This is a genomic window from Bradyrhizobium sp. Ken51 (genome assembly GCF_055807435.1).
The window spans coordinates 292,501-348,814 of record NZ_JBVVPB010000003.1 but is presented as its reverse complement, the minus strand read 5'-3'; the positions used below and the strand labels follow the sequence as shown (position 1 = coordinate 348,814).

Genomic DNA, 56,314 nt, shown 5'->3' with positions numbered 1-56,314 from the left:
GCGGCGAAAAGCCGGGTGATCTCGTGATGACGACGCATTGGCGGATTCCCTCGACCCAGAAGATCCAGTCCTGCGGCTTCGACTTCGCGGTCGGCGACGCTTCGAGCGCATTTCACACTTACGGTGTATTGTGGGAAGAGGATCGCCTGGTCTATTTCATCGACCGCAGGCCGGTGTCCGACATCAAGGTGCCGATCGGCTTCGACGATCCCATGTACATGATCGTCAATCTCGCAATCGGATCGAAATTCTTTCTCGGCGTCGGACCGGTCGACGCGGAGTCGCCCCCGACCGTTGCATTCGAGATCGACCGCATATCCGTCTATCAGATCGATATGGAGCAGGCCCGGAGATAGCAATGGCAGCTGATTTCTCGCGGCGCGATTTTGCAAAGCTCGCGGGCCTTGCGGCGGTTGGCGCAACGGCAGGTGTCAAGGCTGACGAGAAGGCTGCGGACAAGGCTGCGGTAGATGAAACGCTGATCGTGCCCGACCGCCACGCGCCCGCGCCCTTCCCGAAGGATTTTCTCTGGGGCACGGCGACTTCGTCCTATCAGATCGAAGGCGCCGTCGACGAGGACGGTCGCGGCAAGTCGATCTGGGACACCTTCAGCCACACGCCCGGCAAGATCGAGGACGGCACGACCGGCGACCGCGCTAACGAACACTATCATCGCTACAAGGACGACGTGACGCTGATCAAGGCGCTCGACGTCAAGGCTTACCGTTTCTCGGTCGCCTGGCCGCGGGTGTTTCCGGAAGGATCGGGACAACCCAATCCCAAAGGGCTCGACTTCTACAACCGTCTCGTCGACGAGCTGCTCGCGAACGGCATCGAGCCCTACGCCACGCTCTATCACTGGGACCTGCCGCAGGCGCTCCAGGACCGCGTCGGCGGCTGGCAGTCCAGCGACACCTCGAAGGCTTTCGCCGACTACGCAGCCTACGTCGCCCAGCGCCTGACCGATCGCGTGAAGAATATTTTCACCGTCAACGAGGTCGGGCGCTTCGTGAATTTCGGATATGGCTGGGGCATCGACGCGCCCGGACTCAAGCTGCCGGCGGCGTTGCTCAACCAGGCCCGCCATCACGTCGCGCTGGCGCACGGGCTGGCGGTGCAGGCGATCCGCGCCTCAGGGCGCGCCGGCACCCGCGTCGGCGCGGCCGAGAACATTGCCGCCTGCGTGCCGGCGATCGCGACACCCGAAAACATCCGCGCGGCCGAGATCGCGACGCGCGAGCTCAACGCCGGCTTCCTCGGTGTGGTGCTGGAGGGCAAATACACCGACGGTTTCCTCGCCTATGCCGGCGCGGACGCTCCGAAATTCACGCCTGATGAATTGAAGATCATCGGCACGCCGAACGACTTCGTCGGCCTCAACATATACGCGCCACAATATTACATCACGGCCTCCGATCGTGCGCCCGGCTTCCACGTGCTGCCGTTCCCGACCTCGTTCCCGCACATGAACTCGGAATGGTTACGGATTGGCCCCGAGGTCATCTACTGGGCGCCGCGCATCGCCGCAAAGATCTGGAACATCGACGATATCTATATCAGCGAGAACGGTACCTCGTCGGAGGACAAGCTCGCCGCCGACGGCCAGGTCTACGACCTCGACCGCATCATGTTCCTGCGCAACTACCTGACCCAGATGCAGCGCGCGATTACCGAAGGCGTCCCAATTCGCGGCTATTTCCTGTGGAGCCTGATGGACAATTTCGAATGGATTTTTGGTTACGGAAAGCGGTTTGGCCTGTACCGCGTCGATTTCGAGACGCAGGCGAGGGTGCCGAAGCTGAGCGCGGCGTTCTATCGCGACGTGGTCGCGCGGAATGCGATCGGGATGTGAGACCAGACGCAGACCTTACGGATCCAGCTCCGTATCCCAGTAGAGATAATCCAGCCAGCTGTCGTGCAGATAGTTCGGTGGGAACAGGCGGCCGTTGCGGTGAAGCTGGTGCACGGTCGGCGCGAACGCATGTTGGCGCGGAAACATCTTGGCCTGCACCGGCGTCAGATTGCCTTTGCGCAGATTGCAGGGCGAGCACGCCGCGACCACGTTCTCCCAGGTGGTCTGGCCGCCTTTGCTGCGCGGGATGATGTGGTCGAAGGTGAGGTCTTCGGGCGAGCCGCAATACTGGCAGGCGAAACGATCGCGCAGGAAGACGTTGAATCGGGTGAAGGCAGGATGGGTGGTCGGCTTGACGAAGGATTTGAGCGAGACGACGCTCGGCAACTGCATTTGCAGTGTGGGACTATGGACCGCCTGATCGTAATGCGCGACGATGTTGACGCGGTCGAGGAATACCGCCTTGATCGCGTCCTGCCACGACCACAAAGACAGTGGGTAGTAACTCAGCGGCCGGAAGTCCGCATTCAGCACCAACACCGGCCAATGGCCTTGCGAGACATGTGCGTTCAAGTAACGCTCCTGGCCTCCAATGTACGCTGCGAAGCAGCACGTAACTGACATACTACATGCAGCGTGACGGGATTGTGAAGCCCGTCGAGCGACTTATTCCGGCACAAGCAATGCGGCACGGGGGTGGCAACCCGCGCAAAACGCCGTGATTTCCAGGTCCGGGGCCGTGGAGGCAGCGTTCTCCTGACAGCGCAACGTGGATGTGCCGAGGCAGCTACTCCCGTACCCGCTCCAGCTTCTGCAAACATCGCGTCGCGCGCACCGCGGCCGGCATCTCCTCATCCGGAAAGCTGGTCTTCCAGTCGGTGACGCCGACCTCGCCGACATAAATGTCGCCCCGGGAATCCAGCGCAATGCCATGCGGTGCCAGGAACTTGCCGCTCGCAACGCCCGGGCCTTCCTCGCCGCCGAGCCGCGCGATGCGGTTGCCCTTGGCGTCCACGATCGAGAGCCGCGGGCCGAGATTGGGCACCTTGCGGTTGACCGCGAGGCCGGGCCCGAGTTCTCCGATGACGAAGGTCGGGCTCTTGCTGCCGCCGCAGCAGTATAGCGCACACGGGCGGTGCAGATTGTTCCACTGCGTCTCGTACTTGCCATTGCCGTCGAACACCTGCACGCGATGATTCTCGCGGTCGGCGACATAGACAAAGCCGTCGGCATCGGTGGCGATGTTGTGCACGATGTTGAACTGGCCGGGATCGGTGCCGGGCTCGCCCCAGCTCGTCATCAGCTTGCCATCGGGCGTGAACTTGTGCACGCGCGCATTGCCATAGCCGTCGGAGACGTAGATTTCGCCCTTCGGCGACAGCGCGGTGTGGGTACAGCGATGGAAGGGATCGCCGCTCATGAATGGCGACGGTTTTTCGGGGATGCCGATCGTCAGCAGCACATTGCCCTCGGTGGTGCACTTGCGCACGGTGTGGTCGCCGTCATCTGTGCAATAGAGATTGTCGTCGGCATCGATGTGCAGGCCGTGTGCGCGCGAGAACAGGCCTTCGCCCCAACTGCGCAAGAAATTGCCCTCGCGGTCCAGCACGACCATCGGATGGGCCCCGCGGTTGAAGACGTAGACGCGGTCCTTGCCGTCGACCGCGACCGAAGCGACGTCGGTGAGCTGCCATCCGTCCGGCAGCTTTGCGAAGTTCTCAACGACGCGGTAGCGGTGCTCGCCGGTGCCGAGAATGGCTGGCATTGGTGTTCTCCTCTTATTCGTGTCGGCGATGCGCGATCGTCTCCACACTGTCATTGCGAGCGCAGCGAAGCAATCCAGACTGCGTCCGCGGAAAGACACTGGATGCTGCGCTCGCAATGACGAGGAGGCTCAAATTGCGCCCGCCTCACGCCCCAGAATCCCTTCCTCGATCGCCTTGATCTGCAGTGCGAGATATTTCGAGTTGATCCGGCATTGCGCGAGGCTGCCGGCGATGAACCAGAGGCCGGGTTGCCCAGTGCGCGCATACATGTTGCGCAGCTCGAGGCCGTCGCCAAAGCCCCAGATCGGGCCGACGCGGTCGGCGACGCCGTCGCCGAACAGTTTCCGCACCAGATACTCCTGTGTCTTGTAACCGGTCGAGAGCACGATCAGGTCGGCCGGAAGGGTCGTGCCGTCCTTCATCCGCGCCCCCTCGGCGACGAAGCTCTCGATGTCGGAAAACTGCCTGAGCTTGATCGCACCCTCGACGATGAGGTTGGAGCAGCCGACATTGAAATAATAGCCGCCGCCACGGGTGAGATATTTGAACTGCCAGCCGGTGCCGGCCTCGCCGAAATCGAGCTTGAAGCCGACCTTGCGCAGGCCGTCGAGCAGCTCGTTATCGAGCTCCTTCGACTGCTCCGTCAGCATCACATGGGTCTTCTTCGCCAGCGGCGTCGGCATCGAGGCCGCGATCAAATCGTTGTCCTCGAGCGTGCCCTCATTGTAGGTCGCGTAGGCAAGTTGGGCCGACGGCTCGATATTGGTGACCAGCGTGGGTGAACGCTGCACCAGCGTCACTTCCGCGCCACTCGAGTGAAGGTCCTGCGCGATGTCGTGACCGCTATTGCCGGTGCCGATGACGATGGCGCGTTTTCCTGTCCAGTTTTCGCCGTCCTCGTAGCGGCTCGAATGCAGCAGCGTGCCCTTGAAGTTATCGAGGGTTGGAATAACAGGCACATTGGCGATGCCGCTGACGCCGGTTGCCATCACAACATGGCGCGGGTGCATGGTCCGTTTGCCACCGTCGGCGCCTCGCAACGTGACGGTCCAGTTGCCCTTGGCATCGTCGTAGGCGCCGCATTCGAATTCGGTTCCGGTCCAGAAATTCAGCTCCATCGCGTCGACGTAAGCTTCGAACCAGTTGGCGAGCTTGTCCTTGGGGATATAGGTCGGCCAGTTCGGCGGAAACGGCATGTAGGGCAAATGATTGACTTGCACCTGGTTATGCAGGGTCAGCGCGTGGTAACGTTTGCGCCAATTGTCCCCGATCCGCGCCTCGCGATCGACGATCAGTGTGTCGATCTTCAACTGCTTCAGCCGAGCCGCAATCGCGAGCCCGGCCTGGCCGCCGCCGACCACCAGCACGGCTGGATCGCGATCGGTGTAGTCGCGCGAGGCGTTGCGCAGGTCGAGCCAGTTCGGTCCACGGAAGTCGCGCGAATAAGCCTGGCCGCGCGGCCGCGAGGTGCCGAGCTGCTCCTCGAAGCCCTTGAGCTCGTCGAGCGCGGTGAGGAGCGTCCACGCTTTCAGGCGGTCGCCGTCGGTAGCGTCGGGCACAAGCCTCGCGATGCCGCTGCCGCGCCCCAGTGCGGTTTCGAAATCGAAGATCGCTTCGATCGTGTTGGTCCCGGCACGCGTCACCCAGCGCGGTGGCGCTCGGTTCGGCGCGATCTTGAAGCTGCCCGGCGCGACCTTTGCCGCGAGCGTTGTCAGCTCCCGCTTGATCGAGTCGCCGCCGGCGATGGTTTGCAGGTTCCAGCTGAGTGCCAGCACATCGCGCCAATAGCTGTCGGCGACGAAAAGAGGGTCCAGCCCAGCGCCGCCGGGTACGCCAAACGTGCGCTCGAATTCATCGAGCCAGGCTTGCGCGGATGCGGCAATATCCTTCGTCCTGTCCAGCATGCGCGACCTCGTGCCGTCTTCGCGGCGTTTCCTCTAGGGTCGAAAGCTATACTGTTTCGCAGACGGCCAATAGCCGATTACCCGAGCAGTGAGAGCATGTGCCCCTGCTTCAGCGGAATGCGCCCGTCAGCCCGTGAGAGAGACCTGCGGCACTCTCGCGGTGTTTGAGAACGGACACGCGAAAAAGGCTCCACCTCGGTGGAGCCTCCCTCGCGCTCTTGGGATTCACAGCCGCTCGCGTGGCGGCGAGCGGAACATCCCTACCTCACCCGCGTGCCGGCGCCGTACAACTCACGCTCACGGCCGACATCGTCAGGCGACAGCGGCGGGCTTGCGGCGTCGAAGCCGTTCCAGCCGGACTTTTGCCAGGCGGCGCTCCGTTCCTGCAGGTTCACGGCCTTCTCGTGCAATAGGGCATCGAGACGTGAGCGGTCCTGGTCGGGCACCCGCGCCGATACCAGCGTTCCGCCGCGACGGACGCCCTCCGCGTACCGCGACGCATCATCCTTGGAAACGCCGGCTTCGGTCAGCGCGCCAACGATGCCGCCCGTCGCGGCGCCCGCTGCGGCACCAACTGCCGTAGAAGCCAGCCATCCGGCAGCAACCACCGGCCCGAGCCCCGGAATAGCCAGCAAGCCGAGTCCTGCAAGCAGGCCCGCCGCGCTTCCGATTCCAGCGCCGATGCCGGCGCCCGTACCGGCGCCTTCGGCGCGGTCATCGACGCCGTCGCGGTCACGGTCGACCTTGCCGGTGGAGGAGGAGCCGTACCAATTATCGGAGTTGTTCGCGACGATGCTGATGTCGGAGTGCGGCACGCCCGCGGCCTCCAGACGCCTGACCGCACGTTCCGCATCCGAATAGGTGTCATAAAGTCGAGAAATGGTGGTGGTCATGTTTTATCCTCCTTACTTGACGGGGTTCACGTTGCCCTGGAAATCGACGCTCACGTCCGCCTTGGTCCCAGCCTTGTCGGCCTTGCCGCGCCAGACGCCGTTGTCGTCCTTTTGCAGGCCGGAAACATTGGAATAGCCCGCGCCCTCGATCTTCGACTTCGCCTGTCCCTCGGTGAAGCTGTTGCGGCCTGCGACTGGTGCGTTGGAGTTGTTGTGATCAGAGCTGTTGACGGCGTTGTTGCCCGGGCCGCTTTGTGCCTTTTGGGACTGTGCGCTTACGGGCATTGATCCGAGCAGCAGGACAGCCGCAGCGAGCGAAATTATACGTGACATAGTTTATCCTCCGGCAGTGATTGTGCCGGTCGACAACAGACGAGATTCGAATTGGTTGCTCTTCCGTTTGCGACGGAAGCGCGCGTCTTCAATCTGTCCAATAGTGGAGAGCCGCAGGAACGATTGCCACTCGTTCCCGTTTATATGAGTCTCGCGCTCTCGGACGCGTCGCCTGTTCTCACGCCGCCCAATAGGGCTCCCGCAGCTTGCGCTTGAAGATCTTTCCCGTTGCCTCGCGCGGCAGCGCGTCGCGGAATTCGACGTCCTTTGGCACCTTGAAATTGGCAAGCCGCTCGCGCAGGAACGATCGGACGGCGTCGGCCGAGAGCTCGGTACCCGATTCAGGCTCGACAAAGGCGCACAGCCGCTCGCCAAATTCCGCGTCGGGGATGCCGAACACGGCGCAGTCGCGCACTCCGGGCATTCCGATCAGCGCGTTCTCAATCTCCGCGGGATAGATGTTGACGCCGCCGGAGATCACCATGTCGCGCTTGCGGTCGCACAGGAACAGATAGCCGTCCGCGTCGAGATAACCGACATCGCCGACGCTGACGAGGCCGTCACGGCCGGCCTCGGCCCTTGCCTGCGACCTGCCGTGATAGTCGAAATCGGGCACTGCCGTCTGGCGCATGTAGATTTCGCCGACTTCGTTGGCACCGCACGGGCTGCCATCGTCCCGGAAGATCCTGACGATGCCGCCTTCGATGGCGCGGCCGACCGTGCCGGGCTTCTTCAGTGCTTCCTCGGCCGAGTGCCAGACCGGGATCCCGGTCTCGGTGGAGCCGAAATACTCGTTGATGACCGGTCCCCACCAGTCGATCATGGCGCGCTTGACGTCTGGCGGGCAGGGGGCGGCGCCGTGCACGACGAAACGCAGCGACGACAGGTCGTACCGCTGTCTGACCGCTTCGGGCAACCGCAGCAGTCGGACGAACATGGTCGGCACCATGTGAATATGCGTGACGCGGTGGCGCTCGATCAGCGCCAGCAGTTCCTCCGCATCGAACCGCGCCTGGAGAATGATGGTGCAGCTGCTCCGAAATGCCAACATGCCGTAGGAATGCGGCGCCGAGTGATACATCGGCCCGTTGATCAGCACGATTTGGTCTTCCCGCGGCTTGATGCCATAGGCGATCCCGCCCACGCGTTCGGAGGCGGCCGCCTGTTCGGGCTGCATCGGCATGCGCCGCACGCCCTTCGGCATGCCCGTGGTCCCCGATGTGTAGATCATCGCTGCGGCTCGCCGCGGCGGCTCCTGCGCTTGCGGATGGCTATCGCGCCAGCGATCCCAATCGGTCAGTCCCACCGGGATTTCGGTCAGCTCCGGAGGGATCGAGAAGGTCGCTGCGAGTTCGGGCGGCGTCGCGACGACCAGGAGAAGGACATCCGCCGGTACACCGTCGCGGATCTGCGGCAGCAAATCGGCATGGCACACCAGGAGCTTCGCCCCGCTGTCGGCCAGGATGTAACGGACCTCCTCGGCTTTCAGATGCCAGTTGATCGGCACCACCGGACTGCCCAGCGCGGCGGAGGCCGCAACCACCTCGAACAGGGCGAAATCGTTGCGCAGCATCATCGCGACCGGCGCGGCCTCGGCAAGCCCCAGGGCGCGGAAGCCGCTCATCGCCCGCTTGATCCGGGCCCGGATGTCGTCATAGCTGATCTGGCGTTCGCCGCTGATGATCATGGCGTCTCCTCATTCCGCTCGTCTAGCGATCATCGAGCACGTCGCCGAAGCCGACCCAGCTCTTGCCGTTGAAGCGCCGGAGCTGAAGCTGCTGGAACGGCAGATAGTCGTCAGGGCCGGTCGTAACAGCCATTCCCGGCAGCAGCAGCGGCAGCTTCACGTCCTTCAGCGAGGCCGCCTGGCGCAGGATGTTGTCGCGGCTGACATCATCCTTGCACGCCTTCAGCACCGTCATCAGCAGCGTGGCATAGTGGTAGCCCGCGGCGTAGTTGGAGTTGGAGAGGTCTGCGGTCGGCATATAACGCTTCATGAAGGCGAAATATTCCTTCACACCGGGATCGTCGGCCCATTGCGGGTCCATCGTGTCCTTCTGGTTGCTCGACGAGATCAGACCAACGGCATTGTCGAGGCCCGCCGGCTCCAGAAACGAGATCGAGGACGCCGAGGTCGGCACGAAAAACAGCTCCGGCTTCCAGCCGATCTCGGCCACGCCCTTGACCATCTGCGAGGTGAACTTGCCGAGCACGACGCCGAACAGCACGTTGGCGCCTGACGCCTTCAGCGTCGAGAGCTGCGAACTGATCGTCGGCGCGCTGGTCTCGTAGCTTGCTTCCGCGACGATCATGCCGGCCGCCTTGGTCCCGAGCGCACGCTTGAACCCCGCGACATAGTCGCGGCCGAAATCGTCGTTCTGCGACAGGATCGCGATCTTGGCGTCGGGCTTGGTCTGCAAAATATATTTGGCATAGACCACGCCCTCGGATTCGTAGGCCGCCATGCCCGGCATCGTCCACGGGTTCTTCTGTGGATCGGCCCATTTGGTGGCGCCGGAGAGCACAAATAGCTGCGGCACCTTCTTGGCGTTGAGATAGCGTTGCACGGCGCTGTTGGTGGCGGTGCCGAGCGAGCCGAACATCATCAGCACCTCCTCTTGCTCCACCAGCTTGCGGGTCTGCTCGACGGTCTTCGGCGGCGAATAGGCGTCGTCCAGCGTGATGAACTTGACCTTGCGGCCGTTGATGCCGCCATCGGCATTGACCTTCTCGAAGAACGCCTCCTGCGTCCGTCCGATCGCGCCGAAGCCGGACGCCGGACCGCTGTAGGGCAGGGTCTGCCCGATGCGAATCTCGTCGCTGCCTTCGGCATGGGCGCAGCCGCCCGTGAGCGTCAGCAACGACATGCCGATCAGTGCGGCTGCCAGTTTCATGGTGTCCTCCCGTTTTATTGTCGGTCCGAGCCCTTAGGCGCTGGCGCGCATCAGGAAATCCTGCCGAGCCTGGTCGAATTCTCGTTTCATCCGGTCGACGAGTTCGGCGACCGGCGGTGCATCGGCGATCTGGCCGATGCCCTGGCCCGAGCCCCAGATGTCGCGCCACGCCTTGGACTTCATGTTGCCGCCGGAGCCGAAATTCATCTTGGTCTTGTCGGCGGCCGGCAGATTGTCCGGGTCGAGCCCGGCCGCGGCGATCGAAGGGCCAAGATAGTTGCCGTGCACGCCGGTGAAGAGGTTGGTGTAGACGATGTCGTGCGCGGCATGCTGCGTCAGCGCCGACTTGTAGGCTTCGTCAGCGTTGGCTTCCTTCGTCGCGATGAAGCGCGTGCCCATATAGGCGAGGTCGGCGCCCAGCGTCAGGGCGGAGGCGATTGCGAAGCCGTCGCTGATTGCGCCCGACAGCAGGATCGAGCCGTCGAACCATTGCTTGACCTCACGTACCAGCGCGAAAGGCGAGAGCGTTCCTGCATGTCCTCCAGCGCCGGCGCAGACCAGGATCAGGCCGTCGACGCCTTGCTCGGCGGCCTTGCGCGCGTGCTTGACGTTGATGACGTCGTGGAACACGAGGCCGCCGTAGGAATGTGCGGCCTCGACGAGCTCGGCGGGCGGTCGCAGCGAGGTAATGATGATGGGCGCCCTGTGCTTCACACAGGTCTCCATGTCCTTCATCAGCCGGTCGTTGGAGGCGTGGCAGATCTGGTTGACGGCGTAGGGCGCGACCTTCTTGCCGGGATTGCGCGACTTGTATTCGCCGAGTTCATTCTCGATGCGGCTCAGCCACTCGTCGAGCTTTTCCACCGGACGGGCATTGAGCGCCGGAAACGAGCCGACGATACCGGCCTTGCACTGGGCGATCACCAGCTCCGGGCCTGAGACGAGGAAGAGCGGCGAGCCGACCACGGGCAGCTCGAGCGAATCCTTCAAGAGAGCGGGCAGCGCCATGATGTCCTCCCGGAAACGCAGCCCGCCGGCAGGCGGATGACGAGGCGTTTCCCTGTTGATTGTCGCGGGCGAGTTGCCGCCCATGTTTCATTTCACGCCATTATAGGGGTTGGAGTGCGGCCTCCCATCGTTCAATATTGAACAGACAACTATTCAGATTTGAACAGAGTGCCGCTGATGGACTGGGACCTATGCAAGACCTTCGTCGCCGTCGCCGATACCGGCAGCTTCACCGGCGCGGCACGTCGGCTGCACAGCAGCCATCCCACCGTCAGCCGCAAGATCGCGGCGCTGGAAGCCCAACTCGGCACCAGGCTGGTGGCGCGCGCCGCCGACGGCCTGGCGCTAACCGCGGATGGACGGACACTGCGCGAGCACGCCGAGGCGATGGCGGCGGCGGCGCTGCGGGCGGAGACAGCAGTCTCGGCGGGAGGGCACAAGGCGCGCGGTACCGTCAAGCTGTCGATCGGCGCGACGCTGGCCTCGCATTGGCTGATGCCGCGCCTGCCTGCGTTCCTGCGCGCGCATGATCACGTCCAGCTCGAGATCATCACCCATCCGTTTCCGGCCAGCGTGCGCCGGCGCGAGGCGGACGTGGTGCTGCGGCCTTTCGACAGCGGCGAGGAAAATCTGGTCGGCCGCAAGATCGGCCGTCTCGGCACGGGATTCTACGCCTCACGCGACTACGCCGGCGGGCGGTCCTTGCCTGAACGGCGCGGCGAGTGGAAGGGGCATAGTGTCATCGGTTTCGCCGACCAGACCTCCAACGTCCAGCTTGCGCGCTGGAGCGACGTCGTCACACGTCAGGCCAGGGTGGTGATGCGCTGCTCGTCCCAGGGCGACATGCTGGCGGCGGTCCGCGCCGGACTCGGAATCTCCGCCCTGTCGTGCTTTGTCGCCGAAAGCTATCCCGATCTCGTGCGCGTCGCGCCGCAGAAGCTCGCCAGCGTGGCGGACCTGTGGCTGCTCGCCCATCCCGACCTCGTCGAACTGCCGGCGGTGCGGGCCGTCATCGACTTCGTCGCCGATTGCGCCCGGACCGATCGCGTTCGGCTGCGGGGCTAAGCTGATCCCGCGATGACGCCTTCGCGTTTTTTTACCGCGCGATAATAGCTCCACCACAGATGCGCCGCCGCACCGCGCAGGGGGCGCCAGGGTTCGGCGAGTGGCGCCATCTGCTTCTCCGTCGGCCGCGCCTGCAAGCCGAGCCCGATGCGGATGCCTTCTTGCACGGCGAGGTCGCCGGCCGGCCAGGCGTCGCCATGGCCGAGGCAGAACAGCAGATAGACGTCCGCCGTCCAGGGTCCGATGCCGGGCAGTGCGATCAGCGTGTGATGCGCGGCATCGGCGTCTTCTTCGGCGAGCACGTCGAGGTTCAGCCGCTGTGCGGTGATCTCGCGCGCGAGATGTTTCAGCGTCTTGATCTTGGCGGCGGACAGGCCGAGCCGCCCCAGCCGGTCGGTGCGGGCGCGGCGCACCGCCTCGTGATCGAACGGATCGAACGCGGCGGACAGCCGTCCCCAGATCGCTGCAGCGCTCGCTGTGGAGAGCTGCTGTCCGCAAACGATGTGGGCAAGCCCCGCAAAGCCCGGCTCGCGCCGGCGCAATGCCGGCATGCCGGCAGTCGCGAGCACGGGCTTCAGGCGCGGATCGCGCTTCACCAGCGCGTGGACGGCCTCTTCGAGATCGGATTGGGTTTCGAGGTGGATGGTCATCGCTTGCTCAACTTGTCATGCGCGGGCTTGACCGCGTACCGAATATCTTACTCCGTCATTCCGGGGCGAGCCCGGAATCTCGAGATTCCGGGTTCGGTCCTGCGGACCGTCCCGGAATGACAACTGTGACGGTGAAGCCCGGCCATGACGAGTTCTGAAGCATGTCGACACCCGTTTTCCGATTTGCCCCCAGTCCGAATGGCTACCTGCACCTCGGCCACGCCTATTCAGCGCTGTTGAATTCCGACCGCGCGCGCGAGACCGGTGGGCGGCTCTTGTTACGGATCGAGGACATCGACGCGAAGCGTTGCCGTCCGGAGTATGAGACAGCGATCTACGAAGACCTCGCCTGGCTCGGCATTGCCTGGGAGACGCCGGTGCGGCGGCAGTCGGAGCATCTCGACGCGTATCGGGCGGCGCTGGACAGGCTCTCGGCGCTCGGCGTGGTCTATCCCGCCTTCGAAAGCCGCGCCGAGATCGCAAGGCTGGTTACGGCGCGTGAAGCGGATGGCCCGTGGCCGCGCGATCCCGACGGCGCGCCGCTCTATCCCGGCGACGCCAGATCGCTGTCCGCCGACGAGCGCGATCGCCTCGTCGACGCCGGCGCGCCTTATGCGCTTCGGCTCGACATGGCGGCGGCCTGCCGCCGCGCCGTCGGCCTGAGCTGGAACGAACTGGGCGAGGGGCCCGATGGTGAGCGTGGCGTCGTCCCGGCGCGGCCAGAAGCCTGGGGCGACGTCATTGTGGCCCGCAAGGAGACGCCAACGAGCTACCATCTGTCCGTCGTTGTCGACGATGCGCTCCAGGACATCAGCGAGATCGTGCGGGGCCAGGACCTGTTCCACGCCACTTCGGTCCACCGTCTGCTTCAGGCTCTGCTCCGCCTGCCCGAACCCGTCTACCGCCACCATGGGCTAGTTCGCGACGAGGGCGGCCGGAAGCTGTCGAAATCAACCAGCTCGACCGGCCTTCGTGAACTGCGCGCGGTCGGCGCCACGCCGGCCGGTATCCGCCAGCTGGTGGGATTAGGTTAAGTTTCTCTGGGGGTTAGCCAAACGGCGCCGTGACTCCAGGTGTTCCGCCGTGCCATGCTCGCCTGACAGCCCGGGGTTCGAAGGCGATACTTCGAAGGGGAGTTATGGCGACGAAAACGCGCGCAGCGCGCACTACGGGGACGTCCAAGCGAGTGGCTGGGAAGCGCTCCGGGCCGACCGCCCGGTTGCGCAAGCGCAGCACCAAGCGTGTCGAGCCGGACGTCGTCCAGGCCGCGCTTGCCGCCTTTGCCCATGAGGTCCGCACCCCCCTGACCGGCATTCTCGCGATCAGCGACCTGCTCGCGACTTCGGATCTCGGTGAACGGGAAAGACGCTGGGCCGACACGATCAAGGCCGGTGCCGAGCATCTGGCGAACCTTGCCACCCTGTTCGTCGATGCGGCCAGAACCGGCAAGGGGACGGGCAAGGGCGTCGGAGGTGGAAGCACGCTGCGGCAGGATTTGTTCGACCTGCGGACCCTTGCCCGGAACGCCGGCGATTCGCTGGCCGGTCGCGCCGCGGCCAAGGGTCTCCAGGCCGAGGTCGATATCTCGGAGAAGCTGCCGGGGCTGGTAGTCGGTGATCCCGTCCGCCTGCGCGCCGCGCTCGAGAATCTGATCGACAATGCCGTGAAATTCACCGAGCACGGCGGCGTGGCGCTCACGGTCGCGCCTTGGCGTTCCGCCAAGAGCAAGGGAAAGACCAAGAGCAGAGGCAAAGCCAAGGGCAAAGGCAGCGTCGGTGTCGCCTTCGCGGTGTCCGACAGCGGCATCGGCCTCACCATGGCCGAGATCAAGCGGCTGTTCCGCCCGTTTACCCAGGCCAATGTCACCATTGCCTCGCGCTTCGGCGGCGCCGGCCTGGGCCTGTCGTCGGTGAAGCAACTGGCGCGCGCGATGGGCGGCGACATCACGGTCGCCCCTCGGCCCGGCGGCGGCGCCACCTTCACGTTGACGGTGTCGGTGGATGCCACGGGATCGGGCAAGTCCGGCAAGTCGAAGGGCGAAGCCGAGATGGATGCGGTCCCGGCGCTGCGCTTGCTCAGCGTGGAGGACAATCCGTTCGGGCGCGTCGTGCTCAACACCATCCTGACCGAGCTCGGCCATCATGCCGAGTTCATCGGGCGCGGCGAGGACGCGGTGAACCGGCTTGCGCAGGGCGCCTTCGACGCGGTGCTGATGGACATGGTGCTGCCGGGCATCAATGGCGTCGAGGCGATCAGGCGGATCCGCACCATGGCGACGCCGCTGGCTCAGATCCCCATCATCGGGGTGTCCGGTCGCGGCGAGGACGAAGTCGCCTCACGCGAGGCCGGCGCCGACGCCTTTCTGGTCAAGCCTGTGTCTCCGCGGGCGCTAGCGACTGCGCTGCTTGCAGCGACACGCCGTGAGGAAGTCGCGACTTAATGATCGCGGCGTTGAGTTCGCCGCCGTAGACGAAGATCGCGGCAATGAAATACAGGAACACCAGCGCGATGATCACCGAGGCGAGCCCGGCATACATCGTCACGTAATTGTTGGCGAAGCGCGCGAGGTACTGGCCGAATACGATGCCCGAGATCAGCGACGCCACGATGGTGAAGACGATGCCGGGCAGGATCTGAAGGAACCGGCGCCGTCCCGCCGGCAGCCAGGTATGCAGGATCATCAACGCCACCACCAACGCGCCGACGGTGATGCCGTAACGCAGCCAGGTGAGGATCCTCTCGTTGGATTCAACGAACAGCGGAATGTGCGCACGCGCGGCCTCGATGAGCAGCGGTCCGAGCACGATCAGAAATGCCATGGCGAGCGCGGTGAAGGCCGCAATCAGCGTGTAGGCGATCGATTCCAGCCGTAGCCAGTACCATGGCCGCATCTCCACGACCGCATAGGCGCGGTTCAGTGCGACCCGCAGCGCCTCGACGCCGTTGGAGGCGAAGTAGACCGACAGCACCGCGCCGATGGTGAATAGGCCGGTGCGGGTCGTGGTCAGCACGTCGTGGACTTCCCCCGAGATCGAATCCGCGACCTGCTTGGGCCAGACCTGGAGCATGAGGCTCGCAGCCTGGTCGGCGAGTTCCTTGGAGCCGAAGAAGCCGGCGAGCGATGTCAGCACGATCAGGAACGGGAATAGCGCCATCAGCGTCGACAGCGCGATATGGCTCGCGATCGCCCAGCCATCGTCGGCCAGGAACGTGTAGAACGCGTCCATCACGACGACGTAGATGGTGCGGATTGCCTTCACGCGCCACCTGCACTGCTGTTGCTGCTTCCTCTTTCCGCGCGCGGGAAACGCATTCCGACCTCTCCCCGCAGGCGGGGAGAGGCGAAGAGGATGGGCAATTCGCGCAAATCGGAAATCATCTAGCTAGCTTCTGATATTATTGGCTTAAAAGCCAGATCGGGAACGCCATGGCGGACCGGCGCGCAGGGTGTTATCTACCCTCGAATGGCATCTCTCCTGAGTACTTTCATCCTGCCGATCGCGGTCGGCGCCGTGGCGTTGGTGCTGCTGCTCGGTCTCATCAACATGATGCGCGGCGGCTCGCCCAGCACCTCGCAGAAGCTGATGCGCTGGCGCGTGCTGCTTCAGTTCGTGGCGATCGTCATCGCGATGGTCGCCGTATGGGCGATGGGGCGTTAACATGGTCGTGCTCAACCGCATCTATACGAAAACCGGTGACGACGGCACGACAGCGCTCGGCTCGGGCGAACGCCGGCCGAAATACGATCTGCGCATCGAGGCCTATGGCACGGTGGACGAGACCAATGCTGCGATCGGCGTGGTCCGGCTTCACACCAGGGATGCGCCCGAGCTCGACGCGATGCTTGGCCGCATCCAGAACGATCTGTTCGACCTCGGCGCGGATCTCGCGGTGCCCGAACGTGAGGGCAAGGCGGAGCGGCTGCGGGTGGTGGCGAGCCAGGTCGAGCGACTCGAGCGCGACATCGACGCGCTCAACGACGAGCTGGCACCCCTGACCTCCTTCGTGCTGCCGGGCGGCACGCCCGCCGCCGCCCACCTCCATGTCGCCCGCACGATTTGCCGCAGGGCGGAACGCGTGATGGTGGAACTGGCGGCCCGGCCGGAAGAGCCTGTTGGTGCCGCTGGCATCCAGTATATGAATCGCCTGTCAGACTTCCTGTTCGTCGCCAGCCGCGCCAGTAACGATGACGGCGCCGGCGACGTGCTCTGGGTTCCGGGCCAGAATCGCTGACCCATTAGGCCGCGCATTTCTGGGCGCCAAAATTAGACCCCTTCGCGCGTTGACCGGGCCGGATCAGGCCTTTAGGTTCCGCGCCAGTTGATAACCCCCCTCCCAGATTGAGTGAAAGAGGATCGATGAAGGTCTTGGTGCCGGTAAAGCGGGTGGTCGATTACAACGTCAAGGTCCGCGTCAAGAGCGATGGATCGGGCGTTGAACTCGCCAACGTCAAAATGTCGATGAACCCGTTCGACGAAATCGCGGTCGAAGAAGCGCTGCGCCTGAAGGAAGCCGGCAAGGCGACCGAAGTCGTGGTGGTCTCCATCGGACCGGCGCAGGCGTCGGAAACGATCCGCACCGGTCTCGCCATGGGCGCCGATCGCGGCATCCTGGTGAAGGCCGAGGGCGCGGTCGAGCCGCTCGCGGTCGCCAAGATACTGAAGAAGATTGCGGACGAAGAGCAGCCGGGCCTGATCATTCTCGGCAAGCAGGCGATCGACGACGACAGCAATCAGACCGGCCAGATGCTGGCCGCGCTGCTCGGCTGGTCGCAGGCGACCTTCGCCTCGAAGCTCGAGGTCGAAGGCAGCGACTTCAAGGTCACCCGCGAAGTCGACGGCGGCTTGCAGACCGTGAAGCTGAAGGGACCGGCGATCGTCACCACCGATCTCCGCCTCAACGAGCCGCGCTACGCCTCGCTGCCCAACATCATGAAGGCCAAAAAGAAGCCGATCGCGGACAAGACCGCCGCCGATTACGGGGTCGATCTCACTGCGCGCCTCGAGGTTCTCAACACGACCGAGCCGGCGGGCCGTAAGGCGGGCGTCAAGGTCAAGGACGTCGCCGAGCTGGTGTCGAAACTCAAGAACGAAGCCGGGGTGCTCTGATGACGACGCTTCTGATTGCCGAACACGACAATGCGTCGCTCAAGGATGCGACCAACAAGGCCCTGACCGCGGCGGCCGCGCTCGGCGCGGACGTCGAGGTTCTGGTGGCGGGCGAGAACGCCAAGGCCGCGGCGGACGCCGCCGCAAAGCTTGCCGGTGTGAAGAAGGTGCTGCTCGCCGACGGCGTGCTTTACGCGCACGATCTGGCCGAGCCACTGGCCGCGCTGATCGTCTCGCTGGCGCCGTCCTATGACGCCATCGTCGCGCCTGCGACCTCGCGTTTCAAGAACGTGATGCCGCGCGTCGCAGCCCTGCTCGACGTCATGCAGGTCTCGGAGATCACCAAGGTGGTCGCCCCCGACACCTATGAGCGTCCGATCTACGCCGGCAACGCCATCCAGACCGTGAAGTCGAAGGACGCCAAGAAGGTCATCACGGTGCGCACCTCCACCTTTGCCGCAGCAGGTGAAGGCGGCAGCGCGTCGGTCGAGAGCGTCGCGGCGGTGGCCGATCCAGGCCTGTCGTCCTTTGTCGGCGAGGAGGTCGCAAAGAGCGACCGTCCCGAGCTGACCTCGGCCAAGATCATCGTCTCCGGTGGCCGCGCCATGCAGAGCCGCGAGAACTTCGCAAAGTACATCGAGCCGCTCGCCGACAAGCTAGGCGCCGGCGTCGGCGCTTCGCGCGCGGCGGTGGATGCGGGCTACGCGCCGAACGACTGGCAGGTCGGCCAGACCGGCAAGGTCGTGGCCCCCGAGCTCTATGTCGCGGTCGGCATTTCCGGCGCGATCCAGCATCTGGCCGGCATGAAGGACTCCAAGGTGATCGTCGCGATCAACAAGGACGAGGATGCGCCGATCTTCCAGGTTGCCGATTACGGCCTGGTCGCCGACCTCTACCAGGCGGTTCCGGAGCTGACCGCCGAACTCGGCAAGCTCGGCAAGTAAAACGCGCTAAAACACCGGCCGGAGCTATAAACTCCGGCCGGTGTTGCGTTTTGAGGCGTTTTCTTTGGCGTGGGACACGCCTTCGAAGCGATCCAATCTAGGTTTCGAGGCCGGGTTCTGATTAAATCGGATCTCCCGGCTCGGGGGATAGGCAGGCGCGGTTGATAGCGCGCCGTTCCGGTGGATGACATTATGGCGGCAGTAATCAAGAAGGTCGGCGTGATCGGCGCGGGGCAGATGGGCAATGGCATCGCGCATGTCGCTGCGCTGGCCGGCTTCGACGTGGTGCTCAACGACATTTCGACCGACCGCCTCAAGTCAGGCATGGCCACGATCAACGGCAACCTGACGCGCCAGGTCTCCAAGAAGGCCGTTAGCGAGGACGACAAAGCCAAGGCGATGGCGCGTATCGTGGCTGGCGAGAAGCTGGACGACCTCGCGGACTGCGATCTCGTGATCGAGACCGCGGTCGAGAAGGAAGAGGTCAAGCGCAAGATTTTCCACGATCTTTGCGCCGTGTTGAAGCCGGAGGCGATCGTCGCCTCCGATACCTCCTCGATCTCGATCACGCGGCTCGCCGCCGCCACCGACCGGCCCGAACGCTTCATCGGCATTCACTTCATGAATCCGGTGCCGCTGATGGAGCTGGTGGAGCTGATTCGCGGCATCGCCACCGACGACCAGACCTTCGAGGCGTCAAAGGAATTTGTCGGCAAGCTCGGCAAGCAGGTCGCGGTCTCCGAAGATTTCCCGGCCTTCATCGTCAACCGCATCCTGCTGCCGATGATCAACGAGGCGATTTACACGCTGTATGAAGGCGTGGGCAACGTCGAGGCAATCGACGCGGCGATGAAGCTCGGGGCGCACCATCCGATGGGCCCGCTGGAGCTCGCCGATTTCATCGGCCTCGATACCTGCCTGTCGATCATGCAGGTGCTGCATGAGGGCCTCGCCGACTCCAAGTACCGCCCGTGCCCGCTGCTGGTGAAATACGTCGAGGCGGGCTGGCTCGGTCGCAAGACCCAGCGCGGTTTTTACGACTACCGGGGCGCCAAGCCGGTTCCGACGAGGTAGCGGTCTCGTGGTCCGGACGCAGTGTGTCACTTCGTGCCGCGCCGGGTCCGGGACACGGACAAAGCCTACCTTACGGCGCTTCGCGACAATTCATGTCCCGTTAACCGCTCGCCTCTAGGTTACGGCCGATACGAGGGTTTGCGTAATGGACATGATGGCGATGGTCAGCAGCATGCTGGCCTCTCAGCAAGGCGCGCTGCAGTCGAATATCTCGGCGACGCTGATGAAGCAGAACGCGGATGCGGAGAAATCCACCGTCCTGACGCTGCTCGGCGCCGGACAGCCCTCGCTTGCCAATGTCAGCGCCGGCGTCGGCGGCAACCTCAACGTCACCGCCTAAAACATCATCGCTTAGAATGACGCGGCGGCTTTGCCCGTCGCAGCCCGGATCAGCTTGAGCGCATCCTCGCTCGCCCATTCCGCCGGCCCCGCGATCGTTGCGATCTCGCAGCCTTGGGGATCGACCAGCACCGAGGTGGGCATGCCCAAAGCCCGGCCTATCGCCTTAAGATCCTGAAAAACCTTGGCTTTCTGATCATTGAAGTAGCCGAGCCTGATAAGATTGGCCTCTTTCAGAAACGTCTTGGGCTTTTCGGGGTCGCGGGTGTCGATATTGATCGCCACCACCTCGAAATTCGGGCCCGAAAGCTTGCCCTGGAGCTCGTCCAGCGCCGGCATTTCCTTCCGGCACGGCACGCACCAGGTGGCCCAGAGGTTCACCAGCAGCGTCTTGCCGCGGAAATCCGACAGCTTCTTCGGCTTGCCGTCGGCGTCCTCGAAGGCCAGGTCCGGCAGCTTTAGCGGTGCGCTCGCCATGGTCAGCGCCGCCACCTCGCCATGGGCGAGCGGGGCGATCTTCCGTGCGGTGTTCACCGCCGCCCGGCAGGCGGGATCGCCGGATGGGGCCCGGCCCAGGCCCAGCCCGTACAGCGCGGCAAAGCCGGCCAGGCCCCCGACCACCACGGTGAGGATGACGACGGGGATACGGCGCGTGGCCGACCGTGCTGTCCGTTGGTCGAGCCTATCGTTGGGGTCGAGCATATCGTTTGTCATCCGGTCGCAGATATGGCTATCAGAGGCCTCTTAATACGGCTGGCAGCCGTCAGCAAACGTGCGGCGGCGACAAGCAGGGCGTGAGCAGGGGATCATGAGCAACAAGATGTGGGGCGGCCGGTTCTCGGAACGTCCCGACGAGATCATGGAAGAGATCAACGTCTCCATCGACGTCGATCGTCACCTCTTTGCCCAGGACATTGCCGCGTCCAAGGCCCACGCCGCGATGCTGGCCACGCAGGGCATCATCACGGCCTCTGATGCGAAAAATATCGGCAAGGGTCTAGACACGATTTTGTCAGAAATCGGCAAGGGCGGCTTCGAATTCAAGCGCGCGCTCGAGGACATTCACATGAATGTGGAGAGCCGGCTGTCCGAACTGATCGGCCCCGCCGCCGGCCGCCTGCACACCGCGCGCTCGCGCAACGACCAGGTCGCGACCGATTTCCGTCTGTATGTCCGCGATGTCCTCGATGAGACCGACGCCGCGCTCGCCGCGTTCCAGCAGGCGCTGGTGGAGCGCGCGCTGGAGCATGCCGGAACGGTCATGCCCGGCTTCACGCACCTGCAGACCGCGCAGCCGGTGACCTTCGGCCACCATCTGCTCGCCTATGTCGAGATGGCCGCGCGCGATCGCGGCCGTTTCCAGGACGCGCGCAAGCGGCTGAACGAATCCCCGCTCGGAGCTGCCGCGCTCGCCGGTACCTCGTTCCCGATCGACCGTCACGCCACGGCGAAGGCGCTCGGTTTTGATCGTCCGATGGCCAACTCGCTCGATGCGGTCTCCGATCGCGACTTCGTGCTGGAGACGCTGTCGGCGGCCTCGATCTGCGCCGTGCACATGTCGCGCTTTGCCGAGGAGATCGTGATCTGGACCTCGCCGCTGGTCGGCATGATCCGCCTCAGCGACAAGTTCACCACGGGATCCTCGATCATGCCGCAGAAGCGGAATCCTGACGCCGCCGAGCTGGTGCGCGCCAAGACCGGCCGCGTGATCGGCGCGCTCAACGGGCTGCTGATCGTGATGAAGGGCCTGCCGCTCGCCTATCAAAAGGACATGCAGGAGGACAAGCAGGGCGCCATGGAAGGCTTCGCCGCGCTGTCGCTCGCGATCCGCGCCATGACCGGCATGGTCCGGGATCTCGTGCCTGATGAAGCGAAGATGAAGACGGCCGCAGGCGAGGGCTACGCCACCGCGACCGATCTTGCCGACTGGCTGGTGCGGACGCTAAAGATGCCCTTCCGCGACGCCCATCACGTCACCGGCCGCATCGTCGCGAAAGCCGCCGAGGGCGGCGTGGCGCTGCACGACCTCCCGCTCAAGGAGATGCAGGCGATCGAGCCGAAGGTCACGAAAGACGTGTTCGGCGTGCTCTCGGTCGAATCGTCGGTGAAGAGCCGGACCAGCTTCGGCGGCACCGCGCCGAAGAACGTGGCGTCGCAGGCCAAGGCCTGGTTGAAGCGGCTGGAAAAAGAGCGAAAATTGGGCTGAGGGGCAAAATTTCGCTTATGTTTCATGATCATCCGGGTCTCGCCAGAGCGCGCCAATCTCTGTATGGTGCGCCGCGCGTAGTGGGGATTTCGTCGTGACGTCAAAGTTTCGCCCGGCCGGCTCGGGGTGGGCCATCATTCTCTTGAGCCTGACGGCGCTCGCGCTTGCCGGCTGTGGCCGCAAAGGCCCGCTGGATCTGCCGCCGACCGCCTCCAGCGCGTCCACGGCCAATGTCGCGCCGCCGACCGACACCGAGACCGAAGCCCAGAGGACGCCGAGCGTGTTCAATCCCACCTATGGCGCGGACGCCGCACCGGCGGCGACCAAGGGCAGGAAGAAACCGTTTATCCTCGACCCGCTCCTGGACGAAAGACCCAGCCGATAGGCTGGGGCAACTGAGCCAACGCCATGAACCATTTTGACTATCGCAACGGCGTGCTGCACGCCGAGGCGGTGAACCTGTCCGAGCTGGCCGCAGCCGTCGGCACGCCGTTCTATTGCTATTCGACCGCAACGCTCGAGCGGCACTATCGCGTTTTCACCGACGCTTTCGCCGGCGAGAAGGTGCTGGTCTGCTACGCCATGAAGGCGAACTCCAATCAGTCGGTACTGCGCACGCTGGCCAAGCTTGGGGCCGGCGCGGACGTGGTCTCCGGCGGCGAACTGAAGCGCGCGCTGGCCGCCGGCATCCCGGCAAGCAAGATCCTGTTCTCCGGCGTCGGCAAGACGGAAGCCGAGCTGCGCGCCGCGCTGGCCGCCGACATCCTCTGCCTCAACGTCGAATCCGAGCCCGAGCTCGAGCTGCTGTCGCGCCTTGCGACAGAGACGGGCAAGACCGCGCGGATCTCGATCCGTGTCAATCCAGACGTCGATGCCGGCACGCACGCAAAGATCTCGACTGGCAAATCCGAGAACAAGTTCGGCATCCCCATCGCGCATGCCCGTGAGGTCTATGCCCGCGCCGCAAAGCTGCCGGGCATCGAGGTCACAGGTACCGACGTACATATCGGCAGCCAGATCACCGACCTCTCCAAGATGGAGATCGCGTTCCGCATCCTCTCCGAATTCGTGCAGACGCTGCGCGCCGACGGCCACAACATCTCGCATGTCGATTTCGGTGGCGGCCTCGGCATCCCCTATTACATGGACCGCGAGGCGCCGCCGGCGCCCGACGCCTATGCCGCCATGGTCAAGCGCGTCAGCCACAATCTCGGCTGCACGCTGATGTTCGAGCCGGGCCGCATGATCGTCGGCAATGCCGGCATCCTGGTCGCCAAGGTGATTTACGTGAAGCACGGCGACGGCAAGAATTTCGTCATCATCGACGCCGCCATGAACGATCTGATCCGTCCGACGCTGTACGAAGCCCATCACGACATTCTGCCGGTGACGCAGCCCGCGAAGGGGGCGGCCACAATCATGGCCGACGTCGTCGGCCCGGTCTGCGAGACCGGCGATTACCTCGCACTCGATCGCACGCTGCCGACGCCAAAGCCCGGCGACCTCATCGCTGTCATGACCGCCGGCGCCTACGGCGCAGTGCAGGCCGGCACCTACAATACGAGACCTCTGGTGCCCGAGGTGCTGGTGAAGGGCGACCAGTACGCGGTCGTGCGTCCGCGCATCGAGGTCGAGCAACTGATCGCGATGGATACGCCGGCGCCCTGGTTGTAATTGTGTGATCGTCCACGATGAGCGCAGCTACCGCTGCGCCCATCGCTGCATTGATTCCTATTTCTTGAACCGGTCCCTGATCGCGGCGAGGCCGGAATCATAGACGCCGCCGAGGGCATCGATCGCGTCCTTCTCCCGCCCCGGGTCGGGCGTGTAGATGCCGGTCCATGTCACCACCGACGCGCCTTCACCCTTTGCCGTGACCTTGATGGTCGACTTGTACTGGCTCACCGGCAGTGGGCTCGACAGGAACGCGTAGGAATAGCTGTAGTCTTTGTCGCTCCGTGCAGTCTGCGTCTCCACGAACGAGGCCTTGCCGTCCCTGGTGACGAGCGTCCGGGTTGGCGGCGACTTGCCGTCCGTAATGCACTGCCCCACCGGCGGCAGCCAATCCTTGATCGCGCAGAACGGCCCGATGACGGACCACACCTCGGCCGCGGCACTGCTGACCTCGATGCTCCTTGTCAGATTGGCTGCGGACGCCGGCATGACGCCGACGCCCAGGCCGAGGGTGCAAATCGCGGCGCTGCGAACCGAAACGAGCAATCTGGAAGCCGCTGAATCGTATTTCTTCATGGTAATCTCCTGTGTCCGGCGGGCCGCGATTGCGGCGGCCGGCTTGCCAATGCCGGTCGAATAGACGCTCACCTCGGTCCGCGGCCAGTTCAGAGAATGAATCGCTGCTGATACAGAAACTGAACTAGGAAGCCGCGCGCATCGGCCCTAAGGTTCCGCCTTCGCTTGTCACGGAGGCCCGCATGACCATCGGCAGCTACAGGCAGTTCTGTCCGGTCGCGATGGCGGCCGAGATATTATGCACGCGCTGGACCGTCGTGCTGCTACGTGAACTCATTGCCGGCTCGACGCGCTTCAACGAGTTGCGCCGTGGCGTTCCGCGGATGTCGCCTGCCTTGCTCTCGCAACGTCTCAAGGAGCTCGAAGCCGCCGGCATCGTTACGCGCCGGGCCTCGGCTTCCGAGCGTGGTATCACAGAATATCTGCTGACCACAGCCGGACGCGAACTCGGCCCCATCGTGGAGGCGTTTGGCATCTGGGGCCAGCGCCGCATCCAGTCGGATCTGTCGCTTCAGCATCTCGATGTCCAGCTGTTGATGTGGGACATGCGGCGGAATTTGAACACGACGCCGATGCCGACCCGCCGCAGCGTGCTGCAGTTCGCGTATCCGGAATTACCTTCGACGCAGCGATTGTGGTGGCTGATCGTCGATCCTGACGACTGTGTCGACCTCTGCTCGATTGATCCCGGTTTCGACGTTGACCTTTACGTGTCGGTTGATCTGCGCACCATGACGGCGATCTGGATGGGGCTCGATACCGTGCGCGCGGCCGTCGCAAGCGGGCGGATGCTGCTCACCGGCGACCGGCAGCTTGCCGCGGCCATGCAAAGCTGGCTGGGCCTCAGCCCGTTCGCCAAGGAACGCAAGCTGGCGAGCTGATCCAGGGCGGCGCAATTCAGTATTTGTATCGCCCGCTACAGTTCCCGTACTGGCGAGCCCGCGCCGTGTTCTGGCACCCAAGTGATGCCCGCCTTGTATCAACGCGGAGCTGAACTCGAGCCAGGAGACACGACATGACAGCGTATCTGATCGCGGACATCAAAGTGACTGACGGAAAGTGGGTGCCGGACTACGCGGCGTCCGTCCACGAGCTGGTGCACAAGCACGGCGGCAAGTACCTCTCGCGCAGCGGCAATGTGAAGACGCTGGAAGGTGCCCCTCTCGACACGTCGCTGATCGCGATCATGTCGTTTCCCACGGCGAAAGCGGCGGAGTCCTTCGTCACTGATCCCGCCTACGGCCGCTTCGCGGCAGCGCGCAGGGGCGGCAGCGAAAGCCGCTTCCAGTTGATCGACGATACGGACTTGGCCGGCACGATCCCCTATCTCGCCAAGGCTTGAACTGCGTCTTCGTCAAAACTCGGCCGCAGGCGCAGTCGTGCCCGGCCAACACAGGAGATTGGAATGAATGATTCACTCGCCGGCGCCGGCCTGCCTCGTATGTTTTTCGCAGCTTGCAGCGTGGCCTTCCTGATCGGATTGTCCGGCGCCGCGTCGGCCCGGGTCACGCGGTGCGACATTACGTGGGTCAGCTGCAACAACGCCTCTGCGAAATGCTCGAGCGAGAGACGGTGCATGCGCAGGTGCGACGAGAAATATATCAAATGCAGTGGGGGCTCGGCCTCCCTGCAACTCGAGCAGCCGATCGACCTTCTGGAATTTGGCAGACGCCGCTCGTAACAGATCGATCCAAGGAGGACAGCGCAGCGCCCGTCGTCGGCGCTGCGTTCTCGTGTTGGTGCTAGCTGGGCGGCCTGCCGCCAACCACAACACCCGCCTTCTTCTCGATCGGCTTGATCGCCGCGGTGAAATCGGATTCGGCGCCTTCCGCGCTGATGACCGTCTCCCACAACCGGCCGACCGCATCCGCGACCTCCATCGACAGGCCGAGCTGCTTCATCTCCTCCAGCGCCAGCCGCACGTCCTTCACCATCAGTCCCGTGGCGAAGCCGAAGTCGAAGCTGCGCGGCAGCACCGAGCGCGGAAACTTGTCGCGGCTCGCGGTGTTCATGCCGGAGCCGGCATTGATGACGTCGATCATCACGACGGGATCGAGCCCCGCCTTGACGCCCATCACCACCGCTTCCGAGGTCGCAACGATGGCCGTGGCCGACAAGAAATTGTTGGCGAGCTTCATAGTCTGCGCCGCGCCGGGCTTCTCGCCGATGAAGAACACTTTTCCGATGATGTCGAGCGCGGGCTTGAGCAGCTCGAACTCGGTCTTCGGCCCCGAGACCATCACCGCCAGCGTGCCCTTCTCCGCGCCGCCGACGCCGCCGGAGACTGGGCAGTCGACCTGCACGATGTCATGCTTGGCGAGCAGGCCGTGAATCTTCACCGCCATCGCCGAACCGACGGTGGAGAGATCGATGAAGCGTTTTACGCGGCTCCCCTCGATCACACCGTTCGGCCCCGTCGCAACCGCGAGCGAAGCCTGCAGCGAGGGCAGGCTCGCCATGACCGTCTCGACCTGGTCGGCGACGTCCTTCGGCGAAGTCGCCGCACTGGCGCCGCGCGCCACCAGCTTGTCGACGACCTCCTGGCGCGTGTCGAACACGACGAGCCGGTTGCCGGCCTCGATCAGCCGCCGCGCCATCGGGAAACCCATGTTTCCGAGGCCGATGAATCCGATGTCCATGGTGCTTCCTTGTGTTGAATATTCGTTGTTGTTGATCGGCGCGCTTCCATCCTCGGTGTCGTCCTGGCGAAAGCCGGGACCCACTACCCCAGGGAGAGGTTGTGGCGCGAAGTGGCAACTCCGAGTGCCCGTAACCACACCTGCCGGTGGCTATGGGTCCTGGCTTTCGCCAGGACGACATGGGGACGTCGCGGCCCCGTCCCTCACACCGGCCCCCCTCACGCCTTGCCGTCGATCTCCGCGAACACCTCGCGCGCGATCCGAAAGCTGTCGACCGCAGCCGGCATGCCGCCATAGATTGCGACCTGCATCAGGATCTCACGGATCTCGTCGCGGCTGACGCCGTTGGTGAGTGCGCCCTTCAGATGCGCGCGGAATTCGTGCTGACGATTGAGGATCGCGATCATCGCGATGTTGAGGATGCTGCGGGTTTTGCGCGGCAGCTCCTCGCGGCCCCACACCGTGCCCCAGCAATATTCGTTGAGCATCTCCTGGAACGGACGGTTGAAGTCGTCGACGGTCTTCAGGGCATTGTTGACATAGGCCTCGCCCAGCACCGCTTTGCGGACTTCCAGGCCCTTGTCGTGCATCTTCTTGTCCATGGCGTTTCCATTCCTTCTCTTGCGTTTTCCTTGGCTGGCGGCGCGGAAATTACGGGGTTGCGGCGTGCCAGTCACGTCCTCGTGTTATGCGGGAAAAGGGGTGTCTCCCGTACAGGAACGGATGCCTCAGTGCTGCCGTTGTGGTAGGCTTCTCTACCGGGCAACCTGGAGAGTTGATTGAACGGCGTCACCCCCGACCCGTCAGACCCGATCCGCGATGGCGACGCTCTGTCGCGGCTGAAGCTGGCGCAAGCCCTGCAGCGGGCCACTTATGCCATCGCGTGGGAGCGTGCCTGGCCGAATTTGGCGCGGTTTCTCACTGTCGTCGGCCTGTTCCTGGCGGTGTCCTGGGCCGGCCTCTGGCTGGCGCTGCCGTTCATTGCCCGCGCCGTCGGGCTCGTCGTTTTCGCCGGCATCGCGATTGTCGTCCTGTTCCCGTTGACTCGCTTTCGCTGGCCGAGCCGCGAGGAGGCGCTGGCCCGGCTCGACCGCGGCTCCGGCATCCGTCATCGGCCGGCCACCACGCTGACGGACACGCTGAGCTCGCAGGACCCGGTTGCGCAGGCCTTGTGGCGGGCGCAGCGCGAGCGCACGCTGGCTTCGATCAAGCGCATTCGCGCCGGTCTGCCGAAGCCCCGGCTCGCTCTGCATGATCCCTGGGCGCTGCGCGCGCTGGTCATGGTGATGCTGGTTGCGACCTTCTTCGCCGCCGGCGACGAGCGTGCGATGCGGCTCGGGGCCGCCTTCCACTGGAACGGCATGCTGGCGCCGACCAATGTTCGCGTCGATGCCTGGGTTACGCCGCCGCTCTACACCGGCAAGCCGCCGGTCATCCTGTCGGCCGCGAACAAGGAGGCAGCGGCGCTGCCGGCCAGCGGCCCGCTTGCCGTTCCCGCAGGCTCGACCCTGATCGTTCGCTCCTCCGGCGGCAGCCTTGATGTTGTCGTCTCCGGGGGTCTCAAGGAAGTCGCGCCTACCGAAGCCGCGCCCAAGGGCACCAACGAGAAGCATTTTGCCATCAGTGGCGACGGCACCGCGCATGTCCGCGCGCCCTCCGGCCAGCCGCAATGGGCGTTTGCGGCAACGGCGGACCGTGCGCCGACGATCGCGCTGGCTAAGGATCCCGAGCGGCAGGCCCGTGGCGGACTCCAGCTCACTTACAAGATCGAGGACGATTACGGCGTCACCGGCGCCGACGCGCAAATCGGCCTGCGTCCCGCCGACGCCAAAGATGGTGTCAAGGATGGCAGCAAGGAGGCCGACACCAAGGCCGCCGCGCGGCCGCTATTCCAACCTCCGCAATTCCCGCTCGTGCTGCCGAATGCGCGCACCCGCAACGGCGTCGGCCAGACGGTGAAGGACCTCAGCGAGGATCCCTATGCCGGCGCCGACGTCACGCTGACCCTGACCGCCAAGGACGAGGCCGGCAACGAGGCCAGGAGCGAGCCCTTCAACATGCGCCTGCCCGAGCGGCTGTTTACCAACTCGCTCTCTCGCGCGCTGGTCGAGCAGCGCCGCATCCTCGCACTCGACGCCAACAAGAATTCGGATGTCTATGCCGCGCTCGACGCGCTGATGATCGCGCCCGAATTGTTCACTCCGGATGCGGGCTGCTATCTCGGCCTGCGCAGCCTGGCGCAGCAGCTGGAAGCCGCCCGCACCGACGACGCTCTGCGCGAGATGGTGGGAAGCATGTGGGCGTTCGCGGTCACCATCGAGGACGACGGTGTCGCCGGCAGCGTCAACGCCGCGCTGCGCTCGGCCCAGGACGCGCTCAAGCGGGCGCTGGAACGCGGTGCCAGCGAGGACGAGATCAAGGCGCTGACGCAAAAGCTTCGCGAGGCGATGGCCGGCAAGGTGCGCGATCTCGCCCGGCGCGCCGAGCAAAATCCGCTTGGACCGCGGCAGCCATTCCCGGCAGAGGTTCAGCTCATCCTCGACAAGTCCGTCGAGCTGAAACAAAAGACCCAGAACGCCACGCCCGAGCAGCTCGAAGAGCTGGCTAAGCAGCAGGACGCATTGCGCGAGCAGCTTCAGGCCTATCGCAAGTCGGCGAACAACCGGGCGAAGGCGGGCAACGACGGGGCCAACCAGTCGACGCGAGACCGTAAATGCGGAAGCTAGCACGCGTGCCACTCTTGAAGGCGATCTCGATCGCCTGCCTCGCCTTCCTGTTGGGAGGCGTCTCGCCCGTGGCTGCCCAGCAGGATCAGGATGTCGATGCCCTGCTCGATGGCGCTGAAAAGGCGATGCAGGATTCCGGCGACAGCCTCAGGCAGAAGGAATCCGGCAAGAGCCTGAACAATCAAACCGATGCGATTCAGAAGCTCGAGGACTACAAGCGTGCGACGGAAAAGAGCCAATCCTCCAATCGCGATCGTTCCGTCATCACGCAGCGCGACCTGGACGAATTGCTGAAGCAAATCGAGAAGGCGGCGCGCGAAGGCAATAAAGAAGCGGCCCAGCGCATGCTCGAGCAGCTCGCGCAGATCATGGAAAATCTCCAGATGGCGCAGCCCGGGCAATCCGGCGACAGCGACATGGAGCAGGCGCTCAACGAGCTCAGTGACATGATCCGCAAGCAGCAGCAATTGCGCGACAAGACTTTCAAGCAGGGGCAGGATTCCCGGCGTGAGCGCTCGCGCGGCAAGCAGCAGGGCGACCAGTCGATGTCGGACCTGCAGCAGGATCAGCAGTCGCTACGGGATCGCCTGAAGAAGCTGCAGGACGAGCTCGCCAAGCGCGGCCTCGCGCAGAAGGGGCAAAAGGGCCAGAAGAGCCAGGGCCAGAAGGGGCAAAAGGGTCAGCAGGGCGAGCAGGGACAGCCGGGCCAGGATGGCGATCAGGACGGCGACCAGGGCGATGACGACGGCAGTCTGGACGCCGCCGACGGGGCCATGGGCGATGCCGGCTCGCAGCTCGGCGAGGGTAATTCGGAGGGTGCCGTGGACTCGCAAGGGAAAGCTCTCGAGGCCTTGCGCAAGGGCGCGCAGAAGATGGCCGAGGCGATGCAGCAGGGCGATGGCGACGGGCAGGGCGATGGTCCCGGCAACCGTGCGGGCCGCCAGCAGAGCGGCGGCAATCAGACCGATCCGCTCGGCCGCCCCCTTCACGGCCGCGATCTGAGCGACGACTACACGGTCAAGATCCCCGGCGAGATCGACGCCCAGCGCGTCCGCCGCATCCTCGAGGAGCTCCGGCGCCGCTTGGGTGATAGCTCGCGCCCGCAGATCGAACTCGACTACATCGAGCGGCTGCTGAAGGATTTTTGAGTTCTCTGTCATCGCCCGGCTTGACCGGGCGATCCAGTACTCCGAGACGGTTGTGATTCAATCGAGAGGCCGCGGCGTACTGGATGCAAGCCGGGGCATGACAGTGGAACACGTGGCCGCCCCGCCCGCTACCCCTTCTTCGCCGCCAGCGCATCTGCCACCGCCGTGCGGATGTCGGCGACCGAAAACGGCTTGGTCACGACGTCATGCACCAGTGCATTGAGGTTCGAGGCGCGCTCGCGCTGGTCGGCAAAGCCGGTCATCAGCAGAATGGTCAAATCGGGGAAATCGCGTGCGACGGAAAGCGCCAGCGCGATGCCATCCATCACCGGCATCTGGATGTCGGTGAGCAGCAGGTCGAATGCGCCGTCCGCGCGAGTGAGGATCTCCAGCGCCTCGGCGCCGTCTTGCGCGGTGACGATCTCGTGGCCGTCCATGGCGATGGCCCGCGCCACCAGCTGGCGCATCGAATCCTCGTCGTCGGCGATCAGGATTTTGGACATGAGACCAACCTTGGGATCAATCTCGCCACCAGCTTTGCCTGCGAGACCTGCGAGATCGACTATACGCTGCCGCCGGCGATGTCGCGCCGGTTGAAGAAGCGAACGTCGATATTGCGGCCTTCCGGCGGCGGCGAGGCCAGGCGCGAGCGGAAGAAGGCGCGCTCGCCGGGCTGTAGCACGGTCTGTTCCAGAACGGCGTTCCAGGCGTAGATTTCCGCGCCCTGCGCGTCGCGCACCGCGAAGCGCAACCGGGGAATGTCGAGCGGCTTCTTGCCCTGGCCCACGATCACGCCTTCGATCACCAGCACCTGCTTACCGTCCACGGTCTCGCTGGAGAGCTTGACGTCCTTGAAGGCCAGTGCGCGCAGGTTAACTTCGAGGCCGACCATCCTGTAGAAGGCGGCCGTCTGCGGCAGCAGCCGCACCATGTCGCCGCGCCAGATCACCAGCGCCAGCACCAGCGCGCCCATGGCGGCGCAGGCGGTTGGCAGGCCAAAATGGGATTTTCGCGGGGCAGCCGTGGCGACCGGACGGCGCACCCGCGCGCCGCGGCGGCGGCCGAACAGGCCGCGGAACCAGGACTGGTGCTGTTCGCCGACGACTTCCTCCTCGGCGGACCGGGCGGCCGCGGACCATTCGTCCTCGGTGTCCCCGGCTTCCTGGTCCGGCCAGTCGCTGGCGATCGAGGGGCTGTCAACGACAGGCGCCTCAGTGGCGCCGTCGCCTTGGGCATATGAGTTCCACTGCTCGGCGAGATCGGACTGGTCGTCGGCCCGGCTGGCCGCAGCCATAGCCGGGACAGATGCCTCCTCGATGGCATCCTCGGCATGGGCGACCCAGGTTTCCTTGCAGCGGGAACAGCGCACGGTCCGGCCGTTCGCCCCAAGGCTCGCGGGCTTGATGGCATAGGATGTCGTACAATGAGGGCAGACGATATGCATGGGCGAGCCTTGATGCATGGACAAGTCTTGACGGTGACACGGTCGCGGAGAACCGAGGGGGAAAGATGCTACCAATTATGCTACAGGACGACCGTTAACGAACCGGAAACCATAACGGCCGCAAAACCCGCTGATCGCGTGTGGCGGAGCACAGCCGTGCGGCCCGCGGCCTCTCTCGAACGGAGCTGAGCTTGGTTCGGTTCGAAAATGTCGGATTGCGTTACGGCCTGGGGCCCGAGGTCTTGCGCGACCTCAACTTCCAGATCCCGGCGCATTCCTTCCAGTTTCTCACCGGCCCGTCCGGCGCCGGCAAGACCTCGTTGCTGCGCCTGTTGTTCCTGTCGCATCGCCCGACGCGGGGCCTCGTCAATTTGTTCGGTCACGACATCTCGCAGCTCGGCAAGGACGAGATCGCAAACTTGCGCAAGCGCATCGGCATCGTGCTCCAGGATTTCCGTCTGCTCGACCACATGACCACCTATGAGAACGTCGCGCTGCCGTTCCGCGTCATGGGCCGCAGCGAATCGAGCTACCGCAAGGAGGTCATCGACCTCCTGAAATGGGTCGGGCTCGGCGAGCGCATGGACGCGCTGCCGCCGATCCTGTCCGGCGGCGAAAAGCAGCGCGCGGCGATCGCCCGCGCCGTGATCTCGCGGCCGCAGCTGCTGCTGGCCGACGAGCCGACCGGCAGCGTCGATCCGACGCTCGGTCGCCGCCTGCTGCGGCTGTTCATCGAGCTCAACAAGTCAGGCACGGCCGTCATCATCGCCACCCACGATATCGCCCTGATGGACCAGTACGAGGCGCGACGCTTCGTGCTGCACCAGGGACGGCTGCACGTCTATGAGTAGGCCCGACGAACGCGGCGTGCTGGTCGATCTCGGACAGGAGGGGCCGCCGCTTCCGGCCCGGGCGCGCAACATGTCGCCGATCGTGCCGCGCGCCTCGATCCATGGCCGCGCGCTGGTCGCCGTCGTTGCCATCATGACCTTCCTGGCTTCGATGACGACCGGCACGGTGCTGCTGGTCAGCGCCTCCGCCGCCGAATGGCAGTCGGACGTCGCGAGCGAGATCACCATCCAGGTCCGCCCGCAGGCGGGCCGCGATCTCGAACGCGACACCGCGGCGGTAACCGAGGCCATGCGCGCGCAAGCCGGCATCGTCGAGGTCAAGCCGTTCACCAAGGACGAGAGCGGCAAGCTGCTCGAGCCCTGGCTCGGCACCGGCCTGTCGATGGACGATCTGCCGGTGCCGCGCATGATCATCGCGCGCGTGCAGCCCGGCACGGCGCTCGATCTCGTCGCCTTGCGCGCCCGCGTGACCCAGGTGGCGCCAAGCGCCAGCGTCGACGATCACCGCGCATGGATCGAGCGCATGCGCTCGATGACCAACGCCACCGTGCTCGCCGGCCTCGGCATCCTCGCGCTCGTCATCGTCGCCACCATCATCTCGGTGTCGTTCGCGACCCGGGGTGCCATGGCGGCGAACCGTCCGATCGTCGAGGTGCTGCATTTCGTCGGCGCCGGCGACCGCTACATTGCCAACCGCTTCCTGCGTCATTTCCTCAGGCTGGGGCTGGAGGGCGGCGTGATCGGCGGCGGCGCCGCCATGCTGGTGTTCGGCTTCTCCGAGTCGATTGCAGGCTGGTTTTCCGGCACCCCCGTCGGCGACCAGTTCGCCGCGCTGCTCGGCACCTTCTCGCTGCGGCCGTCCGGCTACATCGTGCTTGCGGTGCAGGCCGTGCTGATCGGCGCCATCACCGCAGTCGCCTCGCGCCAGACGCTGTTCGCGACGCTGAATGATGTCGATTGAGGCCGACAGACCGGACTCCACTTCGCCTCAAAACGTCCTAAAATCGCCTCTGGGAAGGGATCACCGACATCGCATGACCGCGCCGACCGACGATCGATCGCCGAAACTGCCGCGCGGCTGGCTGCGCGCGGCCGTGATCTCGACGATTGCGCTCGCTTTCGTCGGCGCCGCGGCGGGCTTCATTGCGTTTCTGTCGCAATTGCGCGGCGCCGAGATCGCGCCGGACCGCAGGGCGGACGGCATCGTGGTGCTGACCGGCGGCTCATCGCGGGTGTCGGATGCGATGGAGCTGCTCGCTGCCGGCTACGGCAGGAGGCTCCTGATCTCCGGCGTGCACCCGACCTCGACGGCGAGCGACATCTCCCGGACGTTGCCGGAGAACCAGTCCTTCATGCGTTGCTGCGTCGATCTCGACCGCACCGCGGTCTCGACCCGCGGCAATGCCGCGGAAGCGCGGCGCTGGGCCGCGGGGCGCGGCTTCAAATCGCTGATCGTCGTCACCTCGAACTATCACATGCCGCGCGCGCTGGTGGAATTCTCGCATGCGATGCCGGAGACGACACTGATCCCATTCGTGGTGGTCGGCGACAAATGGCGCGAGGAGCCGTGGTGGACCTCGGCGTCCACCTTGCGGCTGCTGCTGTCGGAATATGTCAAGTACATCGCGGCCGAGCTCAGGGTGCGGCTGGAGGATTTCGGGATTGACCTTTCGCCCGAGATGTCGGAGCAGCCTCCCGGGCTTCAACCGAAGCGGCCCGCCACCGCACAGGCCAACTGATCGGCAATTGATCGGATCATCGATGTTCTTGATTTTCCTGCGATCGCTCGTGTTCAACGTGCTGTTCTACACCGTGCTGGTGTGCCTCGCGATCGTGGCGCTGCCGACCTTCGCATTGCCGCCGCGCGCCATGCTCACGGTCGCGCAATGGTGGGCAAAGGCGACGCTGTTTCTGATGCGGGCGGTCTGCAACATCAAGGTGGAATTCCGCGGCCTCGAAAAGATTCCGACGGGGCCATTGGTCGTCGTGGCGAAGCACCAGTCGTTCTGGGAGACGTTCGTCCTGCCGGGTTTTTTCGACCGTCCGATTTTCATCCTCAAGCGTCAGCTCATGCAGATCCCGGTGTTCGGTCAGTTCCTGGTCAAGACCGGGATGATCGCGATCGACCGCAACGCCGGCGTCAAGGCGCTGCTGGACATGACGCGGCGGGCCCGTGAGGCGGTGCGCAGCGGCGGGCAGCTCGTGATCTTTCCCGAAGGCACGCGCCGTGCCCCGGGCGCGCCACCGGACTACAAGAGCGGCTTCGCGCAGATCTATTCGTCCTGCGGTGCGCAGTGCCTGCCGATCGCGCTCAATTCCGGCCTGTTCTGGCCGCGCCGCACCTTCATGCGCTATCCCGGCACGCTGGTGGTGGAATTCCTCGATCCGCTGCCGCCAGGCTTGCCCAAGGACGAGTTTCTCTCCCGTGTGCAAACGGCGATCGAAGACGCGACCGGCCGCCTCGTCGAAGCGGGCCGCAGGGAGCAGGAGCAGCTGATCGGCTCGGCGCCGAGCTATGCGCCGTCCGAGAGCTAGCGGTTTTCCCGATCGTCCACTGGAGCCGGCGCGTGCTGAGAATGCGCATCACCATGCAGCATCGTGGCGAGCTGATGCAGCGGCGCGTCGCGAAAACCTTCGGCCTCGATCGCCTTCACCGTCGCGGTCACGTAGTCGCGGTTGGCGCCGGACTGGCCGTGGCCCTGGAGCACGTGGCGATGCTGGTCGGCGAGCGACAGCCGGCCCGCATATTGCACATGGCCGCGGTCGACGACATAGGCGAGCGCGGAGACGCGCTGCCGTGCGTCGTTCTCCAGCCACACCGAGCGCATGACTTCGCGATAGACCGACGTCACCTGCTCGCGCGCGCGCAAATAGCCGACGACGTCGGCGCGGTTCTTTTCGGCGACGCGGAAGGCGATGCCGCGGCAGGCGCCGCCGCGGTCGAGGCCGAGCACCAGACCCGGCTTCTCCGGCGTGCCACGGTGCACGAAGGAATAGACACAGAGCGCGCGATGCTCGCCGACCAGCCGCGCCGGGACGCGCTCCTCGAATTCGAAGCCCGGCCGCCACATCAGCGAGCCGTAGCCGAACACCCAGAGGTCGCCCTTGGCAGTGGTGACGGAGGGGAGGGTGATTTCCGACATTTCGGGCACGGCTACCAGAACCGCGCCCCCAAACGAAGCGAATTCTCCGCCTTTCGGAGCAAGCCAAGCTCGCTTACATTTGACAAAATCAGGGGTCAAAGGGTCGCCGCATGTCCGATATGACCGTTGCCGCAGGCCGGCGCTCCCGTTGGGGCCTTTTCATCGCCCCTGTCATCCTCCTGATCCTCGCGGTGGCGTGGAGCGGCTTCTGGTTCTATGCGGCGTCGCAGGCCGAAATCGCCGCCGATGCCTGGCGCGCGCAGGAGGCCAAATCCGGCCGTATCTATGATTGCGCCAAGCGCTCAATCGCGGGCTTCCCCTTCCGCTTCGAGGTCCAGTGTTCCGGCGCCAGCGTCGCCCTGGTGTCGCAGAACGCCAGCAAGACGCCGTTCACGGCGAAGCTCGACAACATCCTGGTCCTCGCCCAGGTCTATGATCCCAAGCGCGTCATCGCCGAATTCACCGCACCCGCGACGCTCACTGACGGCGTCACGCAAAACACCTTCGTCGTGAACTGGAGCAAGGGTCGCAGCAGCGTGGTCGGCTTGCCCGCCGTGCCGGAGCGCGCCTCCATCGTGTTCGAGGAGCCCACCGTCAATCGTGTTGACGGCAGCGTGCAGGTGCCGCTCGCGCGCGCGAAACAGGTCGAGCTGCATGGACGCCTTGCGGATGGATCGCCGTCCGATCATCCCGTGATCGAGACCGTGCTCCAGATCGCGCAGGGCAGCATCCAGGGCGTACATCCGCTGCTCGCCGAGCCGTTCGAGGCCGACACGCGGGCGAAGATCACCGGACTGTCCGACCTCACGCCAAAGCCGTGGCCGCAGCGCTTCCGCGAGATCCAGGCCGCCGGCGGCCATATCGAGATCGTGCAGTCCCGCATCCAGCAGGGCGAGATGATTGCTGTCGCGGCCGGCACGCTCGGGCTCTCGGCTAACGGCCGTCTCGACGGCGAGTTGCAGATGACGGTGACGGGGCTCGAGCGCGTGATCCCCGCGCTCGGCATCGAGAAGATGCTGGAGGAGGGAGTGCCGCAGGCAACCCTCGATCGCGTCGCGCCCGGCGTGAAGTCGCAGGACCTCAACAATCTGTTCGGCGCGCTCGACCGCGCCGTTCCCGGCCTCAGCAAGGTCATCAAGCAGAACGCCAATGCCGGCGTTGCCGCCGGCATCAATTCGATCGGAACCGAGAGCACGCTGGAAGGCAAGAAGGCCCGCAGCTTCCCGCTGAAGTTCGTCGACGGCAATGTGCTGCTCGGCCCGGTCAAGGTCGGCCAGATCCCGCCGCTGTATTGATTGCTCCGTCATTGCGAGCGAAGCGAAGCAATCCAGACTTTCTCTTCGGAGACAGTCTGGATTGCTTCGTCGCTGCGCTCCTCGCAATGACGGAGGTGAGAGGGGTGGCTACGGCTTCTTCAGCGCCGCATGCGGCCGGCCGAAGTCGGGCGCGGCAGAGTCCTGGCCGATTTCGACGATGCCGCGGCGGATGGCGCGGGTGCGGGTGAAGTGGTCGAACAGCGCCTCGCCGTCGCCGCGGCGGATTGCGCGGGTGAGCTTTGCCAGATCCTCGGTAAAGGTGCCGAGCATCTCCAGCACGGCTTCCTTGTTGGCGAGGAAGACGTCGCGCCACATCGTCGGATCGGAGGCGGCGATGCGCGTGAAATCGCGAAAGCCGCCGGCGGAGAATTTGATGACTTCCGATTCCGTCACCTGCGCCAGCTCGTCGGCGGTGCCGACGATGGTGTAGGCGATCAGATGCGGCAGATGGCTGGTGATCGCGAGCACGAGATCATGATGATCCGGCGTCATGATCTCGACCTTGGCGCCCATCGCCGCCCAGAACGCGCGCAGGCGGTCGGTGGCAGCTGCATCAACGCCCTCTGGCGGGGTGAGGATGCACCAGCGGTTGATGAAGAGCTCGGCGAAGCCGGAATCGGGGCCCGAATGCTCGGTGCCCGCGACGGGATGCGCCGGCACGAAATGGATGCCATTCGGCAGATGCGGCGCCATATCCCTGACGATGGCGCCCTTGACCGAGCCGACGTCGGAGATGATCGCGCCAGGCTTGAGGTGCGCGGCGATCTCCTGCGCCACCGGCCCGCAGGCGCCGACGGGAATGCAGAGGATGACGAGATCGGCGTCCTTCACGGCTTCCGCATTTGTCCCCACGACCTGATCGACGATGCCGAGCTCCATCACGCGTGCGCGCGTCTTCTCCGAGCGCGCGGTGGTGACGATCTCGCCAGCCAAGCCCTGGAGCTTCGCAGCGCGCGCGATCGAGCCGCCGATCAGGCCGAAGCCGATCAGCGCGACGCGCTGGAAGTGCGCGGTCGCGCTCATCGTCCGGCCATGAAGTCGCGCAGGCCCTCGACGACGAGGCGGTTGGCCTCCTCGGTGCCGATGGTCATGCGCAGCGAATGCGGCAGTCCGTAGTTCTTTAACCCGCGCAGCACCAGCCCGCGCTTGGTGAGGAAGGCGTCGGCTGCATCCGAGGTCTTGCCCTCGGTCGGGAAGTGGATCAGCACGAAATTGGCAACGCTCGGCGTCACCGTCAGCCCGAGCTTGCCGATCTCCTCGGCGAGCCAGTTGCGCCAGGTTTCGGTGAACTGCTTCGACATGGCCTGGTGTGCGGTGTCCTCGATCGCGGCAACGGCAGCGTACATCGCCGGCGTCGACACGTTGAAGGGACCGCGGATGCGGTTGACCGCGTCGATGATGTGCTCGGGGCCGAACATCCAGCCGATGCGCAGCGCCGCGAGACCATGGATCTTGGAGAAGGTGTGGGTCACGACCGTGTTCTCGGTCGTCGCCACCAGCTCGATCCCCATCTCGTAATCGTTACGCGAGACGTAGTCGCAATAGGCTGCGTCCAGCACCAGCAGCACGTGCGAGGGCAGGCCGGCGCGCAGGCGCTTGACCTCATCGAACGGCACATAGGTGCCGGTCGGATTGTTGGGATTGGCGAGCCAGACCAGCTTTGTCTTCGGCGTCACCGCCTTGAGGATGGCGTCGACATCGCAGGTGAGGTTCTTCTCGGCCGCGACGACATTCTTCGCGCCGACCGCCATGGTTGCGATCGGGTAGACCAAGAAGCCGTGCGTGGTCGAGATCGCCTCGTCGCCGTGGCTGAGATAGGTGTGGGCGAGCAGATTGAGGATCTCGTCCGAGCCGGCGCCGCAGATGATGCGGTTGGGATCGAGCCCGAAGGTGCGCCCGATCGCTTCGCGCAGCACGCGCGAGGTTCCTTCCGGATAGTCTTCCAGATGATCCGCAACGTGCTTGAACGCCTCGATCGCCTTCGGCGAGGGCCCGAACGGCGTCTCGTTGGCCGAGAGCTTGAAAACCTTGCGGCCGGGCTCTGCCACCGGAGTCTTGCCGGGCGTGTAGGGCGCAATATCGAGAATGCCGGGATTCGGCACAGGGCGGGACATCTTCAACTCCGGAATGGCAGGCGGTTCGCGACTTACGATTTCGACCCGGTCGGGGGCACCGTATAGCGCGTTGCGTGGCTGCCGACGAGGGCCGTGGAGCGCACCGAGGCCCCCGCCTCGATCAGGGCAGCCTTGATTTTGTCGAGGCTGCTCGTCGCGGTGACCGAGACCAGCAGCGCGGCGCCGTCGAAGGCGGTATCGGGCACGGCCACGATCTCGGCGAGCGGTGACAGGGCGCGCGCGACCTCGGCGTTCCACCCCGACACGCGCACGCTGAAGGTCTCGACCTCCGTCACCAGCGCGCTGTCGGCGACGCGCGAGACTGCGAACACGGGCAACGCCGCCGGATGGTCGGCGCGCTCGACGAAGGGCAGCCGCGCGATGATTTTTGGCGCGCCGGCTTCTTCCAGCGACAGCCACCACGGCGTGCGGCTCGAGGTCGCCGAGACCAGCGCCAGATCGCCCTTGGACTTCGCGACGGCCTCGACCGCCGCCTGCGCGCTGAAATGCGCGACGTAAGGCACGGTGAAGCCGAAATGGAATCGCGCGGAATCGCGCATGGCCGGCTCGCTTGCCGAAACATCGGCATGCACGGAGAACGGCGCCTGGACGTAAGTGAACGTCGCGATGATGACGCGCCAGATGCTCTCGACGGTGTCGAGCGGCAGGATACCGCGATGGCGCTGGACGAGGTCGCGCATCATGGCGGCCTCACGCGCAGGCCGAAACGCCGAGCCGACCTCCTGGGTCTGCTTCACCTGGATCAGGCGGTCGATGATGTCGCCGCGCTGCATCAGCAGGCGATGCATGCCCTCGTCGATCGCGTCGATCTCCTTGCGCAATTCCTGGAGCGATGGTGGCGCGGGCGGACGTTGGGACATGTCTGTGAGGTGCTGTTGAGAGGCGTTCCAATACGGATCAGGCGAGCCGTCACCGCTGCGATGAATGCCTGATTAGGCAGTCGGGGCTGCGAAAGCAAAGAGAAATGCAAAGGCAAATCGGGGCCGTTCCGCCCGCGGCGCGACAGGCGAATTTGGTCGATCCGGGCCGCGACTTGACGAAAACCGTCCAAGACGGTAGTTTTTAGCCGTTCCGTGGTCATTTGAGCCGGCCGGCTTGCAGCCACGTTAAAAAACTCGCTAAACAGGCCGGGGACCCTTTCGATCCCGGCCGAACCTATCGTTCAGGCCGGGTTTTTCATGGCCTGATGTCAATGCGGTCACCACGACGATCGCAAACGAGGTCGATGGTCAGATGGTTGGCGTCCAGTCAATTCCGAGTCCCGCGATCACCGCCGACGAGCGGTCGCACGAGGTGGATCATCCGAGCTCGCAGGTCGCGCAGTTCGGCACGGAGCAGCCGCTTCGGCTGGATTGCGGTGTCGATCTCAGCCCGTTCCAGATCGCTTACCAGACTTACGGTGAGCTGAATGCCGATCGCTCCAACGCGATCCTGATCTGCCATGCGCTGACCGGCGACCAGCACGTCGCCAATGTGCACCCTGTCACCGGCAAGCCCGGCTGGTGGGAGACCCTGGTCGGCCCCGGTCGACCGCTCGATCCCCGCGAGTATTTTATCATCTGCTCCAACGTGATCGGCGGCTGCATGGGCTCGACCGGTCCGGCATCGATCAATCCCGCGACCGGCAAGGTTTGGGGTCTCGATTTCCCCGTCATCACCATCCCCGACATGGTGCGCGCGCAGGCGATGCTGATCGACCGGCTCGGCATCGACACGCTGTTCGCGGTCGTCGGCGGCTCGATGGGCGGCATGCAAGTGCTGCAATGGACTGCGGCGTATCCGAGCCGCGTGTTCTCCGCGCTGGCGATCGCCTGCTCGACACGACACTCGGCACAGAACATCGCGTTCCACGAGCTTGGCCGCCAGGCGGTGATGGCCGATCCCGATTGGCACCATGGCGGCTATGCCGATCACGGTATCCATCCGCATCGCGGGCTCGCTGTCGCCCGGATGGCGGCGCACATTACCTATCTCTCGGACGCCGCGCTGCATCGAAAATTCGGACGGCGCATGCAGGACCGCGAGCTGCCGACCTTCTCGTTCGACGCCGACTTCCAGGTCGAGTCCTATCTGCGCTACCAGGGCTCGTCCTTCGTCGAGCGCTTCGACGCGAACTCCTATCTCTATCTGACCCGCGCGATGGACTATTTCGACATTGCCGGCGACCATGGCGGCGTGCTGGCGAAGGCGTTCGCGGGAATCCAGACCCGCTTCTGCGTGGTCTCCTTCACCAGCGACTGGCTGTTCCCGACCTCGGAATCGCGCGCGCTGGTGCACGCGCTGAATGCGTCGAGTGCGCGGGTGTCGTTCGCCGAGATCGAGACCGATCGCGGTCACGACGCGTTCCTGCTCGACGTGCCCGAGTTCTTCGACATCGCCCGTGCCTTCCTGCAGTCGGCAGGCAAGGCGCGCGGGCTTGCCGCCAAGAATGCTTAACAAGGACGGCTAGGCATGTCTGTACAGGAAGCGTTGCCGCTGGGCGGCGTTGCGACCGGGCGGCCCGGTGATTTTCGCGCCGACCATGTGCTGGTCGCCGAGATGGTCAAGCCGGGCTCGAAGGTGCTCGACGTCGGCTGCGGCGAGGGCGACCTGCTCCAACTGCTGGAAACCCGCGGCGTCGACGGCCGCGGCATCGAGCTGTCGCGCGAGGGCGTCAACCGCTGCGTCGCCAAGGGTCTGGCGGTGGTGCAGGGCGATGCCGACACCGACCTCGTGAATTATCCGGATGACGCCTTCGACTACGTGATCCTGTCGCAAACCTTGCAGGCGACGCGGCAGCCGAAAGTGGTGCTGGAGAATTTGCTGCGCATCGGCCGCCGCGCCATCGTGTCGTTCCCGAATTTCGGCTTCTGGAAGATGCGGCTCCAGCTCCTGATCGGCGGCCACATGCCGCGCACGGAGAATCTGCCGGCAAGCTGGTATGACACCGCCAACATCCATTTCTGTACCATCAAGGACTTCGTCGAACTCTGCGACGCGATCGACGTCAAGATGGAACGTGCCGAGGCGCTCGACCTCTACGGCCGCCCGCTGCGGCTGCGGATGCCCTGGTGGGTGTGGAATCTGTTCGGCGAGCAGGGCGTGTTTCTGCTGACGCGGGGCGGCAGGAAGTAGTTTTTCGTCATTGCGAGCGTAGCGCTAATGCGCCGCCAGCGATCTCGGATCGCGTACCGGCCATCTTCCCGCTTCCACCAGCGTGACGAACCGTTCCACCGTTTCGTTGAACAGGGCGGGCTCTTCGAGATTGAGCACGTGGCCGGACTTCGGAAACATGGCGAGCCCCGCCGCAGGCAGATGCTTCTTCAGGAACAGGCTTGCGCCCACGCACGGATCGTCCTCGTCGCCGCAGATGATGAGTGCCGGCTTCGTGGCGCCTCTGATCGCGTCCGTCATCGTAAAGATCGAGGGACGGCCGGCATGAAACCCGCGCATCGTCCGCGCCGATCCCTTGGCGTCGTGCCGCGCCAGGGCAGCGTAGAAATCGGCGTGGCCACGCGGGTCCTTCACCAGGAAGGGAATCCGGCTCGGCGCCTCGCGCGTGACTTTTGCGACTTCGGCTGAGCCGAGCATCTCGAATTGCTCCGCGTTGGCGCGGCACTGCTTGCGCCAGGCGTCGAGGTTCTCGATCTCCGAGCCTGAGCCGACGCCGGCGAGCGTCATCGACAGCGCGCGTTGGGGCGCGTTGAGCCCGATCTGGAGCGACGAATAGGCGCCCATCGAGAGGCCGACGAAGTGCGCGCGATCGATCTTCAGATGGTCGAGCACCGCGAGCGCATCGGTATAGAAATGCGTATAGCCGTAGACCTCGCCATCAGGCACGTCCGATGGCGTGTAGCCGCGCGCGGAATAGGTGATGCAGCGATGGCCGCGCGAAAAGTAGCGCATCTGCGGCTCCCAATTGGTGTAGTCGGCCGCGAATTCGTGCAGAAAAATAATCGGCGTGCCCGCGCCTGCTTCTTCGAAGTAGAGACGACAATTGTCTTTCGTGAGGGCGTGAGGCATCCGGTTTTCTCCCTGAGGTGGCTGCGGCATTGGAATGCCGTCCTGCGGTCAGCGCATATGATGCTAACACTTGTTAATCATCGTCCAAAATCTTCGCGACCGCGTCTTGTTCTCGCCACATCGGGATACTGATACAGCCCGCGGATGTCGGCCACCGCACGGGCCGATTGGGAAGTGGGGGTGTCAACGAAGGATGAAGAATGTTCGAGTTGTTTGCGTCTCGCCTGTCGCGCTGTGTCGTCGCGCTGGCTGTTTTCTTCGCGGCGATCGCCGCACTCGCCTTTCCGGCGTCAGCACGACCTCATCGTCATAGCACAGAGCGGTACGCTTACGCTTACACGCATCACGCCAGCAGACATCATCATTATTCCCGATATCACGCACGCAGCTCGCGCTTCGAGCGCGGCGCGGCGCAATTGCAGGCGAGCGGCTTCGGCAACACCTTCGCCAGCTATGACCCGAACGCCAATAGCGGCGGCATCGCCATGAGCGGCAGCGGTGGAATGGCCATGAGCGGCAGCGGTGGAATGGCCACGAGCGGCAGCGGTGGGATGGCCATGAGCGGCAGCGGTGCAATGGCCATGAGCGGCAACGCTGGAATGGTTACCAGCGGCGGGATGACCACGCGCGCCAGCCGTCGAATCGCCACGAGACGTGGCGGTGGCCTGGCCACTGACGCGAATGTCGGCGGCATGGCCAATAGCGCGACGAGCAGCGGCGGCTTTGGCGGCGGGTCGGGCCTCGTGTCCGAGGCGCGCCGCTATGTCGGCGGCAATCCGACCGGCCGCGGCAGCCTGTGGTGCGCGCGGTTCATGAACATGGTGCTTGAGAAAACCGGTCACCGTGGCACCGGCTCCGATATGGCGAATTCGTTCGCGCATTACGGCACGCGCGTCTCCGGTCCGCAGGTCGGCGCCATCGCGGTCATGTCGCGCGGCGGCCGGGGCGGTCATGTTGGCATCATCACCGGTGTCGACGCGCAAGGGAATCCGATCATGATCTCAGGCAATAACGGCAACCGCGTCCGCGAAGCACCGGTCTCGCGCGGCCGGATCTATGCCTATGTGATGCCGAATTGAGGTTTCTTCTCCCCGTCATTGCGGGGAACGAAGCGACGAGGCAATCCAGACCGTCTCAGCAGATCGATATCTGGATTGCTTCGCTGCGCTCGCAATGACGGAGTACGTGGAGCCGGCGCCGCGTCACACCAGCTTCGGCTCTTCCAACGCAACCGCGTCACCCACGCCGATGTCGCCGTCGGCGATCACCTCGGCATAGATGCCGCAGTCCATGTGGCCGAGATTGCTCGACAGCGCGGCCGGGATTTCGAGATCGCGTCTGGCGGTATCAGGGTCGACATTGGTAGCCGGGCAGCGCTTGATGCGCTTGACCACTTGCAGCCGGGCCTGTCCGATCGCCAGCGTCTGGCCGACGAGGTCGAGTTCGGACCAGGCCGGCCAGCCCTTCACGTAGAGATTGGCGCGGAAGCGCAGCGGGTGGACGGCGGCGCCGCCGAGCATGGTCTCGAGCGCGCGGACGCTGTCGAGATTGATGATGGACACGACCTTGCGGGCGACGTCGGAAAAGCTGTGGTCACGGCCGGACAGGACCTTGGGCGGGCCCTTCAGCTCCGGCTGAAAGTTGTCCCTGAAATAGTCCTCGACGGCGGCGCGCCCGGCCGCGGTCTCGAGATCCCCACTGGCGACGATCTGGCCGTCCTTGCGGATGATCAGGCGGTTGGTCGCGTCCTCGAACCGGCTGTCGAGCGAAGCCAGCCGCTCATTCCGCGCCAGCATCAGGAACTGGGTCTTCGGCTTCCACTGCGGCTCTTCCGGATCGAAGCCGCTGGGGCCGTTCTCGATGGCGTAGCGGCGGTCGGCGGGCAGGGTCTGGCCGGCTCGCAGGAAGACGCGAAGCAGGGGCTCCGGCGTCAGGCCCTTGATCGCGTAGCGGTAGAGGCCGGTGATCTCGCCGGTCTGGCTGGCTGTCATTGCGCTAGGTGTCATGCCGCTACTTAGGGGATTCGGCCCACCGGCGCCAAGCGGCGGGTCCGCGCACGAAATTGTGAACTCGCCTCTTCCGGTCCGAAGCCTCGCTTCCCACATCTGGGTCAGGCCGGCGCCAGCGCCGGCTGATAACGACCGTTACCGGTTGAGAAACGTCAATGCGGTAATCGGAAACCCAATGAAGATGCCGTTTGGAGTGCCTTAGAGGGCTCCAGGGGCAGGCCGAGGGAAAGACCACGATATGAATATCGACAAATATACCGAACGCTCCAGGGGCTTCGTCCAGTCCGCGCAGTCGCTTGCGGTGCGCGAAGGGCACCAGCAGTTTTCGACCCTGCACGTCCTGAAAGTGCTGCTGGACGACAATGAAGGCCTCGCTGCCGGCCTGATCGACCGCGCCGGCGGCAATTCCCGCGCAATCCTGAAGGCGACCGAGGACGCCTTGAGCAAGGTGCCGAAGGTCTCAGGCGGCGGCGCCGGCCAGATCTATCTGGCGCCCGAGCTCGCCCGCACTTTCGACGCCGCCGAAAAGGCCGGCGAGAAGGCCGGCGACAGCTTTGTCACGGTCGAGCGGCTGCTGCTCGGCCTCGCGCTGGAGAAGACCAGCGAGGCGGGTGCGATCCTGGCCAAGGGCGGCGTCACCCCGCAGAACCTCAACGCGGCGATCGAAGCGCTGCGCAAGGGCCGGACCGCCGACTCCGCAACCGCAGAGAACGCGTATGACGCGCTGAAGAAATATGCCCGCGACCTCACCCAGGCGGCGCGCGACGGCAAGCTCGATCCGGTCATCGGCCGCGACGAGGAGATCCGGCGCACGATCCAGGTGCTGTCGCGCCGGACCAAGAACAATCCGGTCCTGATCGGCGAGCCCGGTGTCGGCAAGACTGCCATCGCCGAGGGCCTGGCGCTGCGCATCGTCAACGGCGACGTGCCGGAGAGCCTGAAGGACAAGAAGCTGTTGTCGCTCGACCTCGGCTCGCTGATTGCAGGTGCAAAATATCGCGGCGAGTTCGAGGAGCGGCTGAAGGCCGTGCTCCAGGAGGTGACCGGGAGCGAGGGCAATTTCGTCCTGTTCATCGACGAGATGCACACGCTGATCGGCGCCGGCAAGGGCGATGGCGCGATGGACGCGTCCAACCTGCTCAAGCCTGCGCTCGCCCGCGGCGAGCTGCACTGCATCGGCGCGACCACGCTCGACGAGTACCAGAAGCACGTCGAAAAGGACGCGGCGCTGGCGCGGCGTTTCCAGCCGATCTTCGTCAGCGAGCCTTCGGTCGAGGATACGATCTCCATTCTGCGCGGGCTGAAGGACAAGTACGAGCAGCACCATGGCGTGCGGATCACCGATTCCGCGCTGGTCGCCGCCACGACGCTGTCCAACCGCTACATCACCGACCGCTTCCTGCCGGACAAGGCGATCGACCTCATGGACGAGGCGGCCGCGCGGCTCAAGATGCAGGTCGATTCCAAGCCGGAAGAGCTGGATTCGATGGATCGGGAAATCATCCGGCTGAAGATCGAACAGGAAGCATTGAAGAAAGAGAGCGATGCCGGTTCGAAGAGCCGCCTGCAGACCTTGGAGAAGGAACTGGCCGACCTCGAGGAGAAGTCCGCGGCGCTCACCGCACGCTGGAGCGCGGAGAAGAACAAGCTCTCCGACGCCCAGAAGCTGAAGGCCGAGCTCGACGGCTTGCGAGTCGAACTTGCCAACGCGCAGCGCCGCGGTGAATTCCAGAAGGCCGGTGAGCTGGCCTATGGCCGGATCCCCGAGCTGGAAAAGCAGCTTGCAGACATCGAGGCCAAGGAAAACTCCGGCGAGATGATGGAGGAGGCGGTCACCGCCAACCATATCGCGCAGGTGGTCTCGCGCTGGACCGGCGTGCCCGTCGACAAGATGCTGGAAGGCGAGAAGGACAAGCTCCTGAGAATGGAGGACTCGCTCGGCAAGCGCGTCGTCGGCCAGGCCGAGGCCGTGCGTGCGGTCGCGACCGCCGTGCGCCGTTCCCGCGCGGGGCTGCAGGATCCGAACCGGCCGACCGGCTCGTTCATGTTCCTGGGGCCGACCGGCGTCGGCAAGACCGAGCTGACGAAAGCGCTCGCCGAATATCTGTTCAACGACGAGACCGCGATGGTTCGCCTCGACATGTCCGAGTACATGGAGAAGCACTCGGTCTCGCGGCTGATCGGCGCGCCTCCGGGCTATGTCGGCTATGACGAGGGCGGTGCACTGACCGAAGCGGTGCGGCGCCGGCCCTACCAGGTGGTGCTGTTCGACGAGATCGAGAAGGCGCATCCCGACGTCTTCAATGTCCTGTTGCAGGTGCTCGACGACGGCCGCCTTACCGACGGCCAGGGTCGCACCGTCGACTTCCGCAACACGCTGATCATCATGACCTCGAACCTCGGTTCGGAGTTTCTGGTGAACCAGCCGGAGGGCGAGGACACTTCGGCCGTGCGCGAGCAGGTGATGGGAATGGTGCGGGGGCATTTCCGCCCCGAATTCCTCAACCGCGTCGACGAGATCATCCTGTTCCATCGCTTGCAGAGGAGCGAGATGGGCCGGATCGTCGAAATCCAGTTCGCGCGGCTGCAAAAGCTTTTGACCGATCGCAAGATCGTGCTGACGCTCGACGCTGCGGGCCGCGACTGGCTCGCCGCCAAGGGCTGGGATCCCGCCTACGGCGCACGGCCGCTGAAGCGCGTGATCCAGCGTCACGTCCAGGATCCGCTCGCCGAGATGATCCTTGCCGGCGACGTCAAGGACGGCGACAGCGTTGCGATCTCGTCTGAAGGCAACGTGCTGACCTTCAACGGCAAGGCGCCGCAGACCGCGGAGATCGCCCAGTTCGAGGCGCCGGTGTCGAAGCGCAAGCTGAACTGATCGCCGGCATTCGAAGCCTGAAGCCACAAGCCGCCCCGGAGATGTCGACCTCTCCGGGGCGGTTTGTTTTGCGGGTTGTTGGCGAACTACTGCGGGGACTTATTTCTTCGTGACTTTGTAGATCGCGTTCTCGATGTCAGAAGAGAAATAGATCGTGCCGGATTCCCCGATGCCGACGCCCGTCGGGATGTGGGTTGGCAGTCCTCCGGGCGCACCCGTCAGGCCGATCGGAAGATTGGCGGCGATCTCGGTGACCTTGCCGGTCTCCGGCGCGATCTCGATCAATCGCTTGGCACCGACCTCCGCCACGATCAGCTTGCCGTCCCTGGCGCGTGCGATCCCCTCGGGCATTTTCAGGTCCTTGGCGAGCACGGTCTTTTCGCCGTTCGTCTCGATTTTGGACACGACGCCCGCGAAGGCTTCGGTGACAAAGACCTCGCCGCTCGATCCGCCGACGAGCCCGACCGGGCCTTCGAGGCCGCCGATCAGCGGGGTGCGGTCCTTGCCGTGCTCGCCGCTGACGCGGACCAGCGATTTGGTGCCAAGCTCGGCCACCAGAATGCTGCCGTCCGCGAGCACGAGCGCGTCGTGCGGCGCCTTGAAGCCGTGCAGCATGTCGCGGATGGCGCCGGTCTTGCCGTCGATCACCTGAACCGTGCCGGTGAACCAGCTCGACAGCACCACATCGTTGCCCTTCGCGGTCGCGCTCATCGGATATTCGAGCGTGACGCCGGCGGCGTGCATGCGGGCTTTCTCGATGACCTCGCCGGTCGCGCCGTCCACCGTGCGATAAGCGAACACGTCGGCGACGTGGATCGTATCCTTGCCGCTCTCTGACGTGACGCCGATGCCGCCGGGCAAAGCGAGCTTGCCGATGATGACCTGCCGCGCCTGGCCGGTCGCCGGATCGACCTCCTGAATGCCGTTGTCGGCCATGTTGGAGACGTAGATTCGGTCCTCGTCGTCGATCGCGAGATTGTCCAGCGACGGCTTCAATTGCGCGACCATGGTCTTGGTGCCCGACTTGGGATCGACCCGAACGAGCTGGCCGAGCGCGGTGTCGACCACCCAGAGATTGCCCTTGGAATCAAAGTTCACCGCGGCCGGGACCTTGAAGCCCTCGGCGACGACGGTCAGCTCGGCCTTGTCGACGTCGACCTTTGCGACCTGCCCCTTGAACCAGAGCGGACCGTAGAGCTTGTCGTCGGGACCGAACTCGAAGCCATTGAGGCCACCCATCTTCTCCATGATCTGGCGCGGCGGTTTGACGCCCTCGACGTCGATCTCATAGAGCGTGTCGCCGAGGAAGACGGTGGTGGCGTACAGCCTGCCGTCCTTGCGGAAGGCGAGCGAATTGATACCGGGAAGGCCGCTGGCGAGCTTCTTGATCGGGCCGTCGCCCTTGCGCGAATAGAGATCGCCGGCCAGGAATCCGGTCCAGGCCATGGTGCCGTCGGGCGCGAACGCGATGTCATCGGCCATTCCGATCGGAGCGGGGATTGCAACCTTGGCGGTACCGCCGGCGATGTCGACCTCGTAGAGCGCCGCGCCCGCGACGCTGCCGGCAAACAGATGGCCGGCCTTGTCGATCGCAAGCCCGTGCACGCCGTGGAACGCCGAGCCCGGGACGAGCCGGGTGACCTCCCAGTTTTCAGCCGAAACGCTGGTTGCGGAGACAATCGCAGCGACGAAGGCTGCGCAGGCGAGCCTGTTCTTCATGGCGAGACCTCCCGGTTTTTTGGAAAGTATTCGCTCCTCATGCCGCTTTGGCAAACGAAACTTGACGTTGTGATGGCGCCAAGCGGACCTGCACGACGACGTCAAATCCGGATCGTGTTTGAAGGTGTCCGGCCGATCTCGGCCGGTTCGCCGGCTTTAGCGGTTGGTGACCTGCAGCGGACCGCCGGTTGCGTCTGACATCCGGGCGATCGCGCCGGCGCGGCCGCTCATCATGCCGTCGAGCCGATCGCGCTCCTTCTCGAAGCCGGCCAGCATCGGGCCTTCCAGCGAGCGGCCGCGCGGCAGTTTCACACGCAGCGGATCGACGAAGCGGCCGTTGACCAGGATTTCGTAGTGGACGTGCGGGCCAGTCGACGCGCCGGTCGAACCGACGAAGCCGATCACCTGGCCCTGCCGCACCTTCTTGCCGGGCTCCATGCCCTTGGCGAAGGCCGACATGTGGCCGTAGGCGGTCTCGTAGCCGTTGTTATGCTTGATGCGGATGTATTTGCCGTAGCCGCCCTCGGGGCCGGCCTTCTCGATCACGCCGTTGCCGGAGGCGAAGATCGGCGTGCCGTAGGAGGTGGCCCAGTCGACGCCGGTATGCATCTTCACATAGCCGAGGATGGGGTGACGGCGGCCGCCGAAGCCGGAGCGCATGATGGCGTTGTTGACGGGCTTGCGCACCAGGAACTTCTTCGCGCTCTTGCCGGTCTCGTCATAGTAGTCGACGACGCCGTCGTCGGGGCTCTGGTAGCGGTAGTATTTCTTGGTCTCGCCGCCGAGCGTGAGCGAAGCGAACAGCACGTCGTTCTTTTCGCTCGCGGTCACGCCTTCGTCTTCGCCGGCGTAGAACACGTCGAATGAATCGCCCGGCGCCACCTTGCGCTGGAAATCGACGTCGTAGGAATAGATCTTGATCATGTCGTCGATGACGGGCATCGGCACTTTGTTGCGCATCGCGGTCTCGTAGATGCTCTGATAGAGCCGCACGCCCGTGCCGTCATCGTCGTCATCGTCGTCGCTGTTGGCGTTCGCCGCCGCCTCGGCGACGGTATTCATGCTGGAGACGTCGACCGCGACGTATTTGCCGAGATCGGACAGCGCCGCGATCGCCTCGACCATGGTCTCGTTGGCGATCACGACGCGGTAGGGCTGCAGACGGGCGCCGGGGCTTGCGGGCGCCATCAGGATGCGCAGCTTCTCGCCTTCCTTCAGGCCGCCGTCGCGGCCGCGCGGCCCAAGTGTCGCGGTGATCGCCTTGATCTCCTCGGCCGTGGCGCCGAGATCACGCAGCACGCCGGCGACGCTGTCGCCCTTCTTGACCACGTGGACGCGTTCGCCGTTGGGATTGCCGCCGGTGATCTGCTCCTTGGTCTTCGGCAGCAGCGTGACGTTTTCCGGCACCACGCGCGTCTCGAAGCCGGCATAGGGATCGGACGGCGAAACTTCGGTGGCGTAGGCGCTTCTGATCTCGGACGGGCCGGTCGCGCCGGAGACGTCGGCCGCAGCATTGGAGAGCGCGGCGTAGCGCACCCCGCCATTGCCGCGCCAGTTGGCGGCATCGCGCACCCGCATCAGGATGTCGTCGAGCGCCACCACTGCGGAAATCTTGGCTTTCGGCAGCACCTGGGAGAGGTCCTTGGTGACGAACGAGACCTCGGCGTCGGGTTCGACGGCTTCCGGATTGTTCGGATCCTCGGATGCCGTCTTCGGATCGGAGCCGACATCGGTGAGAAGGCGCTGGGCGTTGAACGGCGGGATCTTCGCCGACAGATCGCTCGTCGTCATCGACAGATTGCCGGCAATCCGGATGAAGGGACGCACCCGCATCACGTCGCGGTTGCCGACGCGGGCGACGGTCGAGACGCGCACGATGTTGCGCGAGGCCGTGGATTCGTTCGGGGGCGGCAGGCGGTCGCTCTTGTGCAGCGTGGCGGCGCGATCGGCTGCGCCGAATGCGCCGCGCAGAGCGCCTTCGACGCGCTCCGGCACCTTGGCGAAGGTCATCTCGCCATCGAGCGAAGCGAAAACGGCGCCGCCGATCAGGGCTGCGCCGCAAAGTCCGGTTAGAATCGTCCCGCTGAACCATTGCACCGAAACACGGCGGCGATCGATGACGGCGGCTTCCGAACCATCGACGGACAGCGGCGGCTCGTGGCCGAGATCGATGATCCCGGTCTCACGCCCGTAAGCGCCGCGTGACGTCCTGTGGTTCAACCCAAGTCCCCCAATCAACGACCCGAGAGCCCGATTTCGAGCAGCCTCGTTCCGAGCAGTCCTGTCTTGAGCCCCTCCTTACGCCGCCCTCTTCGGGGCGTCTCTGGAAAAGGCAAGCCGCATAGGCATCCGCGGTCAGAAGGCCCAGATGACGGACCGGCCGAAATTACGAACAGCTAAGCGGAAAAAGATCTCTCGATGTGTCTCGAATGTCTGAAGAAGGCCGCTTCATCGTATGATCGCCTTCCTCTGACCCCACACGAACCGCCGGCAGCCCCCACTGGCATCCCTGCGATTCAAGCTTTGTCTGTACCAGAACGCCGGGGGATTGTGGCTCAAGTACGGCGCCTAATATGGAAAAGTTTCCCTAAACGGCCGGGAGCCAGGGGCCTTCCACGGGCGGGCGCCCCTAGCCGCGTCAGGTCGCGACCGAGCCGCGTTCAAGGCACCTCCATGCCGCTTCCGGAGCCCCCTCGGGCCCAAACTTTTTTTGGGTTTTTTCTCCGCGCCGGCCCGATCCAGCCGCTCGGCGCTTCTCTAACTCACTGGAATCGCCAATGTTTTCGCAACAATCCACCGTGCGACGATTTTCTGACAATCGGCGTTGACAACCCCGATGGGTGGGGCCTATAACCCGACCACTGAGCGCGGCGCCGCCGGGTCACTGACCAAGGCGAGCGAACGCGCCACTGATGCTCCTCACCTTGTTGAGTGACACAACAGTCGACGTAAGTCGATTGGAGTTCATCCATCGTCGGTAAGGGTGTCGGAACCCTTCCTCTCTGGAAGGTTGGGGCCTCTTGGTCCCGGGCTGTTTGACAAGTGAAGATGAAGAAAGAGAAACGTGGACGGCGGAGTCCTTGCGGGTCTCGCATTTAAAGAGCTTCGGCTTTTTGGATCGGGGCCGGACGAAAGACTTCGGCGGTACACGTTTTAAGGTTACACCATCGTTGCCAGCGATGTGAATCGCGGGCAGCTCATCGACTTCGGTCGATGAAAAATGGTGGGACCTCGTCAAAACGTTGTGATCAGCCGGTTCAAAGTTCAAGTCCAACTTGAGAGTTTGATCCTGGCTCAGAGCGAACGCTGGCGGCAGGCTTAACACATGCAAGTCGAGCGGGCGTAGCAATACGTCAGCGGCAGACGGGTGAGTAACGCGTGGGAACATACCTTTTGGTTCGGAACAACACAGGGAAACTTGTGCTAATACCGGATAAGCCCTTACGGGGAAAGATTTATCGCCGAAAGATTGGCCCGCGTCTGATTAGCTAGTTGGTGAGGTAATGGCTCACCAAGGCGACGATCAGTAGCTGGTCTGAGAGGATGATCAGCCACATTGGGACTGAGACACGGCCCAAACTCCTACGGGAGGCAGCAGTGGGGAATATTGGACAATGGGCGCAAGCCTGATCCAGCCATGCCGCGTGAGTGATGAAGGCCCTAGGGTTGTAAAGCTCTTTTGTGCGGGAAGATAATGACGGTACCGCAAGAATAAGCCCCGGCTAACTTCGTGCCAGCAGCCGCGGTAATACGAAGGGGGCTAGCGTTGCTCGGAATCACTGGGCGTAAAGGGTGCGTAGGCGGGTCTTTAAGTCAGGGGTGAAATCCTGGAGCTCAACTCCAGAACTGCCTTTGATACTGAGGATCTTGAGTTCGGGAGAGGTGAGTGGAACTGCGAGTGTAGAGGTGAAATTCGTAGATATTCGCAAGAACACCAGTGGCGAAGGCGGCTCACTGGCCCGATACTGACGCTGAGGCACGAAAGCGTGGGGAGCAAACAGGATTAGATACCCTGGTAGTCCACGCCGTAAACGATGAATGCCAGCCGTTAGTGGGTTTACTCACTAGTGGCGCAGCTAACGCTTTAAGCATTCCGCCTGGGGAGTACGGTCGCAAGATTAAAACTCAAAGGAATTGACGGGGGCCCGCACAAGCGGTGGAGCATGTGGTTTAATTCGACGCAACGCGCAGAACCTTACCAGCCCTTGACATGTCCAGGACCGGTCGCAGAGATGTGACCTTCTCTTCGGAGCCTGGAACACAGGTGCTGCATGGCTGTCGTCAGCTCGTGTCGTGAGATGTTGGGTTAAGTCCCGCAACGAGCGCAACCCCCGTCCTTAGTTGCTACCATTTAGTTGAGCACTCTAAGGAGACTGCCGGTGATAAGCCGCGAGGAAGGTGGGGATGACGTCAAGTCCTCATGGCCCTTACGGGCTGGGCTACACACGTGCTACAATGGCGGTGACAATGGGACGCTAAGGGGCAACCCTTCGCAAATCTCAAAAAGCCGTCTCAGTTCGGATTGGGCTCTGCAACTCGAGCCCATGAAGTTGGAATCGCTAGTAATCGTGGATCAGCACGCCACGGTGAATACGTTCCCGGGCCTTGTACACACCGCCCGTCACACCATGGGAGTTGGTTTTACCTGAAGACGGTGCGCTAACCCGCAAGGGAGGCAGCCGGCCACGGTAGGGTCAGCGACTGGGGTGAAGTCGTAACAAGGTAGCCGTAGGGGAACCTGCGGCTGGATCACCTCCTTTCTAAGGATGGTTCTTCAGAAGCTTGCTTCTATCGAACCGTTTTAGAAACATCAGTGGCCAACGGTCGTCAGGATCGTTGAGCTGCATTGGCGGGATTTCGCCGTCTTCGTTTCTCTTTCTTCGCGGACGAACACGCGCTGGGGCTGCAACCTTGCAGAATCCCTGGTCCTTGACTGGATATGCGTTAGGGGCTTGTAGCTCAGTTGGTTAGAGCGCGCGCTTGATAAGCGTGAGGTCGGAAGTTCAAGTCTTCCCAGGCCCACCACACTCATCGAGTGAGCATTCGTCTTCTGGTTACGGGGCCATAGCTCAGCTGGGAGAGCGCGTGCTTTGCAAGCATGAGGTCGTCGGTTCGATCCCGTCTGGCTCCACCAGATGGTTTGATCACCGACTATCCATACCGTCGTCCGCGAAACATCACTTCGCACTTACTAGTCCGGATGGACAGTAAGCTGCGTGATTTCTGACATCGTAAAGAGGAGATCGATCCGAGTTGGATCGGGCAACAAGCAATTGTTGCGCGATACTTCATTATCTCCGGATCATTTCGGCGCTCGTGCGTCTTCCAGGGTAGCTCACAAGGCTGCATCTGAAAGACAAGCGAGTTGTAAATGATCCTTTTAGCGAAGCTTGACCGCCTCGCTATCGGAACGATCTTACGAAGCAAGCTGGTCTTTCTAATCATTGTCCGGCTGCAGATAGCGTTCATCGAGGGCGCGTGCCTTAGAGACTTAGGTTTCTTGGCAATTCTGCAGACAACATTCTGCCGAGTGTGTGGACATTGATAATGAGAGCAATCAAGTGCCTTAAGGGTGTTCGGTGGATGCCTTGGCGCTGAGAGGCGATGAAGGACGTGCTACGCTGCGATAAGCCGTGGGGAGCTGCGAAGAAGCTTTGATCCATGGATTTCCGAATGGGGAAACCCACCTTCGATAGCCGGAACTCCAAGACCTCAGTCGAAAGACTGTGGTGTGGGGTTCGAACAGAAATGTGAGATGCCTAGGCCTTTAGATTTCGATCGAAGAGGTTTTGGATTTCCGGTTATCAAAAGAAGGTATGAGACTTCTGAATACATAGGAGGTTTCAAGCAAACCCAGGGAACTGAAACATCTAAGTACCTGGAGGAAAGGACATCAACAGAGACTCCGTTAGTAGTGGCGAGCGAACGCGGACCAGGCCAGTGATACATCAAAGACAATCGGAACCAGTCAGGAAAGCTGGGCCTTAGAGGGTGATAGCCCCGTACGAGTAATGCGAT

51 protein-coding genes, 2 tRNA genes, 2 rRNA genes and 1 riboswitch (2 of these 56 running past the window's edge) are annotated in these 56,314 nt (G+C 64.2%); of the genes, 31 read left to right on the top strand and 24 right to left on the bottom strand.

What is annotated here, in order from left to right; translation table 11 throughout:
* Positions 1–356, top strand: partial view of a glycoside hydrolase family 16 protein gene (locus AC0L27_RS08645; RefSeq protein WP_354207836.1) — the end only. It extends 646 nt beyond the left edge of the window; only the last 356 of its 1,002 coding nucleotides appear in the window; its start codon lies beyond the left edge, outside the window; the stop codon is at positions 354–356.
* Between the two features lie 2 nt (positions 357–358).
* Positions 359–1,852, top strand: a complete 1,494-nt coding sequence (locus AC0L27_RS08640) for a GH1 family beta-glucosidase (protein WP_473318627.1) — start codon at positions 359–361, stop codon at positions 1,850–1,852.
* Positions 1,853–1,867: 15 nt separating this feature from the next.
* Here AC0L27_RS08640 and AC0L27_RS08635 read toward each other — a convergent pair whose 3' ends face one another.
* The 8 genes from AC0L27_RS08635 to AC0L27_RS08600 form a co-directional block, all read right to left on the bottom strand.
* Entirely contained in the window at positions 1,868–2,425 is a 558-nt protein-coding gene (locus tag AC0L27_RS08635; protein WP_007597381.1) for an HNH endonuclease, read from the bottom strand.
* A 214-nt stretch (positions 2,426–2,639) separates the two neighbouring features.
* Complete coding sequence (locus AC0L27_RS08630; protein ID WP_354207840.1) at positions 2,640–3,617, bottom strand: peptidyl-alpha-hydroxyglycine alpha-amidating lyase family protein; 978 nt, start codon at positions 3,615–3,617, stop codon at positions 2,640–2,642.
* A 129-nt stretch (positions 3,618–3,746) separates the two neighbouring features.
* A complete protein-coding gene (locus AC0L27_RS08625) occupies positions 3,747–5,522 on the bottom strand; it encodes an NAD(P)-binding domain-containing protein (RefSeq protein ID WP_354207842.1) in 1,776 nt (591 codons plus the stop codon).
* A gap of 260 nt (positions 5,523–5,782) precedes the next feature.
* A complete protein-coding gene (locus AC0L27_RS08620) occupies positions 5,783–6,415 on the bottom strand; it encodes a general stress protein (protein ID WP_275170916.1) in 633 nt (210 codons plus the stop codon).
* A gap of 12 nt (positions 6,416–6,427) precedes the next feature.
* A complete protein-coding gene (locus tag AC0L27_RS08615) occupies positions 6,428–6,748 on the bottom strand; it encodes a hypothetical protein (protein WP_354207844.1) in 321 nt (106 codons plus the stop codon).
* 178 nt (positions 6,749–6,926) lie between these two features.
* On the bottom strand, positions 6,927–8,435 hold the full coding sequence (locus tag AC0L27_RS08610; RefSeq protein WP_354207846.1) for an acyl-CoA synthetase: 1,509 nt from the start codon (positions 8,433–8,435) through the stop codon (positions 6,927–6,929).
* Between the two features lie 22 nt (positions 8,436–8,457).
* Positions 8,458–9,642 carry an ABC transporter substrate-binding protein gene (locus AC0L27_RS08605; RefSeq protein ID WP_354207848.1) on the bottom strand — a complete coding sequence of 395 codons (1,185 nt, stop codon included), beginning with the start codon at positions 9,640–9,642 and terminating at the stop codon, positions 8,458–8,460.
* A gap of 33 nt (positions 9,643–9,675) precedes the next feature.
* The gene (locus AC0L27_RS08600; RefSeq protein ID WP_354207850.1) at positions 9,676–10,650 is read right to left on the bottom strand and encodes an NAD(P)H-dependent flavin oxidoreductase; all 975 of its coding nucleotides are present in this window, start codon (positions 10,648–10,650) and stop codon (positions 9,676–9,678) included.
* A 177-nt stretch (positions 10,651–10,827) separates the two neighbouring features.
* Here AC0L27_RS08600 and AC0L27_RS08595 point away from each other — a divergent pair, with 177 nt between their 5' ends.
* Complete coding sequence (locus AC0L27_RS08595; protein ID WP_354207852.1) at positions 10,828–11,715, top strand: LysR family transcriptional regulator; 888 nt, start codon at positions 10,828–10,830, stop codon at positions 11,713–11,715.
* On the opposite strand, the gene AC0L27_RS08590 is transcribed toward AC0L27_RS08595, so the two are convergent.
* Complete coding sequence (locus tag AC0L27_RS08590; protein WP_354207854.1) at positions 11,712–12,365, bottom strand: DNA-3-methyladenine glycosylase family protein; 654 nt, start codon at positions 12,363–12,365, stop codon at positions 11,712–11,714. The two genes, AC0L27_RS08595 and AC0L27_RS08590, sit on opposite strands and share 4 nt — an antisense overlap.
* Positions 12,366–12,526: 161 nt before the next feature.
* On the opposite strand from AC0L27_RS08590, the gene gluQRS reads away from it, so the two are divergent.
* Positions 12,527–13,399 carry a tRNA glutamyl-Q(34) synthetase GluQRS gene (gene gluQRS, locus AC0L27_RS08585; RefSeq protein ID WP_354207856.1) on the top strand — a complete coding sequence of 291 codons (873 nt, stop codon included), beginning with the start codon at positions 12,527–12,529 and terminating at the stop codon, positions 13,397–13,399.
* Positions 13,400–13,503: 104 nt separating this feature from the next.
* Positions 13,504–14,805, top strand: a complete 1,302-nt coding sequence (locus AC0L27_RS08580; protein WP_473318625.1) for an ATP-binding protein — start codon at positions 13,504–13,506, stop codon at positions 14,803–14,805.
* On the opposite strand, the gene AC0L27_RS08575 is transcribed toward AC0L27_RS08580, so the two are convergent.
* Positions 14,732–15,625, bottom strand: a complete 894-nt coding sequence (locus tag AC0L27_RS08575; protein WP_275170925.1) for a YihY/virulence factor BrkB family protein — start codon at positions 15,623–15,625, stop codon at positions 14,732–14,734. The genes AC0L27_RS08580 and AC0L27_RS08575 overlap by 74 nt on opposite strands.
* 204 nt (positions 15,626–15,829) lie before the next feature.
* Here AC0L27_RS08575 and AC0L27_RS08570 point away from each other — a divergent pair, with 204 nt between their 5' ends.
* The 6 genes from AC0L27_RS08570 to AC0L27_RS08545 all read left to right on the top strand — a co-directional run bounded on the left by AC0L27_RS08570 (position 15,830) and on the right by AC0L27_RS08545 (position 19,831).
* On the top strand, positions 15,830–16,024 hold the full coding sequence (locus AC0L27_RS08570) for a twin transmembrane helix small protein (protein ID WP_247427614.1): 195 nt from the start codon (positions 15,830–15,832) through the stop codon (positions 16,022–16,024).
* 1 nt (position 16,025) lies between these two features.
* Positions 16,026–16,598, top strand: a complete 573-nt coding sequence (locus tag AC0L27_RS08565; RefSeq protein ID WP_354207861.1) for a cob(I)yrinic acid a,c-diamide adenosyltransferase — start codon at positions 16,026–16,028, stop codon at positions 16,596–16,598.
* A 125-nt stretch (positions 16,599–16,723) separates the two neighbouring features.
* Complete coding sequence (locus tag AC0L27_RS08560) at positions 16,724–17,473, top strand: electron transfer flavoprotein subunit beta/FixA family protein (protein ID WP_007597346.1); 750 nt, start codon at positions 16,724–16,726, stop codon at positions 17,471–17,473.
* On the top strand, positions 17,473–18,417 hold the full coding sequence (locus tag AC0L27_RS08555; protein ID WP_354207863.1) for an electron transfer flavoprotein subunit alpha/FixB family protein: 945 nt from the start codon (positions 17,473–17,475) through the stop codon (positions 18,415–18,417). Before AC0L27_RS08560 ends, AC0L27_RS08555 begins: the two co-directional genes overlap by 1 nt.
* A 192-nt stretch (positions 18,418–18,609) precedes the next feature.
* The gene (locus tag AC0L27_RS08550; protein ID WP_007597339.1) at positions 18,610–19,491 is read left to right on the top strand and encodes a 3-hydroxybutyryl-CoA dehydrogenase; all 882 of its coding nucleotides are present in this window, start codon (positions 18,610–18,612) and stop codon (positions 19,489–19,491) included.
* A 145-nt stretch (positions 19,492–19,636) separates the two neighbouring features.
* Positions 19,637–19,831: a hypothetical protein gene (locus AC0L27_RS08545; RefSeq protein ID WP_354207865.1), complete on the top strand. Its 195-nt coding sequence runs from the start codon at positions 19,637–19,639 to the stop codon at positions 19,829–19,831.
* Between the two features lie 11 nt (positions 19,832–19,842).
* Here the strand turns inward: AC0L27_RS08545 and tlpA are convergent, their stop codons facing one another.
* Positions 19,843–20,532, bottom strand: a complete 690-nt coding sequence (tlpA, locus tag AC0L27_RS08540) for a thiol:disulfide interchange protein TlpA (protein WP_354062001.1) — start codon at positions 20,530–20,532, stop codon at positions 19,843–19,845.
* Between the two features lie 106 nt (positions 20,533–20,638).
* On the opposite strand from tlpA, the gene argH reads away from it, so the two are divergent.
* The 3 genes from argH to lysA all read left to right on the top strand — a co-directional run bounded on the left by argH (position 20,639) and on the right by lysA (position 23,710).
* Complete coding sequence (argH, locus tag AC0L27_RS08535) at positions 20,639–22,036, top strand: argininosuccinate lyase (protein ID WP_354207868.1); 1,398 nt, start codon at positions 20,639–20,641, stop codon at positions 22,034–22,036.
* Positions 22,037–22,130: 94 nt separating this feature from the next.
* Positions 22,131–22,421 carry an LPS translocon maturation chaperone LptM gene (gene lptM / locus AC0L27_RS08530; protein ID WP_473318622.1) on the top strand — a complete coding sequence of 97 codons (291 nt, stop codon included), beginning with the start codon at positions 22,131–22,133 and terminating at the stop codon, positions 22,419–22,421.
* A gap of 23 nt (positions 22,422–22,444) precedes the next feature.
* A complete protein-coding gene (gene lysA, locus AC0L27_RS08525; RefSeq protein WP_354207870.1) occupies positions 22,445–23,710 on the top strand; it encodes a diaminopimelate decarboxylase in 1,266 nt (421 codons plus the stop codon).
* A gap of 57 nt (positions 23,711–23,767) precedes the next feature.
* On the opposite strand, the gene AC0L27_RS08520 is transcribed toward lysA, so the two are convergent.
* Positions 23,768–24,286, bottom strand: a complete 519-nt coding sequence (locus AC0L27_RS08520) for an SRPBCC family protein (protein ID WP_354255864.1) — start codon at positions 24,284–24,286, stop codon at positions 23,768–23,770.
* Between the two features lie 182 nt (positions 24,287–24,468).
* Here AC0L27_RS08520 and AC0L27_RS08515 point away from each other — a divergent pair, with 182 nt between their 5' ends.
* Positions 24,469–25,167: a winged helix-turn-helix transcriptional regulator gene (locus AC0L27_RS08515; protein WP_354255861.1), complete on the top strand. Its 699-nt coding sequence runs from the start codon at positions 24,469–24,471 to the stop codon at positions 25,165–25,167.
* A gap of 134 nt (positions 25,168–25,301) precedes the next feature.
* A complete protein-coding gene (locus tag AC0L27_RS08510) occupies positions 25,302–25,628 on the top strand; it encodes a DUF1330 domain-containing protein (protein WP_018453248.1) in 327 nt (108 codons plus the stop codon).
* 400 nt (positions 25,629–26,028) lie between these two features.
* Here AC0L27_RS08510 and AC0L27_RS08505 read toward each other — a convergent pair whose 3' ends face one another.
* Positions 26,029–26,925 carry an NAD(P)-dependent oxidoreductase gene (locus tag AC0L27_RS08505; protein WP_275170932.1) on the bottom strand — a complete coding sequence of 299 codons (897 nt, stop codon included), beginning with the start codon at positions 26,923–26,925 and terminating at the stop codon, positions 26,029–26,031.
* A gap of 218 nt (positions 26,926–27,143) precedes the next feature.
* Entirely contained in the window at positions 27,144–27,527 is a 384-nt protein-coding gene (locus tag AC0L27_RS08500; protein ID WP_473318619.1) for a carboxymuconolactone decarboxylase family protein, read from the bottom strand.
* 177 nt (positions 27,528–27,704) lie between these two features.
* Here AC0L27_RS08500 and AC0L27_RS08495 point away from each other — a divergent pair, with 177 nt between their 5' ends.
* Positions 27,705–29,651, top strand: coding sequence for a TIGR02302 family protein (locus AC0L27_RS08495; protein WP_473318617.1), 1,947 nt, complete (start codon positions 27,705–27,707; stop codon positions 29,649–29,651).
* The gene (locus AC0L27_RS08490) at positions 29,639–30,799 is read left to right on the top strand and encodes a DUF4175 family protein (protein WP_354207879.1); all 1,161 of its coding nucleotides are present in this window, start codon (positions 29,639–29,641) and stop codon (positions 30,797–30,799) included. The genes AC0L27_RS08495 and AC0L27_RS08490 overlap by 13 nt, the downstream gene beginning before the upstream one ends.
* 128 nt (positions 30,800–30,927) lie before the next feature.
* On the opposite strand, the gene AC0L27_RS08485 is transcribed toward AC0L27_RS08490, so the two are convergent.
* Together AC0L27_RS08485 and AC0L27_RS08480 are read right to left on the bottom strand one after the other, a co-directional pair.
* Entirely contained in the window at positions 30,928–31,302 is a 375-nt protein-coding gene (locus tag AC0L27_RS08485; protein WP_275170935.1) for a response regulator, read from the bottom strand.
* 59 nt (positions 31,303–31,361) lie between these two features.
* The gene (locus AC0L27_RS08480) at positions 31,362–32,243 is read right to left on the bottom strand and encodes an MJ0042-type zinc finger domain-containing protein (RefSeq protein WP_354207881.1); all 882 of its coding nucleotides are present in this window, start codon (positions 32,241–32,243) and stop codon (positions 31,362–31,364) included.
* A 191-nt stretch (positions 32,244–32,434) separates the two neighbouring features.
* Here AC0L27_RS08480 and ftsE point away from each other — a divergent pair, with 191 nt between their 5' ends.
* The 4 genes from ftsE (at position 32,435) to AC0L27_RS08460 (ending at position 35,629) form a co-directional block, all read left to right on the top strand.
* Entirely contained in the window at positions 32,435–33,094 is a 660-nt protein-coding gene (gene ftsE / locus AC0L27_RS08475) for a cell division ATP-binding protein FtsE (protein WP_354061160.1), read from the top strand.
* Positions 33,087–34,055 (top strand): cell division protein FtsX, encoded by a 969-nt coding sequence (locus tag AC0L27_RS08470; protein WP_275170937.1) that lies wholly within the window; start codon positions 33,087–33,089, stop codon positions 34,053–34,055. Before ftsE ends, AC0L27_RS08470 begins: the two co-directional genes overlap by 8 nt.
* A 73-nt stretch (positions 34,056–34,128) precedes the next feature.
* Positions 34,129–34,833, top strand: coding sequence for a YdcF family protein (locus AC0L27_RS08465; protein ID WP_275170938.1), 705 nt, complete (start codon positions 34,129–34,131; stop codon positions 34,831–34,833).
* A gap of 22 nt (positions 34,834–34,855) precedes the next feature.
* Entirely contained in the window at positions 34,856–35,629 is a 774-nt protein-coding gene (locus AC0L27_RS08460) for a lysophospholipid acyltransferase family protein (RefSeq protein WP_275170939.1), read from the top strand.
* On the opposite strand, the gene AC0L27_RS08455 is transcribed toward AC0L27_RS08460, so the two are convergent.
* Positions 35,626–36,237 (bottom strand): gamma-glutamylcyclotransferase, encoded by a 612-nt coding sequence (locus AC0L27_RS08455; RefSeq protein ID WP_354207885.1) that lies wholly within the window; start codon positions 36,235–36,237, stop codon positions 35,626–35,628. The genes AC0L27_RS08460 and AC0L27_RS08455 overlap by 4 nt on opposite strands.
* Positions 36,238–36,347: 110 nt before the next feature.
* On the opposite strand from AC0L27_RS08455, the gene AC0L27_RS08450 reads away from it, so the two are divergent.
* Entirely contained in the window at positions 36,348–37,532 is a 1,185-nt protein-coding gene (locus tag AC0L27_RS08450) for a DUF2125 domain-containing protein (RefSeq protein ID WP_354207887.1), read from the top strand.
* 108 nt (positions 37,533–37,640) lie between these two features.
* Here the strand turns inward: AC0L27_RS08450 and AC0L27_RS08445 are convergent, their stop codons facing one another.
* The 3 genes from AC0L27_RS08445 to AC0L27_RS08435 are packed head-to-tail and all read right to left on the bottom strand — an operon-like array spanning position 37,641 to position 40,548.
* Positions 37,641–38,576 (bottom strand): prephenate/arogenate dehydrogenase family protein, encoded by a 936-nt coding sequence (locus AC0L27_RS08445; RefSeq protein WP_354207889.1) that lies wholly within the window; start codon positions 38,574–38,576, stop codon positions 37,641–37,643.
* Positions 38,573–39,667 carry a histidinol-phosphate transaminase gene (hisC, locus tag AC0L27_RS08440; protein ID WP_354207891.1) on the bottom strand — a complete coding sequence of 365 codons (1,095 nt, stop codon included), beginning with the start codon at positions 39,665–39,667 and terminating at the stop codon, positions 38,573–38,575. The genes AC0L27_RS08445 and hisC overlap by 4 nt, the downstream gene beginning before the upstream one ends.
* Before the next feature lie 32 nt (positions 39,668–39,699).
* Positions 39,700–40,548, bottom strand: a complete 849-nt coding sequence (locus AC0L27_RS08435; protein ID WP_354207893.1) for a chorismate mutase — start codon at positions 40,546–40,548, stop codon at positions 39,700–39,702.
* A gap of 203 nt (positions 40,549–40,751) precedes the next feature.
* A riboswitch (SAM riboswitch) is annotated at positions 40,752–40,831 on the top strand.
* Between the two features lie 90 nt (positions 40,832–40,921).
* On the opposite strand from AC0L27_RS08435, the gene metX reads away from it, so the two are divergent.
* Positions 40,922–42,124: a homoserine O-acetyltransferase MetX gene (gene metX, locus AC0L27_RS08430; RefSeq protein ID WP_354207895.1), complete on the top strand. Its 1,203-nt coding sequence runs from the start codon at positions 40,922–40,924 to the stop codon at positions 42,122–42,124.
* A 15-nt stretch (positions 42,125–42,139) separates the two neighbouring features.
* Positions 42,140–42,802, top strand: coding sequence for a methionine biosynthesis protein MetW (metW, locus tag AC0L27_RS08425; RefSeq protein ID WP_354207897.1), 663 nt, complete (start codon positions 42,140–42,142; stop codon positions 42,800–42,802).
* A gap of 24 nt (positions 42,803–42,826) precedes the next feature.
* On the opposite strand, the gene AC0L27_RS08420 is transcribed toward metW, so the two are convergent.
* On the bottom strand, positions 42,827–43,690 hold the full coding sequence (locus tag AC0L27_RS08420; protein WP_473318614.1) for an alpha/beta fold hydrolase: 864 nt from the start codon (positions 43,688–43,690) through the stop codon (positions 42,827–42,829).
* 200 nt (positions 43,691–43,890) lie between these two features.
* Here AC0L27_RS08420 and AC0L27_RS08415 point away from each other — a divergent pair, with 200 nt between their 5' ends.
* Entirely contained in the window at positions 43,891–44,769 is an 879-nt protein-coding gene (locus tag AC0L27_RS08415) for a TIGR02594 family protein (protein ID WP_354207901.1), read from the top strand.
* A gap of 123 nt (positions 44,770–44,892) precedes the next feature.
* On the opposite strand, the gene AC0L27_RS08410 is transcribed toward AC0L27_RS08415, so the two are convergent.
* Positions 44,893–45,681: an MOSC domain-containing protein gene (locus tag AC0L27_RS08410; RefSeq protein WP_354207903.1), complete on the bottom strand. Its 789-nt coding sequence runs from the start codon at positions 45,679–45,681 to the stop codon at positions 44,893–44,895.
* A 256-nt stretch (positions 45,682–45,937) separates the two neighbouring features.
* On the opposite strand from AC0L27_RS08410, the gene clpB reads away from it, so the two are divergent.
* Positions 45,938–48,577, top strand: a complete 2,640-nt coding sequence (gene clpB, locus AC0L27_RS08405) for an ATP-dependent chaperone ClpB (RefSeq protein ID WP_354207905.1) — start codon at positions 45,938–45,940, stop codon at positions 48,575–48,577.
* Between the two features lie 99 nt (positions 48,578–48,676).
* Here the strand turns inward: clpB and AC0L27_RS08400 are convergent, their stop codons facing one another.
* Together AC0L27_RS08400 and AC0L27_RS08395 are read right to left on the bottom strand one after the other, a co-directional pair.
* The gene (locus AC0L27_RS08400; protein ID WP_354207907.1) at positions 48,677–50,296 is read right to left on the bottom strand and encodes an NHL repeat-containing protein; all 1,620 of its coding nucleotides are present in this window, start codon (positions 50,294–50,296) and stop codon (positions 48,677–48,679) included.
* A gap of 156 nt (positions 50,297–50,452) precedes the next feature.
* Positions 50,453–52,516 (bottom strand): M23 family metallopeptidase, encoded by a 2,064-nt coding sequence (locus tag AC0L27_RS08395; RefSeq protein WP_354061184.1) that lies wholly within the window; start codon positions 52,514–52,516, stop codon positions 50,453–50,455.
* A gap of 1,051 nt (positions 52,517–53,567) precedes the next feature.
* Here AC0L27_RS08395 and AC0L27_RS08390 point away from each other — a divergent pair.
* From AC0L27_RS08390 to AC0L27_RS08375, 4 genes are all read left to right on the top strand, one after another.
* Positions 53,568–55,056 (top strand): 16S ribosomal RNA (locus AC0L27_RS08390).
* Positions 55,057–55,244: 188 nt separating this feature from the next.
* A tRNA-Ile gene (locus AC0L27_RS08385) sits at positions 55,245–55,321 on the top strand.
* A 33-nt stretch (positions 55,322–55,354) separates the two neighbouring features.
* Positions 55,355–55,430 (top strand) — tRNA-Ala (locus AC0L27_RS08380).
* 421 nt (positions 55,431–55,851) lie between these two features.
* Positions 55,852–56,314: ribosomal RNA gene (locus tag AC0L27_RS08375) — 23S ribosomal RNA — on the top strand; it runs 2,410 nt beyond the window's last position.
* Together the 16S and 23S rRNA genes with 2 tRNA genes alongside form the textbook arrangement of a ribosomal RNA operon.

Bases quoted from the DNA above. Each gene is read 5' to 3' on its own strand.
- AC0L27_RS08455 (WP_354207885.1), bottom strand. From the start codon at position 36,237: ATGTCGGAAATCACCCTCCCCTCCGTCACCACTGCCAAGGGCGACCTC.
- AC0L27_RS08610 (WP_354207846.1), bottom strand. From the start codon at position 8,435: ATGATCATCAGCGGCGAACGCCAGATCAGCTATGACGACATCCGGGCC.
- AC0L27_RS08620 (WP_275170916.1), bottom strand. From the start codon at position 6,415: ATGACCACCACCATTTCTCGACTTTATGACACCTATTCGGATGCGGAA.
- AC0L27_RS08565 (WP_354207861.1), top strand. From the start codon at position 16,026: ATGGTCGTGCTCAACCGCATCTATACGAAAACCGGTGACGACGGCACG.
- tlpA (WP_354062001.1), bottom strand. From the start codon at position 20,532: ATGCTCGACCCCAACGATAGGCTCGACCAACGGACAGCACGGTCGGCC.
- AC0L27_RS08630 (WP_354207840.1), bottom strand. From the start codon at position 3,617: ATGCCAGCCATTCTCGGCACCGGCGAGCACCGCTACCGCGTCGTTGAG.
- AC0L27_RS08520 (WP_354255864.1), bottom strand. From the start codon at position 24,286: ATGAAGAAATACGATTCAGCGGCTTCCAGATTGCTCGTTTCGGTTCGC.
- AC0L27_RS08515 (WP_354255861.1), top strand. From the start codon at position 24,469: ATGACCATCGGCAGCTACAGGCAGTTCTGTCCGGTCGCGATGGCGGCC.
- AC0L27_RS08485 (WP_275170935.1), bottom strand. From the start codon at position 31,302: ATGTCCAAAATCCTGATCGCCGACGACGAGGATTCGATGCGCCAGCTG.
- AC0L27_RS08550 (WP_007597339.1), top strand. From the start codon at position 18,610: ATGGCGGCAGTAATCAAGAAGGTCGGCGTGATCGGCGCGGGGCAGATG.
- AC0L27_RS08450 (WP_354207887.1), top strand. From the start codon at position 36,348: ATGTCCGATATGACCGTTGCCGCAGGCCGGCGCTCCCGTTGGGGCCTT.
- clpB (WP_354207905.1), top strand. From the start codon at position 45,938: ATGAATATCGACAAATATACCGAACGCTCCAGGGGCTTCGTCCAGTCC.
- AC0L27_RS08420 (WP_473318614.1), bottom strand. From the start codon at position 43,690: ATGCCTCACGCCCTCACGAAAGACAATTGTCGTCTCTACTTCGAAGAA.
- AC0L27_RS08615 (WP_354207844.1), bottom strand. From the start codon at position 6,748: ATGTCACGTATAATTTCGCTCGCTGCGGCTGTCCTGCTGCTCGGATCA.
- AC0L27_RS08560 (WP_007597346.1), top strand. From the start codon at position 16,724: ATGAAGGTCTTGGTGCCGGTAAAGCGGGTGGTCGATTACAACGTCAAG.
- AC0L27_RS08435 (WP_354207893.1), bottom strand. From the start codon at position 40,548: ATGTCCCAACGTCCGCCCGCGCCACCATCGCTCCAGGAATTGCGCAAG.
- AC0L27_RS08510 (WP_018453248.1), top strand. From the start codon at position 25,302: ATGACAGCGTATCTGATCGCGGACATCAAAGTGACTGACGGAAAGTGG.
- AC0L27_RS08465 (WP_275170938.1), top strand. From the start codon at position 34,129: ATGACCGCGCCGACCGACGATCGATCGCCGAAACTGCCGCGCGGCTGG.
- AC0L27_RS08480 (WP_354207881.1), bottom strand. From the start codon at position 32,243: ATGCATATCGTCTGCCCTCATTGTACGACATCCTATGCCATCAAGCCC.
- AC0L27_RS08580 (WP_473318625.1), top strand. From the start codon at position 13,504: ATGGCGACGAAAACGCGCGCAGCGCGCACTACGGGGACGTCCAAGCGA.
- AC0L27_RS08555 (WP_354207863.1), top strand. From the start codon at position 17,473: ATGACGACGCTTCTGATTGCCGAACACGACAATGCGTCGCTCAAGGAT.
- argH (WP_354207868.1), top strand. From the start codon at position 20,639: ATGAGCAACAAGATGTGGGGCGGCCGGTTCTCGGAACGTCCCGACGAG.
- AC0L27_RS08500 (WP_473318619.1), bottom strand. From the start codon at position 27,527: ATGGACAAGAAGATGCACGACAAGGGCCTGGAAGTCCGCAAAGCGGTG.
- AC0L27_RS08600 (WP_354207850.1), bottom strand. From the start codon at position 10,650: ATGGCGCTGCCCGCTCTCTTGAAGGATTCGCTCGAGCTGCCCGTGGTC.
- AC0L27_RS08490 (WP_354207879.1), top strand. From the start codon at position 29,639: ATGCGGAAGCTAGCACGCGTGCCACTCTTGAAGGCGATCTCGATCGCC.
- AC0L27_RS08445 (WP_354207889.1), bottom strand. From the start codon at position 38,576: ATGAGCGCGACCGCGCACTTCCAGCGCGTCGCGCTGATCGGCTTCGGC.
- AC0L27_RS08470 (WP_275170937.1), top strand. From the start codon at position 33,087: ATGAGTAGGCCCGACGAACGCGGCGTGCTGGTCGATCTCGGACAGGAG.
- AC0L27_RS08400 (WP_354207907.1), bottom strand. From the start codon at position 50,296: ATGAAGAACAGGCTCGCCTGCGCAGCCTTCGTCGCTGCGATTGTCTCC.
- AC0L27_RS08590 (WP_354207854.1), bottom strand. From the start codon at position 12,365: ATGACCATCCACCTCGAAACCCAATCCGATCTCGAAGAGGCCGTCCAC.
- AC0L27_RS08505 (WP_275170932.1), bottom strand. From the start codon at position 26,925: ATGGACATCGGATTCATCGGCCTCGGAAACATGGGTTTCCCGATGGCG.
- AC0L27_RS08570 (WP_247427614.1), top strand. From the start codon at position 15,830: ATGGCATCTCTCCTGAGTACTTTCATCCTGCCGATCGCGGTCGGCGCC.
- lysA (WP_354207870.1), top strand. From the start codon at position 22,445: ATGAACCATTTTGACTATCGCAACGGCGTGCTGCACGCCGAGGCGGTG.
- hisC (WP_354207891.1), bottom strand. From the start codon at position 39,667: ATGTCCCGCCCTGTGCCGAATCCCGGCATTCTCGATATTGCGCCCTAC.
- metW (WP_354207897.1), top strand. From the start codon at position 42,140: ATGTCTGTACAGGAAGCGTTGCCGCTGGGCGGCGTTGCGACCGGGCGG.
- AC0L27_RS08605 (WP_354207848.1), bottom strand. From the start codon at position 9,642: ATGAAACTGGCAGCCGCACTGATCGGCATGTCGTTGCTGACGCTCACG.
- AC0L27_RS08595 (WP_354207852.1), top strand. From the start codon at position 10,828: ATGGACTGGGACCTATGCAAGACCTTCGTCGCCGTCGCCGATACCGGC.
- gluQRS (WP_354207856.1), top strand. From the start codon at position 12,527: ATGTCGACACCCGTTTTCCGATTTGCCCCCAGTCCGAATGGCTACCTG.
- AC0L27_RS08415 (WP_354207901.1), top strand. From the start codon at position 43,891: ATGTTCGAGTTGTTTGCGTCTCGCCTGTCGCGCTGTGTCGTCGCGCTG.
- AC0L27_RS08625 (WP_354207842.1), bottom strand. From the start codon at position 5,522: ATGCTGGACAGGACGAAGGATATTGCCGCATCCGCGCAAGCCTGGCTC.
- AC0L27_RS08640 (WP_473318627.1), top strand. From the start codon at position 359: ATGGCAGCTGATTTCTCGCGGCGCGATTTTGCAAAGCTCGCGGGCCTT.
- AC0L27_RS08545 (WP_354207865.1), top strand. From the start codon at position 19,637: ATGGACATGATGGCGATGGTCAGCAGCATGCTGGCCTCTCAGCAAGGC.
- metX (WP_354207895.1), top strand. From the start codon at position 40,922: ATGGTTGGCGTCCAGTCAATTCCGAGTCCCGCGATCACCGCCGACGAG.
- AC0L27_RS08460 (WP_275170939.1), top strand. From the start codon at position 34,856: ATGTTCTTGATTTTCCTGCGATCGCTCGTGTTCAACGTGCTGTTCTAC.
- AC0L27_RS08410 (WP_354207903.1), bottom strand. From the start codon at position 45,681: ATGACAGCCAGCCAGACCGGCGAGATCACCGGCCTCTACCGCTACGCG.